Annotated in this window: 34 protein-coding genes, 1 tRNA gene, 10 pseudogenes and 2 other annotated features (2 of these 47 running past the window's edge); of the genes and pseudogenes, 22 read left to right on the top strand and 23 right to left on the bottom strand. The window is 40.7% G+C overall.

The window, feature by feature from the left end; genetic code table 11:
• The 6 genes from nusB to BJN41_RS04365 form a co-directional block, all read left to right on the top strand.
• A protein-coding gene (nusB, locus tag BJN41_RS04340; protein ID WP_070153631.1) for a transcription antitermination factor NusB crosses the window boundary here: on the top strand, positions 1 to 123 show its end. The gene continues 327 nt to the left of window position 1, outside the view; only the last 123 of its 450 coding nucleotides appear in the window; the start codon falls outside the window, past its left edge; it ends in the stop codon at positions 121 to 123.
• A gap of 25 nt (positions 124 to 148) precedes the next feature.
• Positions 149 to 1078 (top strand): thiamine-phosphate kinase, encoded by a 930-nt coding sequence (gene thiL, locus BJN41_RS04345; protein ID WP_070153633.1) that lies wholly within the window; start codon positions 149 to 151, stop codon positions 1076 to 1078.
• Positions 1044 to 1565 (top strand): phosphatidylglycerophosphatase A, encoded by a 522-nt coding sequence (locus BJN41_RS04350; RefSeq protein WP_070153636.1) that lies wholly within the window; start codon positions 1044 to 1046, stop codon positions 1563 to 1565. The genes thiL and BJN41_RS04350 overlap by 35 nt, the downstream gene beginning before the upstream one ends.
• 18 nt (positions 1566 to 1583) lie before the next feature.
• Entirely contained in the window at positions 1584 to 2948 is a 1365-nt protein-coding gene (gene glmU, locus BJN41_RS04355; protein WP_070153639.1) for a bifunctional UDP-N-acetylglucosamine diphosphorylase/glucosamine-1-phosphate N-acetyltransferase GlmU, read from the top strand.
• Between the two features lie 12 nt (positions 2949 to 2960).
• Positions 2961 to 4802: a glutamine--fructose-6-phosphate transaminase (isomerizing) gene (glmS, locus tag BJN41_RS04360; protein ID WP_070153641.1), complete on the top strand. Its 1842-nt coding sequence runs from the start codon at positions 2961 to 2963 to the stop codon at positions 4800 to 4802.
• A gap of 312 nt (positions 4803 to 5114) precedes the next feature.
• A tRNA-Gly gene (locus BJN41_RS04365) sits at positions 5115 to 5190 on the top strand.
• Between the two features lie 327 nt (positions 5191 to 5517).
• Here the strand turns inward: BJN41_RS04365 and BJN41_RS04370 are convergent.
• Entirely contained in the window at positions 5518 to 5745 is a 228-nt protein-coding gene (locus BJN41_RS04370; protein ID WP_070153643.1) for a helix-turn-helix domain-containing protein, read from the bottom strand.
• A gap of 113 nt (positions 5746 to 5858) precedes the next feature.
• Here BJN41_RS04370 and BJN41_RS04375 point away from each other — a divergent pair, with 113 nt between their 5' ends.
• The 6 genes and pseudogenes from BJN41_RS04375 to BJN41_RS04400 form a co-directional block, all read left to right on the top strand.
• Positions 5859 to 6068: a hypothetical protein gene (locus tag BJN41_RS04375; RefSeq protein ID WP_000122748.1), complete on the top strand. Its 210-nt coding sequence runs from the start codon at positions 5859 to 5861 to the stop codon at positions 6066 to 6068.
• Positions 6069 to 6087: 19 nt separating this feature from the next.
• Entirely contained in the window at positions 6088 to 7272 is a 1185-nt protein-coding gene (locus tag BJN41_RS04380) for a site-specific integrase (protein WP_070153646.1), read from the top strand.
• The gene (locus BJN41_RS04385) at positions 7262 to 7513 is read left to right on the top strand and encodes a hypothetical protein (RefSeq protein ID WP_005265407.1); all 252 of its coding nucleotides are present in this window, start codon (positions 7262 to 7264) and stop codon (positions 7511 to 7513) included. The genes BJN41_RS04380 and BJN41_RS04385 overlap by 11 nt, the downstream gene beginning before the upstream one ends.
• A 65-nt stretch (positions 7514 to 7578) precedes the next feature.
• The gene (locus BJN41_RS04390) at positions 7579 to 8127 is read left to right on the top strand and encodes a DUF1376 domain-containing protein (protein ID WP_070153649.1); all 549 of its coding nucleotides are present in this window, start codon (positions 7579 to 7581) and stop codon (positions 8125 to 8127) included.
• Between the two features lie 10 nt (positions 8128 to 8137).
• Entirely contained in the window at positions 8138 to 8884 is a 747-nt protein-coding gene (locus tag BJN41_RS04395) for an ATP-binding protein (protein ID WP_070153652.1), read from the top strand.
• Positions 8885 to 8935: 51 nt separating this feature from the next.
• Positions 8936 to 9354, top strand: a pseudogene (locus tag BJN41_RS04400) (ATP-binding protein); the annotation flags it as partial.
• A gap of 130 nt (positions 9355 to 9484) precedes the next feature.
• Here BJN41_RS04400 and BJN41_RS04405 read toward each other — a convergent pair.
• From BJN41_RS04405 to BJN41_RS04435, 8 genes and pseudogenes are all read right to left on the bottom strand, one after another.
• Entirely contained in the window at positions 9485 to 12361 is a 2877-nt protein-coding gene (locus BJN41_RS04405) for a type I restriction endonuclease subunit R (protein ID WP_070153655.1), read from the bottom strand.
• 50 nt (positions 12362 to 12411) lie between these two features.
• Complete coding sequence (locus BJN41_RS04410) at positions 12412 to 13476, bottom strand: tetratricopeptide repeat protein (RefSeq protein ID WP_070153658.1); 1065 nt, start codon at positions 13474 to 13476, stop codon at positions 12412 to 12414.
• Positions 13477 to 13603: 127 nt separating this feature from the next.
• Complete coding sequence (locus BJN41_RS04415) at positions 13604 to 14575, bottom strand: hypothetical protein (protein ID WP_070153660.1); 972 nt, start codon at positions 14573 to 14575, stop codon at positions 13604 to 13606.
• An 80-nt stretch (positions 14576 to 14655) separates the two neighbouring features.
• Positions 14656 to 15384, bottom strand: a pseudogene (locus BJN41_RS16060) (restriction endonuclease subunit S); the annotation flags it as partial.
• Positions 15373 to 15864, bottom strand: a pseudogene (locus BJN41_RS16065) (restriction endonuclease subunit S); the annotation flags it as partial. The pseudogenes BJN41_RS16060 and BJN41_RS16065, both read right to left, overlap by 12 nt.
• The gene (locus BJN41_RS04425; protein WP_070153667.1) at positions 15864 to 17432 is read right to left on the bottom strand and encodes a type I restriction-modification system subunit M; all 1569 of its coding nucleotides are present in this window, start codon (positions 17430 to 17432) and stop codon (positions 15864 to 15866) included. The gene BJN41_RS04425 and the pseudogene BJN41_RS16065, both read right to left, overlap by 1 nt.
• A gap of 317 nt (positions 17433 to 17749) precedes the next feature.
• Complete coding sequence (locus BJN41_RS04430; RefSeq protein ID WP_070153670.1) at positions 17750 to 18811, bottom strand: HNH endonuclease; 1062 nt, start codon at positions 18809 to 18811, stop codon at positions 17750 to 17752.
• Positions 18812 to 18813: 2 nt separating this feature from the next.
• The gene (locus BJN41_RS04435; RefSeq protein WP_070153673.1) at positions 18814 to 19404 is read right to left on the bottom strand and encodes a class I SAM-dependent methyltransferase; all 591 of its coding nucleotides are present in this window, start codon (positions 19402 to 19404) and stop codon (positions 18814 to 18816) included.
• A 151-nt stretch (positions 19405 to 19555) separates the two neighbouring features.
• On the opposite strand from BJN41_RS04435, the gene BJN41_RS04440 reads away from it, so the two are divergent.
• Positions 19556 to 19885: a DUF4236 domain-containing protein gene (locus tag BJN41_RS04440; RefSeq protein ID WP_019837114.1), complete on the top strand. Its 330-nt coding sequence runs from the start codon at positions 19556 to 19558 to the stop codon at positions 19883 to 19885.
• A gap of 99 nt (positions 19886 to 19984) precedes the next feature.
• Positions 19985 to 20299 carry a hypothetical protein gene (locus tag BJN41_RS04445; protein ID WP_070153676.1) on the top strand — a complete coding sequence of 105 codons (315 nt, stop codon included), beginning with the start codon at positions 19985 to 19987 and terminating at the stop codon, positions 20297 to 20299.
• 69 nt (positions 20300 to 20368) lie between these two features.
• On the opposite strand, the pseudogene BJN41_RS15825 reads toward BJN41_RS04445, so the two are convergent.
• The 5 genes and pseudogenes from BJN41_RS15825 to BJN41_RS04475 form a co-directional block, all read right to left on the bottom strand.
• Positions 20369 to 20632 (bottom strand): annotated as a pseudogene (locus BJN41_RS15825) (hypothetical protein).
• Between the two features lie 499 nt (positions 20633 to 21131).
• Positions 21132 to 21383: pseudogene (locus BJN41_RS15310) on the bottom strand (integrase core domain-containing protein); the annotation flags it as partial.
• Between the two features lie 60 nt (positions 21384 to 21443).
• Positions 21444 to 22485: pseudogene (locus tag BJN41_RS14630) on the bottom strand (IS3 family transposase); the annotation flags it as partial.
• Positions 22274 to 22390 (bottom strand) — a sequence feature (AL1L pseudoknot). Its footprint overlaps the pseudogene before it by 117 nt.
• An 88-nt stretch (positions 22486 to 22573) precedes the next feature.
• Positions 22574 to 22690: a sequence feature (AL1L pseudoknot), on the bottom strand.
• Positions 22648 to 22896 carry a transposase gene (locus BJN41_RS16070; protein ID WP_070153683.1) on the bottom strand — a complete coding sequence of 83 codons (249 nt, stop codon included), beginning with the start codon at positions 22894 to 22896 and terminating at the stop codon, positions 22648 to 22650. Its footprint overlaps the feature before it by 43 nt.
• Before the next feature lie 219 nt (positions 22897 to 23115).
• A pseudogene (locus BJN41_RS04475) lies at positions 23116 to 23520 on the bottom strand (helix-turn-helix domain-containing protein); the annotation flags it as partial.
• Between the two features lie 135 nt (positions 23521 to 23655).
• On the opposite strand from BJN41_RS04475, the gene BJN41_RS04480 reads away from it, so the two are divergent.
• A complete protein-coding gene (locus BJN41_RS04480; protein WP_081406279.1) occupies positions 23656 to 24273 on the top strand; it encodes a CAP domain-containing protein in 618 nt (205 codons plus the stop codon).
• A 126-nt stretch (positions 24274 to 24399) separates the two neighbouring features.
• On the opposite strand, the gene BJN41_RS04485 is transcribed toward BJN41_RS04480, so the two are convergent.
• The 5 genes from BJN41_RS04485 to BJN41_RS04505 all read right to left on the bottom strand — a co-directional run bounded on the left by BJN41_RS04485 (position 24400) and on the right by BJN41_RS04505 (position 42547).
• Positions 24400 to 25839, bottom strand: coding sequence for an HlyD family type I secretion periplasmic adaptor subunit (locus BJN41_RS04485; RefSeq protein WP_070153686.1), 1440 nt, complete (start codon positions 25837 to 25839; stop codon positions 24400 to 24402).
• Positions 25836 to 27971: a type I secretion system permease/ATPase gene (locus tag BJN41_RS04490; protein WP_004678121.1), complete on the bottom strand. Its 2136-nt coding sequence runs from the start codon at positions 27969 to 27971 to the stop codon at positions 25836 to 25838. The genes BJN41_RS04485 and BJN41_RS04490 overlap by 4 nt, the downstream gene beginning before the upstream one ends.
• A gap of 166 nt (positions 27972 to 28137) precedes the next feature.
• Complete coding sequence (locus tag BJN41_RS04495; protein WP_070153689.1) at positions 28138 to 29526, bottom strand: TolC family outer membrane protein; 1389 nt, start codon at positions 29524 to 29526, stop codon at positions 28138 to 28140.
• Between the two features lie 105 nt (positions 29527 to 29631).
• On the bottom strand, positions 29632 to 41913 hold the full coding sequence (locus BJN41_RS04500; protein ID WP_070153692.1) for a DUF5801 repeats-in-toxin domain-containing protein: 12282 nt from the start codon (positions 41911 to 41913) through the stop codon (positions 29632 to 29634).
• Positions 41906 to 42547, bottom strand: a complete 642-nt coding sequence (locus BJN41_RS04505) for a hypothetical protein (protein WP_070153695.1) — start codon at positions 42545 to 42547, stop codon at positions 41906 to 41908. Before BJN41_RS04505 ends, BJN41_RS04500 begins: the two co-directional genes overlap by 8 nt.
• 258 nt (positions 42548 to 42805) lie before the next feature.
• Between BJN41_RS04505 and BJN41_RS04510 the strand changes: the two genes are divergently transcribed.
• The gene (locus BJN41_RS04510) at positions 42806 to 43843 is read left to right on the top strand and encodes a L,D-transpeptidase family protein (RefSeq protein WP_070153698.1); all 1038 of its coding nucleotides are present in this window, start codon (positions 42806 to 42808) and stop codon (positions 43841 to 43843) included.
• 56 nt (positions 43844 to 43899) lie between these two features.
• On the opposite strand, the pseudogene BJN41_RS04515 reads toward BJN41_RS04510, so the two are convergent.
• A pseudogene (locus BJN41_RS04515) lies at positions 43900 to 44840 on the bottom strand (IS5 family transposase).
• A 146-nt stretch (positions 44841 to 44986) separates the two neighbouring features.
• Between BJN41_RS04515 and BJN41_RS04520 the strand changes: the two are divergent.
• The 6 genes and pseudogenes from BJN41_RS04520 to BJN41_RS04540 all read left to right on the top strand — a co-directional run bounded on the left by BJN41_RS04520 (position 44987) and on the right by BJN41_RS04540 (position 53312).
• Positions 44987 to 45619, top strand: a complete 633-nt coding sequence (locus tag BJN41_RS04520) for a hypothetical protein (protein WP_227515211.1) — start codon at positions 44987 to 44989, stop codon at positions 45617 to 45619.
• On the top strand, positions 45616 to 47796 hold the full coding sequence (locus BJN41_RS04525; protein ID WP_070153700.1) for a hypothetical protein: 2181 nt from the start codon (positions 45616 to 45618) through the stop codon (positions 47794 to 47796). The genes BJN41_RS04520 and BJN41_RS04525 overlap by 4 nt, the downstream gene beginning before the upstream one ends.
• Positions 47793 to 50750, top strand: coding sequence for a tyrosine-type recombinase/integrase (locus BJN41_RS04530; protein ID WP_070153703.1), 2958 nt, complete (start codon positions 47793 to 47795; stop codon positions 50748 to 50750). Before BJN41_RS04525 ends, BJN41_RS04530 begins: the two co-directional genes overlap by 4 nt.
• A gap of 282 nt (positions 50751 to 51032) precedes the next feature.
• Positions 51033 to 51170, top strand: a pseudogene (locus tag BJN41_RS14645) (type II toxin-antitoxin system HipA family toxin); the annotation flags it as partial.
• A gap of 575 nt (positions 51171 to 51745) precedes the next feature.
• Positions 51746 to 52048, top strand: coding sequence for a helix-turn-helix transcriptional regulator (locus BJN41_RS04535; RefSeq protein ID WP_070153706.1), 303 nt, complete (start codon positions 51746 to 51748; stop codon positions 52046 to 52048).
• Between the two features lie 4 nt (positions 52049 to 52052).
• The gene (locus BJN41_RS04540; RefSeq protein ID WP_070153709.1) at positions 52053 to 53312 is read left to right on the top strand and encodes a type II toxin-antitoxin system HipA family toxin; all 1260 of its coding nucleotides are present in this window, start codon (positions 52053 to 52055) and stop codon (positions 53310 to 53312) included.
• A 65-nt stretch (positions 53313 to 53377) separates the two neighbouring features.
• Here BJN41_RS04540 and cas3f read toward each other — a convergent pair whose 3' ends face one another.
• The 3 genes and pseudogenes from cas3f to BJN41_RS04555 form a co-directional block, all read right to left on the bottom strand.
• Positions 53378 to 56566: a type I-F CRISPR-associated helicase Cas3f gene (gene cas3f / locus BJN41_RS04545; protein WP_070153712.1), complete on the bottom strand. Its 3189-nt coding sequence runs from the start codon at positions 56564 to 56566 to the stop codon at positions 53378 to 53380.
• 280 nt (positions 56567 to 56846) lie between these two features.
• Positions 56847 to 57092 (bottom strand): annotated as a pseudogene (locus tag BJN41_RS04550) (integrase core domain-containing protein); the annotation flags it as partial.
• The gene (locus BJN41_RS04555) for an IS3-like element ISAba20 family transposase (protein WP_141730364.1) occupies positions 57083 to 57671 on the bottom strand; it runs 478 nt beyond the window's last position. Within the gene, positions 57083 to 57671 belong to an annotated coding region that runs on past the window's edge; the region does not span the whole gene. The pseudogene BJN41_RS04550 and the gene BJN41_RS04555, both read right to left, overlap by 10 nt.

Raw genomic sequence — 57671 nt, forward strand, 5'->3', positions numbered from 1 at the left:
TTGGATGAAGCGATTGAACTAGCCAAACACTTTGGCGGTGCAGACAGCCACAAATACATCAATGGTGTATTAGACCGTCTTGCCAACAGCTTACGTGAAGCAGAAAAGCAACAAAGTAAATAATTCAAAATATTGAGTCGATTGTTGTATGGCTGAGTTTTCCATTATTGAGACCTATTTCAACAGACCGCGTCCAGATGCAGTCGATTTAGGTGTCGGTGATGACTCAGCTCTGCTCACTCCTCCACTACAACAGCAATTGGTCATTTGTACCGACACTTTAGTCGCGGGACGACATTTCCCCCTCAACACCCACCCACATGCGATAGGCTGGAAGTCGGTTGCGGTCAATTTATCTGACATTGCCGCCATGGGTGCCACCCCACACAGTATATTATTGGCATTGAGCCTACCCCAAATTGATCACGACTGGCTCAAAGGGTTTAGTCAGGGTTTACATGATTGTTGCGATCAATTTGGGGTAAGTTTAATTGGTGGAGATACCACACAAAGTCCCCATCTCACCATTTCCGTTACCGCCTTAGGCTGGATTGAACAAGGACATGCCATTCCACGTTCAGGCGCACAAGTCGGCGATTATATTTGCGTCAGCGGACAAGTCGGCGATGCCGCTTTTGGTTTAGATCACCTCGATCATCCCTTAAAACAACGCTTAGACTACCCGACTCCTCGCTGCCAACTCGGGCAACAGCTCAAAAGTCTGGCTTCAAGCATGATTGATGTTTCAGATGGTTTGGCACAAGATTTAGGGCATATTCTCAAAGCCTCTCAGGTCGGCGCTTGTATTGAACTCAGCCAACTACCCATAGATGCTGCATTAACCGAATTACCACAACAAAAGCAGTGGCAATATGCTTTGGCAGGTGGCGATGACTATGAGTTATGCTTTACAATAAGCCCACAAAATTATCAGCAGCTTTTGCAAAAACCGCTGAATACCCCTATTCATATTATTGGCAAAATTAACAACCAAAACCGCTTAAGCTTTGAACAGAATGGCGTAGATCGTTCACTTCATTTTCATGGATACCAACACTTTGCACAAACCCGCGATTAATTTCAAAGCCATGTCTTGGACTGACCGACTGATAGTCTGCTGTGGTGTTGGCTTCGGTTCAGGTCTACTACCCAAAGCTCCCGGTACCTTTGGTTCGGCCTTTGCTCTGCTATTCATTCCCATTTGGTTCGCACTTGGTTTTATTCCAAGCCTTTTTGCCATTACTATGATGTCGCTCGTTGGCATATATATCTGTGGACGTACTGCACAGGTTATGGGCGTACATGATGATGGTCGTATTGTTTGGGATGAATTTGCAGGACAATCCATTACCTTTTTACCCTTGATTTTTATCAATGAAATCAGTTGGGTGTGGGTCATTGTAGGTTTTGTCCTATTCCGACTGTTTGATGTATGGAAACCTTGGCCAATCCGTGTCATTGATCGTCAGGTCGAAGGTGGTTTTGGCATCATGCTGGACGATATTATTGCGGGTCTTTGGGCCGCATTATGTATTTATATTTATTTATCTTTTACTTTGGTTTAGCCATCACTAGGATTCAACATGTCTACCACCGTGATTATTCTTGCAGCAGGTAAAGGCACGCGTATGCGTTCAAATTTACCAAAAGTATTACAACCTCTTGCAGGACGCCCACTCTTGGGTCACGTGATTGATACCGCAAAAAAATTACAAGCAGATCATATAATTACCATTTACGGTCATGGCGGTGCTTTGGTTCAAAATGCGTTTGCGCATGAACAGGTACAGTGGGTCGAACAGGCTGAACAGCTGGGTACAGGTCACGCAGTCAAAGTGACTTTGCCTGTTTTACCACGTGAAGGTGTATCGCTAATTTTATCGGGAGATGTACCTTGCATTACAGAGCAAACTTTACAAAAGCTGCTCGATGTTTCACGTGAAACCCAAATTGGATTGGTGACACTCACCCTTGCCGATGCTACGGGTTATGGTCGTATTGTGCGTGAAAACGGTAAAATTCAAGCGATTGTTGAACATATAGATGCATCTGAAGCACAGCGTCAAATTCAAGAAATCAACACGGGTATTTACTGCGTCAGCAATGCCAAATTACATGAATGGCTGCCAAAACTGAGCAATAACAATGCGCAGGGTGAATATTACCTGACCGATATTGTGGCAATGGCAATTGCCGATGGTTTAGAAGTTGCATCTGTAGAACCCGCACTGGCTTTTGAAGTAGAAGGCGTGAATGACCGTGTGCAATTGGCTGCCTTAGAACGTGAATTCCAGAACTTCCAAGCCAAGCAACTCATGCAACAAGGTGTGCATTTAATTGACCCAACCCGTTTTGATTTACGTGGTAATCTCACTGCAGGTAAAGACGTTCGCATTGACATTAACGTGATTATCGAAGGCGATTGTGAACTAGGTGATGGCGTAGAAATTGGTGCAGGTTGTATTCTTAAAAACACCAAAATTGCTGCGGGCACTAAAGTTCAGCCGTATAGCGTATTTGACCAAGCGGTTGTGGGCGAAGATGCACAAATTGGTCCATTTTCTCGTTTACGTCCGGGTGCGATATTGGCCAATGAAGTGCATATTGGCAACTTTGTTGAAGTAAAAAACAGTCAAATTGGTTTAGGCTCCAAAGCCAACCACTTTACCTACTTAGGGGATGCCGAAGTGGGTGCAGGCAGCAATATTGGTGCAGGTACAATTACTTGCAATTATGATGGTGCCAATAAGTTTAAAACCATTATTGGTGACCACGTCTTTATTGGTTCAAATAGTTCATTGGTTGCACCTGTCACCATTGCCAATGGTGCAACGGTAGGGGCAGGCTCGACCATTACCCGTGATGTTGCAGAACAGTGTTTAGCTGTGGAACGTTCTAAACAGTTCACTAAAGAAAATTATCAACGTCCACAGAAATTGAAAAAATAAGAGGAAGTTCCTATGTGCGGTATTGTCGGTGGCGTTGCAGAACGTAGTATTACCAATATCCTCATTGAAGGTTTAAAGCGTTTAGAATATCGCGGTTACGATTCCGCAGGTTTGGCACTGATTAGTCAAGGTCAGGTCTTGCGTGAGCGCCGTGTCGGTAAAGTAGCAAATCTTGAGCAAGCAGTACTAGATTCTCAAATAACAGGTTCACTTGGTATTGCCCATACGCGTTGGGCAACACATGGTAAACCGACCGAAAACAATGCACATCCGCATATTTCTGGCAATGTTGCTGTCGTACACAACGGTATTATCGAAAATTATCAAGAACTAAAAGATGAGCTAGAAATTTTAGGCTATGTGTTCAGTTCTCAAACGGATACTGAAGTGGTTGCCCATTTGGTCGACCATGCCCTTAAAACTGCACCGAATTTATTGGATGCGGTACAGCAAGTGGTGCCTCAACTGAAAGGTGCTTATGCACTTGGAATTATCCATACCAATTATCCAGATGAATTGATTACGGTACGTGAAGGTTCGCCTTTGGTGATTGGTGTCGGTATAGGCGAAAACTTTATCAGTTCAGACCAATTGGCGTTGTTGCCAATTACCAACCGTTTTATGTATTTGGAAGAAGGTGATATTGCCCGCTTAACCCGCGACAGCATTGAAGTTTTTGTAAATGGTCAAACTGTTGAGCGCCCTGTAAAAGAGCTAGATGCAACTGTAAGCAATGCATCGAAGGGTGAATATAAACATTACATGCTCAAAGAAATTTATGAGCAACCTGAAGCGATTCAACAAACCATTTCACAAGCATTAAATGGCAACGCTTTACGTGAAGATTTCCTGAAAGATGCTGAACTTGACTTTACCAAGATTCAACAAGTACAGATTATTGCCTGTGGTACCAGCTACCATGCAGGGATGATTGCAAAATACTGGTTTGAACAGCTGATTAACTTGCCTTGCCATGTGGAAATTGCCAGCGAATATCGTTATCGCACGCCAGTGATTGTGAATCACACATTGTATGTGTGCATTTCACAATCCGGTGAAACTGCAGATACTTTAGCTGCTTTACGCGACACTCAAAAACGTGCTGCTGCAAAAGGTTTAAATATTAGCACCATGACCATTTGTAACGTGGCAACTTCGTCTATGGTACGTGAAACCCATCATAGTTTGTTGACGCTTGCAGGTCCTGAAATTGGTGTGGCATCGACCAAAGCCTTTACCACACAGTTGGCAGCATTAATGCTGTTGGTGCTCAAAATTGGTCAGGTGAAAAATGCAATAGCAGCGACAGATACGGCTGAAATTATTGCAGGCTTGTGGCACACACCAAAAGTGATTTTAGATACTTTGCAAAATGATACGGCAATTTTACGTTTGTCTGAATTGTTTGTAGAGAAAAATCACTGCTTGTTCTTGGGTCGTGGTACACAATTTCCAATTGCCTTAGAAGGTGCGTTAAAACTGAAAGAAATTTCATATATTCACGCAGAAGGTTATGCTGCGGGTGAATTGAAGCACGGCCCATTGGCATTGGTAGACAATGACATGCCTGTGGTGATTTTAGCACCGCAAGATGACATGCTGGATAAACTAAAATCCAATATGGAAGAAGTACAGGCACGTGGTGGTGAGCTATTTGTATTTGCAGATGAGAACAGCGGCATTCCTGCAGATAAAGAGCGTCAGCATGTAGTTTATGTACCGCAAGTCAGCGCATTGCTTGCGCCAATTGTGTATAGTATTCCTGTGCAATTGTTGTCTTACCATGTGGCGGTTTTKCGCGGTACAGATGTCGATCAGCCTAGGAACTTAGCAAAAAGTGTGACAGTTGAGTAGTTTTTAATATTATTCAATAGTTTAAATTTAATAAAATTATTTTAAATCACCTAAAAATCCGCAGTCGGCTTCTTTTTTAGAAATTTAGTGCTGCGGATTTTTTATGTCTTATACTTTTTATTTTTCGCATGACTACCGTGCATAGCAAGCGATATAGAAAATTTTGCAGATAATGAAAACTTTTATAAAACAAACAGCCAGAGTCATCTAACTGCACTATTTTCTAAAAAATGTTGTTTATTTATTCAGTCAGTACAATGACATGCAAAAAATGATTGACCCTATTTTTTCATCATGTATTATACACCGCATGCGGGAATAGCTCAGTTGGTAGAGCACAACCTTGCCAAGGTTGGGGTCGCGAGTTCGAGTCTCGTTTCCCGCTCCAGAATTTTAAAAGCCTCAGTCGAATGACTGGGGCTTTTTTGTTGTTGATTTTATTATATTTTTTAATATCATCTTTTTTCATATCTCCGGTTCAACACTGAAATTCTTACCATAGCTTTTTTCTTTTGTGACCAAGATGTGACCATGGCGTGCCCACGACAATAGAAATGGTCTTAATTGACCTTAAATGTCCTCAATCGATCACCACTTTCAGAGCTTTTATAAAGGTAAAAAAATCCCCCTGCTCTCTTCCAAACAAAGTATTTTTTTCCAAATGATCAAATATCTGTGACCATTTCACTTTTTATGTGACCATTTGTGACCAAAACTAATTATTATCATTTTGATTATTATCAATTTTCTTGAAAACCAATAAATCACCCACTTCAACATCTAATGCAATACAAATCTTATCAATTGTCTCAAAATCAATACGTACAGATTCATCATTATAAAGTTTATGCAAAGTAGATTTATTAATTCCAGTACTTCTTACCAGATCAGCAACCTTCAGCTTCCTTTCTGCCAATAAAACAGCCAAGTTTGAAATAATCATAAAATTTCCTAGTTATATAATAAAAAGTACTTGCAAAGACATAAATATGTGATAATTTACATCTTAGGAATAATTTTTCCTAGTTACCTAGTAAAAAAATATGAGGCTCTATTATGTCATATACCTATCTCACAGCCCAGCAACTGGCTGAAAAAATCCAGTACGACGCTCGTACCATTCGCAACCAACTGAAGGACAGTGTCTTTATTGAAGGTGTTCATTACATCCGTCCTTTTGGTGGTCGCAAAATTCTTTTTGTTTGGGAACGTATTGAAACTGAAATGCTTAAATTCACTGGTTTAAGTATGGATGCTCTTCAATAAGGTTCAGGAGGTTTAACCGATGGCTACCATCCGGGAAAGAAGTGGCAAACTCATTGCCGATTTTCGCTACATGGGCATCCGTTGCAGAGAGACAACCAATCTTGAAGACAATGCCTATAATCGCCGAATTTTAAAAAAACGTCTCGAGCAGCTTCAAGCTGAAATTACTTTGGGAACTTTTGAATACGAAAAGTATTTTCCAAAAAGTAAACGTGTTGAGGAGTTTAAGGAAAAAAGAAGTCAGCAAATCGCTGTACAAACCAAGGTTCCTCTTTTTAAAGAGTTCACTGAATTGTGGTTTAAACAGAAACAAATTGAATGGAGAGATTCATATCAACAAAAGGTTTCAATTGTAATCAAAAACTATTTGATCCCCGCTTTTGGTAATCAGGTTCTCTCAAAAATTAAGAAGTCAGACTTGCTGAACTTCCGTGCTTCCCTCGCCAAAGTGACACACGGAAAAGATCAAACAAGTCTGAAAGCATCGAGGATCAATCAAATCATGACGCCTTTACGTATGATACTGAATGATGCGGCAGAACGATACGATTTTGAGTCGCCGTATAAAAATATAAACAATCTGAAGGAAAGTAAGATCGAAGTCACACCTTTTTCTCTGGAAGAGGTGCATAAAATTCTCACTGCGGTGCGTGAGGACTTTAGGCCTTATTACACCATTCGCTTTTTCACAGGTATGCGTACCAGTGAAATCGATGGTCTGCAATGGAAAAATATCGACTTGCAACGTCGTGAGATCCATATCCGTGAAGCGTTAGTGAATGGTGTTCTTGGTGGAACCAAAACGTATGGTTCTGACCGCACGATCCAGATGAATGACCGGGTGTACCAAGCCTTTCTACAACAGAAAAGCCTCAACAACGGAAAATCGGACTTCGTCTTCTGTAACCGTGATGGCGGTCCTCTAGACTACCGTTTAGTTAATAAGCGTGTCTGGCATCCCCTGCTACGCTATTTAGGGCTAAAACCTCGTCGTGCTTATCAAACACGTCATACAGCAGCAACGCTCTGGCTGGCGGCAGGTGAAAATCCAGAATGGGTCGCTCGCCAATTGGGGCATTCAACGACTGAAATGCTATTCCGGGTCTATAGCCGTTACATCCCTAATGTTACGCGCCGCGATGGTAGTGCTTTTGAAGCCATGCTGGAGAGACTGAATACAGAGGAGCTTGCCCATGAACAGTAAAGCTTTCTTTGGCGGCGTAGTCGTTAGCCCAGAAGCAGATATGGTCGCTCGTGAATTAATCCATGAGCTACACATTCCGAAACTGCACAATCTGGCCTTTTTGCTGGAAATCAATAAATGTTTCGATGATCACCAAGCATTAAGACTTTGGCTACAGCGAATGCTGGATGAAGGGCAAGCTCATTACGATGACTTAGCTCAACAGGCCCGTGTCCGCTTAATGAGTCTCGCTCACTCATAAAACAAACATAAAAGGTCATCTAATTGATGACCTCAGCCCCTTTATACCTATAAAAAGGTGAACATATGCATAAAGATATTTCAATTTGGATGCCACTCTATATTGGCGACCTACAAGCGAAATTTGCACGAATGACAGCAGAACAAATTGGTGCGGCACTGCTGTTAATGATGGATTTCTGGAAAAATGGTGCCATTCCTCACGACCTAGCTACTGTATGTAGCATCACGAAATTACCGCAGCACACCAAGGCTAAAACTTTGTTGAATACGCTAATGGCCCTGGAATTGTTTGAAATCGAATCTGAGCAGATTCATTCAAATTTCTTAAGCAGTTTAAAAAGCCAGGCATTGCAAAATCAGCAAATGAAATCTGATAAAGCTAAAAATGCAGCTCAAGCACGTTGGGGCAAATCCGCAAGTAATGCTCAAGCATCAGCCAGGCAACGAAAAGTAAATGCTCAAGCAGCTCCTGAGAAGAGCCCGAGTATTACTCAAGTCATGCTTGAATCATGCCCTTCATCTTCATCTTCATCTTCATCTTCATCTTCATCTTCATCTTCAAATTTTGAAGAAAAAAATGAGAGTTTTTTAGAAAATTCAAAGTGGATTTAGGAGATCAGTCATGAATACCATGCTTAAAACACTCCAGTTTCGCGAAGAAACAACGGAAACACTTTGCCCTACCCATCATATACCCCTGATGGAAATTGCTGGTCACAGGCTCTGTAAATTGTGTGCCAAAGAAACCGTCCAACACTCACATGCAGCCTATGAGAATGAACTGCAACAGCGATTGCTAAAACAGAAAATTAAAAATTCAGGGCTCAATAAACGCTACCTGGATCGGGGCTTCAAGAATTATGTAGTTGCATGCCCTGCACAAGACAATACCATCAAACTATGTCAGGCCTTTGCACAGCAAATTATTTCTGACCACAACCCGAACATGTTGATGATTGGTACACCGGGTACAGGTAAAACCCATCTGAGTGCATCAATTATTCGCAACATTCTGCATAACAGTACAAAATCTGCACGCTACTATACCAGTGCAGAAATTGCTCAAAAAATGATGGATACCTGGTCAGATGCTTCGCGCTCTGAGAAAGAAGTCATCGACCATTTCTCCAGTTTTGATTTATTGGTGATTGATGAATATGGCCTGCATGACCGGCATGAAAAACGCCTGGAGATGGTGCATAAGGTTTTGTATAGTCGTTATGACAATATGAAATCTACCCTGCTGATTTCCAATTTCACAGTCCAAAATATGCAGCGGGATTTAGGTGTAAGATTATGGTCTCGGTTACATGAGAACCATTTGATTGTAGTGCCGTGTTATTGGGATGACCGACGAATAAGCGGATAATCGTGACTCTCACTTAAGCCAATTATCTTGCTGAGATGATTGGCTTTCTTTCTAAAGATTCCCTATAAGGCCATCATGAGCAATGTCAAAACCAAGTTTATTACCGCCGCCGATTTCATGCTGTAACTCAGTACAGCCTATCAGCAAGGTAAATTGAAAACCTATATGCAACGCGTGATACTCGCCCCGAAATTATTGATTATCGATGAAATTGGTTATTTGCCCTTTGGACGTGAAGAAGCGAATCTGTTCTTTAACGTGATTGCCAAGCGTTATGAAAAAGGCAGTACGATATTGACGAGTAACTTACAATTTAGCCAATGGTCTAAGTCGTTTGAGGATGATGTCACGTTGACCGCTGCGATGTTAGATCGTTATTGCATCACTGTCATGTGGTACAAATATCGGGTGAGAGTTATCGTTTGAAGGATAAAAAAAGAATAGGGATTCAGCCACAGGTTGAAACTTAATACGAGGTCAAAGGGGTCAATTTTAGAATGCCGTTGACACCGTTCTCTGCCACTGTCTTAGAAAGGGTGGAACAAATGCATACACCTAAAGAAGTAAAGCACCACTAAGGTGCTTTACTTCTTTGACAATTTAAAACCCCACATAAAATTTTTCAATCAGTTTCCGGGTCTTGACCAGCAAATTGCTAAACACGTTCTCCCGCTCAAACAGCTTAACCTTATAGTTTGGTAAGTCCTTCAACTCTTCTTTACGTGGTAGGCGTTTGGTGAACTCATAATGCTCCAGAACCTGCTTCATCGCTTCTGGTTTCAGGTTTTCTTCTTTACAAAGATGCTGATAGGCCTGTTGTTTTTCAGCATCCCAGAATTCAGAAAAAGCCGTTTGAACGCTCTGTCCATTGATCATCTTCGGCATGTTTTCTTCAATGAATTTTTGAATGAGGTCTTGCTTATCGTGCAAGCTAATATCGCTACTGATTAAATCGTAAATTTGCGCTTGGTACTTCTTACGCTTGTCCTCTGAGTCTGTATCAACAACAAGCTGTAGCAGGTTGATGATATAACCAACATTAATGCGATCACTATGCAGTAAATCCAGTTGAAAATCGACATCATCCAGTACCGATACTTTTTCTTTCTTCGTCGTCTTTCTAACGGCACGGCATAAGTCAGCATACTTAGAGGCGAAGTTCGCGAAGTGCTGCTTATCCAGTTGTGTTTGGTCTTGATCGTACTCAATAAAAGTTTGTAATTGCGTGTTATAGCGCATCACTTCACGGAAAGCTTTAATAAATTCCAGTTGCTGTTCTTCAGTGACAAGATCATCGACTGATTGGTAATTGGGCGTTAAGGCAAACAATTTGCTCACCGCTGCTTGGTAATCCTGTTCGATTTCCGCATAGCTTGGAACAAGTACAATCTTGGTGGTTTCTTTATTGGAAAATAGTGCCAGTGCTTCATCGGTGGCGCGTTTCAGGTTACGGAAGCAGATGATATTGCCAAATGGTTTTTTATCGTTATAGACACGGTTGGTACGAGAGAATGCTTGAATCAAGCCATGATATTTTAGATTTTTATCGACATACAACGTATTCAGAGGTTTCGAGTCAAAGCCAGTCAGGAACATATTGACCACGATTAAAATATCAATCTGCCTGTTTTTTACGCGCTGTGCGATATCGCGGTAGTACGCATAAAATTGATCACCTGAATTGTAGTTGGTTTTAAACTGTCGATTGTAATTCGCTATGTAGCGATCTAGCTTATCCCGACTGGATGAATTGACCTGACTTGGAATATCTGCGGCTTCTTCATGAATTAAGCCATTTAAGTCATCAGTCGGTACAGCCTCATTTGCCGCATAGGAAAAGATGGTGGCAATGGTCAACGGTTTAAATATCCGACCTTGTGCTTCATCTTCAATTTGCTTTTCAACCTGCACCTTTTCAAAGAGGTCGTAATATTGGGTCAGTGTTTCGACCGAACTGACACAGAACATAGCCGTGAATTCACGATTACGAGTTTTGGTATCGTGAATATTGACAATGTAGCGGGCAATCATTTCAAGGCGTTGCGGGTTGTCATACAGTTCTTTGGTATCGATGCCTTCTACATCTTCCTCATAACTTTCATTCGTCGCCATGCCTTTGGCGGTGTATTTGCCACGATAATCAATCTGGAACTGCAAGACGTTACGGTCGCGGATGGCATCCACAATCACGTATTTATGCAAACACGCATTAAACAGGTAATCGGTCGTCAGTTTTAAACCTGCTTTGCTTTGGCTGTTCTTTTCAAAAATAGGCGTACCGGTAAAACCAAACATCTGTGCATTGCTGAAGAATTTTTTGATGTTCTGATGGGTCTCACCAAATTGACTGCGATGACATTCATCAAAAATAAAGACCACTTTTTTATTTTTAAGATAATCAATCGATTCTAAATAACGGTCGGTGCTGATGGCCCGATTGAGCTTTTGGATGGTGGTCACAATCAGTTTGTCATGACGTTGATCCAGCTGTTTCACCAAGGTCGATGTGTTATCGGTGCTGTCCACGCTGTCGGCTTTAAAAGCAYTAAATTCGCGTGAGGTTTGCGTATCGAGGTCGTTACGATCGACCACAAACAAGACCTTTTCTACATCGGGCATTTGCATGATGATCTGACTGGCTTTAAAAGAAGTCAGGGTTTTGCCTGAACCTGTAGTGTGCCAGATATAGCCGTTCTGATCGGAGTTTTGCACATGCTCCACAATTTTCTGTACTGCATAAATCTGATAGGGACGCAGCACCATCAGGCTTTTGGTGGTTTCTAGCAGCACCATGTACTGAGTCAGCATTTGGGTCAGATGCTGCTGATTGAAAAAAGCTTCGGCAAAGTCGACAATTTCATTGATATGTTTGTTATGGACATCTGCCCAGGGAAAGGCAAACTCGATGCCTGTGGTGCCGTTGGAGTAATAACGGGTATTGGCACCGTTACTAATCACAAAGAGCTGAATAAAACCAAACAGCCCTTGCCCTGCCCAATAGGCTTCACGAATATAGCGTTGCGTTTGATTAAAGGCTTCGGCGATTTCCATGCCGCGTTTTTTCAGCTCAATCTGTACCAAAGGCAAACCATTGACCAGTAAGGTCACATCAAAACGGCTGGTACGGCCATTATAGTCGCGGTGATCGATGGTGATTTGATTGGTCACCTGATAGATGTTCTTGCTTGGGTCATCCGAGAGAAAAAAGATGTGTTTGCTGGTCCCATCATCAAATTTGACTGGGAACAGATCACGCAGATTCTTGGCGCGTTCAAACACTGTGCCTGTGTTTAAAAAACTGATGACCTGTTTCCATTCTGTTTCTGATAATGGTGCAAGTCCGTTGGCACGTTCAATTTGTGTTTTGAGATTAGACAGTAGTTGGCTTTCGTCCTTGAGCGTCACTGAGGCATAACCCAATTGCTTGAGCTGGCTAATCAGTTCATTTTCAAGTTGATATTCGCTTTGTACTGTCATGTTTCCCTCAAATAATAAAATACGTTTACATCTTTTATTTAAAATCAGCTTTACGCTTCACCTACTCCACAAATCAAGGTATAGGATGGGTTTGATGTATTTATTCCGATTAACTGGATATAAGTAGAAAAGTGGGTATCACCACTTTCATCAACAATAGGCAAACTATAGATATATGCCTGTTGTGCCTTTTCATTCTTGAGTGAATTCAATAATGGGAATTTTTTATCGAGATTTTTAAAAGCCTGATCACTCACTTGATCATTGTCTATAGCCATTATTTTTTTGTGTTCCGTCTGATATTGGCGAATTTGAGCTTGCGTGTAGCTATAGAACTTAAAATGGTCGCGCTGTTCTAAATAATCTTTGATTTTTTGTATATTCGCATCCTGCTTTAACTCTGCTTTATAATTAATGCCATAACCATAATAATTTGCGGTTTCAAGTTTTTTAAATATCGAAGTCTGTTTATTCTTAGGTAAAAATATTCGCATATCAGGCGTATCACCTTCTGAATCTTTATATTGAGGATAATATTTAAACTGATCTTGCTCCGCATAACTTTTTTTCAAAGACTGTTCTAATGCTTTTTCTGTTGTAGTTTTTACTTCAGATATTGCTAAGTTTTCTAAAAAAAATGAAGAGTTTCTCGCACGTGTATTCCATCCTTTACAGAGTAGGGCTTCATCTAAGCTGCTGAACTGATTTTGCTGGTTTTGCTGCTTTGTTGTGTTAATACTTTGCAGCATTTTAATCGCTTCTTGATCACCTTTTTGAGCAGCTTGCTGCAATAATCGAAGCCCTAACTGTGGGTTAGCAACAACACCATCCCCCGTTAAATTCATCTTGGCTAAAACAACTTTTGCAGGTGCATAGTTTTTTTCACTTGCGCGATGTAACCATTCCACCGCTTTTGACGTATTTCTTGGAATGAGTTTTCCCTCGTAATAGGCCATACCTAATTCATACTGGTTTTTGGCAAAGCCTATGACGATAGCCTTCGTTTGAAGTCCCGCAATGGCAGGAATGATCGGCTCATTAATATTTTCTGCGAAAACCGCTTGTGTACCCAATAGATTTGTACTTAGTAGCAGGCCCATAATGATTTTTTTCATGAATTTATCCTAATTTTTAATGTCGTGATCAGCGTTTGTACGTAATTTCAGTTATTCACTACTGAGGCTACGTTCTGAGTTAGCTTAAATAGGCGAGATGATTGATTGCAAAACTGAATCCATCTCACTATTTGGACTTGCCCTTATTACTTAAACTTTGCTTATACATTTCTACGATGTAATCGTTTTTATCTTTTAGATTTAAATTCGTGGTGCTGTAAGTGATTTCAATCGGATAGAGTGGCAAATCCTTATTGGTATCTACGACCTTATATTTACCTGCATAGCCATATTCGACTTCATCATTTTTGGCTTTGATATAGCGTGACCCAAACATGCCTGCATCGCCAACCCGTTTAATCTCTACTTCATGGTCTTGCAATGAAAGCATGTAGAATGATGATTCTGTTGCACCACCTGAAGTAAAGCCTGAGACAAAGATTGCACCCATTACATTTTTTCCAAGACGACGAAAGTCTTTTTGGATGTCTTCGATCTGCATATGACTTGAACCATAAGAGCTTGGAATATCAATTAATTGAGCTTGGGGATTGGTTAGTTCAAATTTGCCATTCGCGGCCTTTTTAAAATTTAATAAATAGCCTTTGGTATAAGAGCCATGACCTTGATTTACATCTTGCCCATTAAAAGTAGGCATACTTTCTACAAACACAAAGTAACGGGTTTGATTTTGTGCATTTTGATAAGTCAATGTTGGATGCTGCTGTAGAAAGCGAATCTCATTTTGATCATCAATTTTTTGCTGTACTGCAATAAACGGATTTTTAAGTTCGCTTGATCTGTAGCGTCCACTCAACTGAATTCGACCAAATAAAGTAGGGAGCAATTCGTTTGCGTTTAAACTGTTGAGCTGAATGCTGCTATTGCTGCTTTGATTTGATGCCGCGGATTGGCGTCCAGGAACCATTTGTTGAAGCATCAGATTTTTCTGTGCAATCAGGGTTTCCTTCCAGGTCATTTTGTTGCCATTTTTATCGAAAGCACCAAACTGCCCTTTTTCATTAAACCCAATATCGTATGCAAAAACACTACTTGTACAGATACTTAGAACTGTTGCTAATAATACTTTAGCTTTCATTTCACCCTCTATCTAAAATTGAATAATCAACGAATTATTCAAAAAAACCAAACTCACGAATGAATTTGGCAAAATTAAAATTATACAAACATCTGCTGCAACAAACCTTTTTTCCACTGTTTCGCTTGTTCAATTTGCTGTGCCACGACTTCAATTTTTTGGTCGATGGCAGATAAGAAATTGGCGATTTTGGTTTGTTCTTCTAAGCATGGAAAATCAAAAGTGAATTCGTTTAAAGTACCTGTCGTAATTTGATTAATACGAGCACCTAAATTCATTTGTACTTGCTCAAAGAACCAAGGAGTTTGCATCAAATACGCAATAAATCTATTGTACTTACTTCGATAAACAGACATAAATGCGCCAAATGTCATTACTTCATCATCATTGATGATGACACTTTTCCCAATAAGTCTTTGACTGCCATTTCGAGTACAAATCAAAATATCATTAGGCTGAACAATAATTTTATCTTGAATCTTTTTATTCACACGTACTTTATCTGACTTATCTAAACGTCCCTCTTTAATATTTGATGAACGTAAAACAAGTATGCCTGTGCCATCATTAGTCACATCTGTCGGAGAATAGGTCAAACCAATAATATTTTCACCCACCTCGCCAAGTTTTTTTTCCTCCCACTCCCCAAACTCACTCCCATCATCTGCTTTAAAACGAAGTTGCTGACTAAACAATTTTTGCATCATGCCTTGTTTATACTGGCTAAGTAGTTCGTGTTTTTGGGTGAGTTGGCTAATCTTTTCTTCGACTGCGGAAAGAAAAGAAGCGATTTTGGTTTGTTCTTCTTTTTCAGGAAATGAAATTAAAATTTCTTTAATAATTCCAGCACTTAGATTTTTTTGTCCACCTTCATTACTTAAGTCACGAATTTCCTCATAACGATTCATTAAGTTTTGAAAAATGAATTTTGTCTCAAACCCATTCTTAAGCTTAATAGCTGCACAGGCTTGGTTAGTAGTAGCATCTATTCCTAAAATAGCTACTTTTCCTCGAGTAATTCCTTGACCATACATAGCCATCAAAATTGTATCTTTATGGAAAAGTTTTGCAGATGAATTATCTAAACCAACTTGGGTAATAAATTCTTCAGCTTCGTTAATAACATTAAAATCTACAAGGCTTGTTGTAACCCAAGGAATATCGCCATTCCAATAATCACTAACGTTTCTACTAGGGGTTCCACCTGATGTCACAATAGAAATTTCCTCTATTTTATTTGTAGACCAATCCCCTTCAAACTCTTTAAATCTTAACTTTGGCGTAGCCATTACTTCACCTCCGCAAACGGTGAAACAATGCCTAGCTCTTTGCAAAAATCTGCAATCACCGCATCAGTTTTTTGGCTGTCGTGTTCCAAAGCTTGAAGCTGTTTTGCAATCGCATCTAAATCAATCTCGGCTTCTGCTTCAAAGGTATCTACATAACGTGGAATGTTCAGGTTGTAATCGTTATCTTTGACTTCTTGCAAAGTCGCCACATGCGCATACTTTTCAATATTTTCACGCTTTTCAAATGCCGCAACAATCTTATCCAAATGCTCAGGCAATAACTTGTTTTGGTTCTTCTGCTTTTCAAAATCATTGCTGGCATCAATAAACAGAATATTGCCGCTCTGCTCACGGTTTTTCTTCAACACCAAAATACAGGTCGGAATAGACGTGCCATAGAAAATATTGGCGGGTAGTCCGATGATGGCATCCACCACGTTCATCTGTTCAATCAAATACTGACGAATCACGCCCTCACTCGAACCACGGAACAATACGCCATGCGGTAACACCACCGCCATGGTGCCATTGTCATCCAGTTGATACAGCATGTGCTGTACAAACGCCATATCCGCTTTAGAACTTGGCGCCAGTTTGCCATACGCAGCAAAACGTTCATCTTGTAAAAATAACGGATCGGCAGACCATTTTGCAGAAAATGGCGGATTCGCCACCACCGCATCAAACTTTTTATCTAAATGCTGCGGACGGGTTAAAGTATTTTCCTGCTTGATGTCGAACTTAGCAAAATGCACATCATGTAGAATCATGTTCATGCGTGCCAAGTTGTAGGTGGTACGGTTCATTTCCTGACCGTAAATCATATCGACATCTTTTACTTCACGTTTTACCCGTAGCAACAACGAACCAGAACCGCAAGTCGGGTCATAGACTGAACGTAAACGCGCTTTGCCTTGGGTGACAATCTTCGCCAGTAAGGTCGATACCGTTTGTGGCGTATAGAATTCCCCCGCTTTTTTTCCCGCGCCTGAGGCAAACTCACCAATCAGGTATTCGTAAGCATCCCCCAATACATCGGCTTCGGTATTGGAAATATCAAAATCAATATCATCTAAATGACTGAGGACTTTCGCCACCAGTGCATTACGGTCGCTGGCATTATTGCCAAGCTTGGTCGAGTTTAAATCCAAATCTTCAAACAGGTTGGCAAAGTCATCGGCAGAGTCGGTGCCTAAAGTGCTTTGTTCAATCGATTTTAAGGTCGCAGTTAAATCATCCAAAATGAATTCGCCCTGACGACCACGCTCGGCTAAGGTATGGAATAGCTGTTTTGGTGTAAGCGCATAACCGACTTCGGCAATGGCATTCTTTTTAATTTCTTCGATGTACGGCACATGCTCAGGATTATTTTCATCTAATTCTAAAAAGCTGAGGTCTTCACCATCGAGCAATTCATTGGCAAAGTTCACCGATTTTTCTGATAAATATTTAAAGAAAATAAAACCCAGAATGTAATCACGGAATTCATCGGCGCCCATGGTGCCGCGCAAAGTATTGGCAATATTCCAAAGTTGTTTTTGTAATTGTTGCAGTTGTACTTTGGTCATTGTTATGGAAGTCCAATTAAGTGAATCATTAATCAAATGATTTTACTTAAAATTCTAAATCATGCAGCAGTAAAAAGATGGAAAAGGATATAAATTGTCGTGCTCAAGCCAAGTAATCTGTCAATTCAAGCTCCAAACAGGTGAATATTCTAAATTTTGTAGCAGCATATTGTGAGAATGAAGGCCTCCAGTTAAAAGTCTGTAAGGGCTGAAAGCTCTAATTCAGCTGTCTATAGAATACTATCTTGCTGAATATTCAATTTGTTCTTAAAAATATTGGTCTTTGGACAACAGAATCTCTGCAAAGAATAACGGTCTCAAAAGACACCAGATATAGGATGAGCCAATATCTGTTTATCTTTGCCCCCCAACCAAACCAAATACTCATTCTCTATTGCCTGCTTATAAGCCCAGTCGGCAACCCGATGCGAACGTTGCAGATCGGTTAGAAAACCTAATTGAGAAATTTCTCGAATAATCGATTGATCATGCAGATGATTACGCTCCTGCCACTGATGTAAGAATTGCTGTGATGCTAAATAATTACTTTTTTGCGAGTTGCATTTTTCATCTGCCAGAACAAAATTATGTTCGGTATCAGCAGGATATAAAGACCATGGAATAAAATGATCCACGGCATATTTTGAATTTTTGAGACTTTTTCCACAGTAAAAACACTGGCATTGCTGTAAGTCAATTAAGAAGTCCGCGACCTGCCCCAATTGGTTACGACTTGGAGCAAACATGAATTCATCTAGGTCAGGTAACCCATCTAATACAGCCAAGTTCTGCTTATTCAGCCGGACAAAATCAATCCAGCGCTTCTGGCAAAGCTCTTCAATAATTTCACTAAACTGTCTCAAACAATACATCACTTTGGGTAAAAGCTTGAGGGACTGCTTGGAATCTTCAAGATTATAGAGAAATTCTACGGTTTGACCATTTAAATTCTGCAAATATACTACCGGCATTTGCTTTACAGTTGTCGCAACTGTTCGCTTTAGCCTATTCCAGTAAAGTACATTCTTTCTCAACGCGGCCAAGGTCTTGAATTGTTGCTGTGCATTCTGAATTTCACTGATGATCTTTGCCTGCTTACCAGTGCTTTGATGAATAGTAAAAGGCTCATACTGGTTAAACTGAAACGGGAGAGACTGTTTCCAGTACAGGTCAATAAACTTTTCCACAATATCCTGATAGTCCAAATGCAAGGCAGCACCGGTATCTTGACCCTGTTCAATCGCCAGACGCGTGATACTTATCAGCAAAGCAAACTTATATGTCGAAGTAAAAGTCCCTGACTGCAAAATCTGCTGAATATGCTTTAAGAATTTCAACTGTTCTTGAGGGGTTGGTATTTCGGCTATACTGAATAACATATCTAAGCCTGCACTTTTCTAATCAAAATATTCATCCACTCTTCTGTACGCTCTGGACGTTTATCTACAGTAATCCATTGTTGTAACAGTAAAGCCTGATCAATCTGCTTGATTAATTCATGTGCTTGCTGCTCATTCAAGTCAGTAAAGCTACGTCCCTCTTTCTCACGGTCTGTATTGCCATACTTAAAAGACATGTAACACACACCATTTAGCTTTAATGCTTTGAATATAAGCCCCAGCACTTCAGTTAGGCGATCTCTTTCACAATGTAAAAGAGATGCACAAGCCCAAATACCATCGTATTTATTATTCTCAGCTAGGTCATAAAAACTTTGCTGACGTACTTCAATATTGGTCAGCTCCCTGGCCTTTTTAACCAGCTCGGCAGAATAATCAATTGCCTCAACTTGATAGCCTTTTTTCTTAAATGCCAAAGTGTCCCGCCCCGAGCCACAGCCCAAATCTAGGATCAATGCCTGTTCCGGCAAATATCTTAGAAATGGTGCGTAAAGACTTTCCATTTCAACCTGATAGGTATTTTCAAAAAATGCTTGAGCATGTTGATTGTAATAATTTGATGTTTGATTCATTGTCTAAAAGCCAATATCTTATGTTAAAGAACATACTGATTTTTCACTAGATAAGTCAAATGATCAGTCCTATGAATGAATCAAACTCTTATTTCACTGTATCCGGACAACTGAGATAGAAACCAAACTGGTTCTTGTAAATGGAAAAAATATGGGCTTCAGATTTCGCAAGAGTATTAAACTGCTACCTGGATTAAAAATTAATCTGACACACAAAGGTATAAGCAGTGCAAGCATTGGCAAACCTGGTGCTTCTTTAAATATTGGCAAAAAAGGCACCCGAACCAGCGTTGGTATTCCTGGCACAGGCCTATCCTATTCCAAGCACCAACCCTATAAAAACAGAGTTGGCAACCAAGAAAATCCTGCTCAGGAACAACAACCGCTCTATACATCAGATACCGAGCAACCTAGGTCGAATGTCTGGATTTGGGTAATTTTTGGATTATTTTGTTTTATTGTCGGGGCAATTATTTTTTAAATTTAGCCATTCTTTGTACCCTATAATATCCACTGCTAGGCAAAATTTAATTCATTCATTACTATGGACGGATGTTAAATACAATAAAGGCTGCCGCTAATGTCTGATAATGACAATACTCTGGATTATGATGAAAATGATTTAATCGATTCTCCCTTATCTCAAATTTTACAAGAGGATAATGAGCAAATTGAAGTTCTAATTTATCGATTACCCGATAGTGATTGGACACTGGAAGTGGTAAACCAAAATGGTACTTCTACGGTATGGGATGAAACATTCCCGTCAGATCAGGAAGCTCTATCCGTTGCTTTAGATGGAATTAAAGCCGCAGGCGGTATTCAAGCATTTTCCGAACTCAGTGACCTCGAAGCAAAGAAAAATATTTTTCCTGAATCCCTTACTCGCCATTAAAAATGAAGCTGCTAGCGTGGATATGAATCAGTATTTTCTGAATTCTTAGAACCTATCGCGATGATAGGTTCACTTCAACCCAAACCCATCCAGGGTTGAAGGGTCAAAATTTTCATCAAACATAAACTCATCTGCTCGCTCTTTTATTAATGTCGCCAAGGCATAAAAGAAACATTTCTCACATAACTGCAATTCATATCTTTCCCCGTCATGCTTGGAACCATAGCCTCAATGCGCCGATAAAGTTCCAAACTCCAGTTTCGTTGATTGGTTGCATACATCACATACAACATCTGTAACGACTTCTACCTGTTTCAGTTGTTTAATTTCCATATACGGCTCCCGATATCAATCATGTTAAATTTGTCTACATACTTATCAAAAATTGACTCCTGTTGGGTTTTAATTACCATTAAAAAAGATCAAATTTGAGCATTGTTATTGTAATAATCAACTGTACCCATCCCTACTGTATTCATTGTAATCTGCTATGTGAACATCATAATGGAAACATGATATTTTTTGCCAACTCACAAATATAGCTAACTAATAGTGAGTATCTAATCGAGGAGGAAAATTTGAAACTTTCAATAATAAATAAACTTTAAAAACAAGAAAAAAATGATTCCTCCTGCCATTTTCAAAAGCTCCAAATATACGTAAGTATTACTGTATTATTTTTATTCAATAACACACATGGATTTGACATCTGAACTACTTTTAAAGTTTCCAGTAACACAGATAATTACTCTAAAAAATTTCAAAAAAAGCAGAATCACCATTCATCCACAGGCTGAACCGTACCGGGTTTGTCGGAGACTTTTTATTTAAGTTAGGCCACCTGACCTAACGGATTAATTTTATCATAGTACATTGCTTCAAAATCAAAAGGTGGCACATAACCTAGTGCACTATGTACACGCTCTTTATTGAACCAATCTACCCAATTTAATGTCGCAAGTTGTACATCCGCTAAACCTTGCCAATCTGCTTTTAAATATTCAATCACCTCTGTTTTGTATAAGCCATTCACTGTTTCAGCCAAAGCATTATCGTATGAATCACCGGTCGTACCGACTGATGCTCGTAAATTTGCTGCTTCTAAACGATTGGTATAGCGAATGGAAAGATATTGAACCCCTNGACCTAACGGATTAATTTTATCATAGTACATTGCTTCAAAATCAAAAGGTGGCACATAACCTAGTGCACTATGTACACGCTCTTTATTGAACCAATCTACCCAATTTAATGTCGCAAGTTGTACATCCGCTAAACCTTGCCAATCTGCTTTTAAATATTCAATCACCTCTGTTTTGTATAAGCCATTCACTGTTTCAGCCAAAGCATTATCGTATGAATCACCGGTCGTACCGACTGATGCTCGTAAATTTGCTGCTTCTAAACGATTGGTATAGCGAATGGAAAGATATTGAACCCCTCTGTCACTATGGTGAATCACATTCTTTGGCATGTCTCGAGCATGTAACGCTTGCTCAAGTGCATCGAGCACCATATCTGTATTCATCCGTGTCGATACTTTCCATCCAACAATTGCTCGTGAGAAGACATCAATAATAAATGCAGTATAAACCCAGCCTGAATTTGTTTGAATATAYGTGAAGTCAGCGACCTGAGAAGYATTGCTTCGCAAGGGTCAGGATGATCAGCACTAAAATTGCGTTTCACCAAGTCATCTGCTCGTTTTTGATCCTCTCGGCTACGGGTAGTTTGTTTATTCTTACCACGCCAAACACCTTGTATACCTAGTTTTTGCATCAATCGAGCAACTGTACAGCGAGCAATAACATAGCCTTCACGTTTCAATTTTTGCCAAACTTTACGCACACCATATCGACCTGAACTTTCCTTCCAAATTCGTTTAATTTGTTCAGCATGATGCAAGTCATGTAGATCTCGCTTTGCTCGATGTTCTGGGTTTTCAACGAAATCTAGTGTTCGATAATAGGTAGAAGCCGCGATCGGTAAAATCCTGCAAATCGCCTCAACACCATATAACGCCTTATTGTTATGGATGAAATCTACCATTATTTGTGTGGGCGGTCGAGCTCCGCCTGGGCGAAAAAAGCGGCTGCTTTACGTAGAATTTCGTTAGCACGTTGCAGTTCTTTATTTTCACGTTCGAGTTGTTTAATACGTTCTTGATCTGAAAGTTGCTGTACTTTNTTGTTCAGCATGATGCAAGTCATGTAGATCTCGCTTTGCTCGATGTTCTGGGTTTTCAACGAAATCTAGTGTTCGATAATAGGTAGAAGCCGCGATCGGTAAAATCCTGCAAATCGCCTCAACACCATATAACGCCTTATTGTTATGGATGAAATCTACCATTATTTGTGTGGGCGGTCGAGCTCCGCCTGGGCGAAAAAAGCGGCTGCTTTACGTAGAATTTCGTTAGCACGTTGCAGTTCTTTATTTTCACGTTCGAGTTGTTTAATACGTTCTTGATCTGAAAGTTGCTGTACTTTAATTGGGTTTTGTTTATCTAAATATTTTTGATACCAAACACGTAGAGTTTCAGGAGTACAACCCTTGCGCAGTATACTGCTCAGGGAACAATAGCGGTGATCGCAGCCCAATTCGATGGATAATCTTTCTCGGATTCAATCAATAATTGAACCGCTCTTTCTCTGATTTCAGGGGTATATTTTACTTTTTTCATCGGGACATTCTCTCAGAAAGCTTGGTCTCCGACAAACCCGGTACGGTTCAGGCGTATGGTTTCAACTTATGCTACTTAAATATGTTTAAAAATCTCACTGCAGATTTAGATATTTCTAATCGCATAAAAGAACTTCGATACCATCCTGTGCCACTTTAGCTGCGAGTGCTTTCAAACGCTTCTTAAAGTTCTCTAAATCATAGCGTAACCAAATAGAGCGAACACCGCTACCTGAAACAAATACACCCTTCTTGCGTAATTCGTTACTAGTACGATGCTGCCCATAAGCTGGATACTGAGTTGCGAAATCAATGACTGCTAGTTCTGTAGCATCATCTACACGATTTTTTAGATTAGGTACTCGACGGGATTTATTGATCAATGCATCCATGTCACCAGACTGTACTAGCTCCTGATAGCGATGAAAAGTATCTCTAGAGACACCCATCACTTTGCATGCTCTAGAAACATTTTGAAGCTCTTCAGCTAAATTGAGTAAGCCTACTTTGTGTTTGATGATTTGATTGTTAGTATGCAACATAAGAAAGTTACCTTTGTTTGATTAAGATTTCGACACCTTTATCAAAATGGGTAACTTTCTCTTTTTCAAGAGTTATGTCCGATCAAGTCTGAACTAATACATCTGATGAATAAAAAAATTTGCTAGAGGTGCACTATGAAAAATATTGCTTATCATTCTTTTATATGCAGTCTATACTTTTTACTACATGGATGTTCAAATTCACAACCACAACAGCCTTTGCAGCATCAATCAAATAAAACCATTGCAAAATCAACAACGATACCCACTCAAAAAAATCCTCAACAGACTTTAGCCTCTTTTGACAAAATCTCTTGTGATGACATTAAAAATCCACAATATCAGCAAGCCGTTTTAAATGCCATTAACGTGATTCGGCATCAACCGCAACAATGTGGAAAAATAGCTTACTCGGCTACCCACTCGCTAAAATGGAATAATCAATTACAAACAAGTTCAACTGCACATGCGCTGGATATTTCGCAACGTCAGATTTTAAGTCATGTCGGTCGAAGTGGTGAAAATCTGAGAGCTCGTATTAAAAAAACAGGATACAAAGGTGGTGGTGGGGAAAATTTAGCAACAGGTCAAAGCAACCTAAAACAAGTTTTAGAAAATTGGCTGGCGCTCAGTCCCGGACATTGCGGTAACTTAATGAAACCCCAATTTAAAGATTATGCGATTGCCTGCGTTCGAAATGATGTAACTCATCGAACGTATTGGGTGCAACATTTTGGCACTGGAAAAAACTAAAAATGAATTTAGATTTTTTATCTGCTTCAATAAAATGTAAATTTCGCGCGTTTAAAATTTACTTTATAAATCAAAAATCCCTCTTTTCAAAAGAGGGATTTTAAGAGATTTCGGTTTTTATTCGACTTAACGTTCTGTGAAGGCATTATTTTTCGCTTTAAGAATTGGTTTAAGCAGATAAGAAAGAATAGTTTTCTTCCCTGTCATAATATCCAATTGAACGGTCATGCCGGGAATCACGGATAATCCTTTACCAAACGTTGGTTTATCAGTCACTGCACGGACAATATAAAACATATTGCCTTTCTCATCGGTAAATGTGTCTGGGCTAATATGTTTTACTTTCGCATTCATTCCGCCATAGATTGAAAAATCATAGGCGGTAAATTTAATTACCGCAGGCAAGTCTGGTCGTACAAAGGCAATATCTTTCGGCGATACTTTTGCCTCAACGATCAATTGACCATCTAAAGGCACAATTTCCGCCACTTGGTCGCTTGGTTTCACAACCCCACCAATGGTATTAAAGAAAATTTTCTGCACGATACCATTGGTCGGTGAACGAATATCGGTGGTTTTCACTCGGTCTGCTACGCCTGAAATACTTTCTTTTAAACTCACTAGCTGAGCTTGCGCTTCTGCCAGTTCATTGCGCCATTGATTTTTTAAACTCACCGCAGCCTCAGAAGTGCGTGATTGCGCTTCCCCAATAGATGCCTGCGTAGCTCTTAAATTCGCTGCCGCCTGCTTACGTTCACCATCGGCATTCGATACGTCACGTTCAAGGCGCAAAATATCCATTTCCGACACCGCACCAGTCTTTAACAAAGGTCGTGTGGTATTGAGTTCACGCACTGCAAGTTGATAGGCTCTTTCAGCTTGTCCGAGTGCAGCTTGAGCACGTTGCGATTCCTGTTGACGAGTCGAAACCGTACCTTGATTGGTCATCGTTCTTTGGCTCAGTTCGCGCAAACTTTCCGCATAATACTGGCTTTCTTGCGCCATAATGTTTGCAGCTGCATCAGGTGAAACCCCCGCAGGGACACTGCCTGAGGTATAGCCCGAGCCATTTAATTGTGCACTTAAACGTCTAACTTTGGTTTGCAAGGCAAAAATCTTGGCATTAACTTCATTCAAATTTGAGGTGAACCGTGTCGGATCAATACGAATCAATAGATCGCCTTTTTTGACGTGCTCACCTTCCTGCACATACACCTTTTCAACCACGCCACCATCAACCGATTGAATCACTTGCATCTGTTGAGATGGAATCACTTTTCCTTCACCACGAGTAATTTCATCGACTTTAGCAAAACCTGCCCAAATAATTACACAAATAAACAACACTACAATCACATAAAGGATGACTCTTGCCTGAATTGGCTTTTGTGATTGAGTTACTTCTTGTACCTGACTTTTCCAATCATTTGTATCAGCAGGTTGATATTTTTTAAATAAATTTAAACGCCCTAGCACTGGACTCAGAACTTTTTCTGATTGTTCAATACTTTTACCTACGCCCCCAAACATCTTCTCTCTTTGGGTTTTATTGTGTTCTGTGCTCATGATACAGCTCCTGCAACTTTAGCTTGTTGGGGAAACATGGCTTTCATTACACTTTCCTTATCACCATCAGCAATAATCTTTCCATCTTCTAAAATAATAATTCGATCAACCAATGTGAGTAATGTAGGTTTATGTGTGACCAAAATTAAAGTATGTTGAGCTGTCATATAATGTTTTAGATGATGAATCACATGATTCTCAAGAGGAGTATCCATCGCACTGGTCGGTTCATCAAAAACCAAAATTTTAGCATTCTGGGCAATTGCACGTGCCACGGCAACCGCCTGCCGTTGTCCCCCAGATAATTTATGACCACCCTCACCCACTTGTAATGACAAACCATCTTCATGTGCTTTTAGAATCTGGCTTAAACCAGAAACAACCAAACTTTGTTCCAAAGCAACACGGCTAGCATGTGGATTACCTAAGACAATATTTGATAATACTGTACCGTTCAGCAATTGTATGTCCTGGGGAATATAACCAATCTGGCTACGTAATTCTGCTGGATCAATCTGACTAATGTTGGTTTGATCAATAAATACTGACCCTTCAGTCGGCTTATAGAGCGACAATAGTATCTTTTCAATTGAGCTTTTACCTGAGCCTACTTTTCCTAGAATCGCCACTTTCTCTCCTGCTCGAATAGAGAAAGAGATATTATTTAAAGCAGAATGTGATTCATTTGGATAACATAAGCTGACATTTTTAAATTCGATATGTCCTATAAGATGTGGATGACTCACCCAACCTTTTAGATTCTCTCGTTCCTGTTCAGCGTCAACAGTTTGATTCAGCATATTTAAGGCACTGGATGCCTGATAATATTGGGTTAATAAACCTGCAATTTGTGCAATTGGAGCCAAGGCACGGGTTGATAATAAATAACAGGCAATCAGTGCACCTTGTGTCAACTTTCCATCTACAATAAGATAAACTCCAACCAGGATAATCACAACGCCTGCTGTTTGTTGTACCCATCCAGCAAAATTACCAACAGTGCCACCAATAAAACGTAATTTAGAAGAATACTGTACGGTAAAACGAGTGGCTTTTTCCCATAAAGTTTGCATTCGTCCAGCAGCATTAAAACTTTTAATCGTTTCCTGATTATTTAAGGTTTCTATCAATAATCCCTGACGCTGTTGAGAAGCTTCTGACATCGCATCAGATAATTTTTTTAAACTAATATGAACTGATAATGCATAGAGTAAAATAATGATTGCAGCGATGACTAAAGGAATAACGAAAACCCAGGAAATAATACAGATAACAGCTAAGAACAGAACAAAAAATGGCAAGTCAATCAGTGATACCACAGTCATAGAACTGGTAAAAGAACGAATTGCCTCATAGGACTGAATATTGGAGGCCATCATACCAACAGACATATTATTCTGTTCCATACGCCGACCTAATACTTTTTCCATAATATAGGCAGATAGCTTGTTATCAGCACGGGTTGCAGCCAAATCAACAAAATAACTACGCACCAGTTTTAAAATAAAGTCAGCCGTAATAATAATCATGATTCCAAAGGCGAGTACCCATAGGGTATCTGTAGCATGGTTGGGAACAACACGATCATAAACATTCATTACGAAAAAAGGTGCACACAAAGCAAAGATATTGACGAACAGGGCTGCTAATAAAATATCTTTGTACATGGAACGGTGCTGTCGAATTACGCTCCAGAACCAATGCTGATTTGTCTTTTCCAGCTTAACCTTGTTATCCGCCACAAATTGACGTTGTTGCAAATAAATCACTGAACCCAGATATTTTTCTTGTAACTGTGCAATTGGAACTTCTGTCACGGTATCCGACATTTCAGGAAAATATACTGTTGCAGTCTGTCTTTCTGTATCAAAACGATATAAAACACAAGCTGTATTATTATTCAATATTAAAATGGCAGGAAAAACAAAATGGTTCAGTTGATCCAGATTCTGCTGCACCATATTACTTGTCAAACTTACCCGATCAGCTGCACGTGAAAAAAACTGAGGTATTAGCTTTCCATTGGGTAAAGGCAAACCTGATAATAAACCTTCTTGTGTAATACTAATTTCATAATCTTTAGCCACTCGAATCAGGCATAAAGCTAAAGGATCAAATATTTGTGTTGTCACTTATTCACCATGAATCAAACAAGCATAAAAGGTTCATTATTCCCAAACTCAGAGTTATATCATTGAGTTAATAGAATAATTGTAAATTTACCTTACCCAAAAGAGTTGGAACATCTATAAAAACAGGGTGCAACAGCACCCTATTTTATTTTAACTGATTAACACATTATTCAACTTGTGCATTTGCCGCTGTACATACATTTGCAGCATTAATTTCACGCTGATTCACTTCTGATACAGCAGGTAAATTATCACGTTGAATACCGAGCGCAGGCAATAATTGACCCATGCTATACAGTGTTTGGAATTGTGCAACTTTCAAATCATATTGCGTAGTTACATAAGCACGATTGGCCTGAAAGGCTTCATTTTCTGAATCAAGTACATCAAGCAAAGTACGACGACCAATATCAAACTGATCGTTATATGCTTTTACAACTGAAGCAGATTCATCACGATGACGTTGTAACCATTCTAACTGGCTGCTGTAGTTATTCACATTGTTATAAGCCACCGTTGATGTTTGGCGAATATCGACACATGCTTTGTTTTTCAAATCATTAGATAATGAAACACGTGCATTAGCAGCATTCATGGCTGCTCTGTCTGCAAAACCATTAAATAGATTGTAGTTGAGTCTTAATTCAACTGCGCTATCTTGCCCGTATTTATCGTTATCGGGATTGCTACGCTCATCAAAACTATTACGGTTTTGATATAAACCTGTACGCGCCACAAACGAAAGTTTCGGGTACATATTGGCTTTAAATTCTTGAGCACTCGCACGCGCATATTGCATTTCACTTAACGCAGCTTTTAAGCTGTTGTTATTGTTATACGCAGAGGTAATCAATTCTTGTGTGTTGTTTGGCAGTGCCACATTCACACTTACTGGCGCAAGATTACTACTTGGCTCCACCCCAACAATTCGTGCAAAACGTGCAGATACATCATTTAAGTTGGCCTGTTCAGTCATCAAGTTGGTTTGAGCAAGTGATAAACGACCTGTGATTTGTGACAAATCTGCTCTGTTACCTACACCCTGATTGGTACGTTGTAATACTTGATTATAAACACGTTGATGATTGGCAAAATTTCCTTCTGCCAAACCAACCAGTTCGCGATAACGCTGTACATCTAAATATGCTTGAGTTGCTTCAAGTGCTTTTTGTTCAATACCTGCATTCAAATCGTAATAACGTTTTAGCGCAGCATAATCGCCTTGTTCAACTTTGCTTTTAATACGAAAACCATCGAACAACACTTGCGTTAACGCAATTTCTGCTTGTCCCTGATCGAACCAACCACGATCACCATCGAATTCACGGTTACCTTTGCCGTACGCTGCATTCAAGTCTAACGACGGTAAGTATCCAGCACGTGCTTGTTTTTGATTTGCAGTTGCTTCAAGAAAGTTTGACCATAGAACCTGAACCTCTGGATTATTTTCAATCGCAGTTTTAGTCACTGATGTTAAATCTGCTGCAGATACTGTCATTGCAACTGCTGTAAATGCAACCATGCTCGCCATTTTGGTTAATGCTAATACTTTCACAGGTTTCCCCTTGTTTTAAATTTTTTAGGTTTTTTAAGATGCTACCATCTTATACATAAAGATTACTGAATACATTAGGGAGTGAGGTCACTCCCTAATTGAGATTTAGGTCTGGAAATTAGTTTTGGTAATCATATCGCTGATGTCGCTAAAGCTATGATTTTCGACAACGATATTGACACTTTGAGTCTGAGCAACATCATGAATGTTAATAGTATTACCAGTTACACTCACAAAGTCACTTAATGAGCCAGAAGTCCAACCTAGAGCATTTAGTAATGCTTTGGCATCGATCTTGTCACCTTCAGCAAGGTTAAAGTCTTTGATAATGTCTGTAGAGCCATCAGCATCATTGTCACCCCAGATAAACAGGTCTGCGCCACCGTTGCCAAACAGAATGTCATTACCCGTGCCACCTTGTAGGAAGTCATTGTCAGCACCGCCATAGAGATAGTCCGTGCCATCACCACCATTTAGGATGTCATTCCCTGTTTCGCCAAGCAGTGCATCATTGCCGGAACCACCACTAATCGTGTCATCGCCTCCGTGACCGTTAATGTAATCATTATCTGCTGTACCACTCATGATGTCACCAGCTGACGTACCATCAACACGATTACCACCTGTTACATTGATCTCAAAGCTTGCTGTTGCAATCGTTGGATTGGTATCTGCCACTGCACCTGTTGCAGTTTCCACCTCATAGGTTTGTGCATCAACTTGAATACTTACACGACCTKCTGTGCCCTCATGCAGTATCTGGAAGTTATCCAACTGTGCCTGTGTGAGACCTGTAATGGTATGTTCACCCGTAACCGCATTATACGTAATCAGGCTTGGGTTAATCAGTGCATTATTTGCCAAGAATACAGTATCTGCACCATCAGGAATGTTACGGAATTTCAGAGTAGTCAACTCGTGGTATTGATCAGGTGCTGCAGCAGGGTCATCATCGGTCACCGACACGGGGTCTTGCATCCCCATGTTGAGGTTCAAGACCAACGGCTCACCTACATTAGCAAAGCTATAGGTCGGTGCAAATTGGAAGATCCCATCMGCAACTGGTGTCACGATAAGGTTAAATGGGAAATCTGTGACATTGGCTGGTAAACCCGCTTCACCACTCACAAGCGAGAACTTGACACTACTCAATGTTCCACTCCAGTACGCAGGTGGCTTAATGCTGATGTACGGCGGTAAATCATTGTCAGAAACAGGAATTACCCACGTACCATCACCTGCATTAGTTGCCAAGGTTGCCGAATTCTGATCTTCCCCGTAGTACACCAAGAAACCATTTGGCAAATTCTGAATCAATGCAGAATATAGATTTTCATTCACACCCGCAGGCATTAAGGTTTCGGTGATTGCCAACTGAATACTACCAACTGCCATCGCACCCGAACCATCATGTTCATCATTGGCTGCCACAATGCTAATGACTGGTGGCGTATTCACCTTGTTCACCGTCAGCGTCGTCGTACCATCAGAGAGTAACTGTAAGGTGCTGCCATTCTCTTGATTAATCGCCCACGCATTGAGGTTAAAGCTACCGCTTTCATATTCAGCAGCACTATCAACCGCATATTGCAGATTGACCAATGTATCTGGCATAGCACCTGTAATGACATAATATGTGCCAGATGGTAGACCAGCAGGGTTAGTCACTGTAGATAAAGGCGTACCATTGGTATATTGCAACTCACCAGCAATCACTACACCACTCAATTGGAAGTAGACAGTGCCACCCACAATCGTCCAGTCACCTGATTCATCGGCTTCATTCGATACAGTGATACTGATTGGGATAATTTCACCCTCATTGGTTGCTTCTGTTTGAGTAATGGTCAAGGTTGCTTGATCTGTCACAGGCGTGATGGTCACAATACCTGCTGCATCATCACCCGCTACATCAACAGGATTATCATTATCATAATCAGTCGCACCGCCAACACGATCACCACGCGCGACACCACTGCTATTGAACACCGCAGAAACATCGATAGGTACAGTGCTATCCAGATTATTAGTGTTGCCGTTCGCGTGTTCTGCGGTATGCACTCTAATGTCGTCCAAGATACCTTGCAATGTCGACTGTGCATTGGCATCAGTGACAGACTTCGTCACAATCCACAATGTCACGACCTGTTCTTGTGGCGTACCTGCATTTTCAATCACTGTAATTGGACCACTAATGCCTGCACCTGTGAATGTGGTGTCATCCCCTTCATAAGTGCGGATTGTCACGGTCAGGTCGTAGCTGGCTGGGATACTACCCCCTGTAGGAATAGTTACAGACTCAAGCTGCACTGCTTTAGACAGCGCAAAACCAGCACCATCAGCATCAGGGTCATTGTAATCATCTTCCAATACTGTTGGATTAAGCGGACTTAAATCAAGGGTTGGCAATATCACTGTGGTACCGCCAGTAAAGGTGGTCTTGATATTCACAATCACGGTGTCCGTGGTAATGGCGGCATCTTTATCCTGTGTATACACAGTCATGTAAATGTCCCGACCATCCACATCATTAATCGCTCTATTCACATTAAACGTCACGGCTTTATCGATCTGACCTGTAAAGCCATCAGCCGCAGTAATCTGCCACTGACCACCGCCTAGGAAGGTTGCGCCGTCTACCGTAACGCCATCAGGCACACCATCAATCACAATACGCGTGATATGTTCGCCAGCTCCACTTGCATAGTCATAATCGCGATCATTTACGCCAGTAACTGCATTTTCAGCTTCAGCTGAACTGGCATCAATGGCTTTGGTAATATCCAGATTAACAGTGACTGTACCTGTGCCAGCTAAGGTATATTGTGGGTGACTCGCATGAATATCAGTGCCAACAGTACCACCCGTATTTGCGAAGCTCTCGAACGCCATATCAACCACATCAGTGACTGGACGGAAATGTAGCGTGTGGGAAATGGTATTGAAATGACCAGCACTCCAGCTAGCCGTCGTAACACCTGCAATAGTAGGGCCAGTGTAAATCGGGCCTAGAGTGGTATCGCTTGAGGTATCACGGACGATATAATCCATATTGAGATTAATGTCTCCGCTATAGTTAGCAGGACTACGCACATACAGACTACCCAAGTTAGCTTGCAGAATGTAGTAGTAACCATCACCGTTTGCAACCAGTGCCGAAGATCCACCCGCATCGCTATACAGAATCAGATCTCGGGCAGCAACCTCTGACGCTAAGATGCGTACTTCATAGATTTCATCATTGACGTTGTCGCCATTTTGGATGACTGTCGACAGGTCAATCCGACCTATATTTCCACCGATTTCATCTTCCCAAACATTAGAAGATAAATTCAACGTAGCTTCTGGTGATGGCGTGACATGGAAATCAACGACTTGCGGTGGGCCAAACTTGGTGGCTCTACCATCGTTTTCTGTGACCACAGGTTCTACGGTAAAGTTTTCCGTACCACTAAAGTTCACAGGTGTTTTGATTTGTGTGGTCGCAATCTGTGCTGGAGTCAGCACCCAAACACGCGCATCGCCTGAACCACCAGCCAAGGTGGTGATTGGATTGCCTGTTGCTGCATCTACTAAACTAAAGCCTTCAGGTAAATTGGTAATACGCAGCGTCAATGTTTCTGAATTGACTGACGGATTCAATGGGTTTGTTTCGCCGACCGTCGCAGCTGTAATAAAGTTGCTCAGATCAATCACATTTGGATCACCATCGGCAGCAGCACTATTACTGCCCCCATTATGCTCATCCAAATCATTTTCCACCCACGTTTGACCATTCACAATGGTTAGCAACGGTGCATCAGGCACACCAATAACGGAGATTGCGATGGTTTGTGTCGATGTCACTGGATTGGTGTGGGTATATGTCGGCCCACCTGAAATCGTGATCGTATCTACGGATACGGCTTCAACGGTTAATTTGATATCCAAACCATTGGTATTACTGTCTTTCGGTGGGGTGAAGATCGGTTTAATGGTGCCTTGTGGCAAGCCATGCAATTTTAAGGTGTATACACCACCTTGAACAACCAATTGATCGCCACCATGGTTCCAAGTGCTACCCTCTAACGTATCATAGACATGACCATTAAATTCGATTTTACTGCCTACTGGAATGCCTTTAATTTGGATATTAAAGGTTTCGCTACCATCGAGATCAGTGGTTTGTGTACGAATGGTCAATGCTCTTGAGGTATCTTCGTTCATCACCTCACGAATATTGACCTGCAAGGTCACATCATCTGCAACAGGCCTAAGCAATATATTTTTCAGCCAAGCTACGCCAGAGTCTTGTATCACTTCCGCATTGGTATTTTCATCGTAGTCTTTGGTACGTGCTTGTACTTTGATAAACACTTCACCTGAAAAACCCTCTGGCCCTTTGAATGCAACTGAATCTAAGAACTCTATGGCAACTTCACTAGCAAATGCTGTGCTGCCGCTATGTTTAAACTCTCCAGCAATTGGATTAAGTCCTGTAATGATCCCACCTGCATCACGCACCACTTCATAGGCAGTGAGCACTGCAAAAGTATTTTCTTTATTGCCATTTGCACCGCCTGAACCCACACCATCTTCATTACGCCAAGGTGTTTTAAAGTCGAAACCATCGGTATTTAGTGCAAACCATGTATCTTCAAAACCATTTGTTCCATAGATAAAGTTGCCATTCATGCTTAAGTCAGGTGTAAGACCACCATCAACATTGGCATTGGCAGCATTGATATCGGTATTCATCGCAGTCCAATTGTCTGGGTTGTCTGCTGCTGTGGCATAGTAATCAGTCTTTGAACCTGTAATCGTGACATTGCCTGTCAGCGCTAAAGCTTCAGCGGTTGGGGTCACTGTGATGCCGATACCAATCGTTTTGATTGCAGTATCTGAACCTGTGGTATTGGTATCTGTCGAGGTAATCGCAACTTGCAAATCAGCGGCTGGCAAATCTCTGCTGCTATGTGCAGGCGGTAGAATTCGGAACGCATCCAGAACCGCTTCACGTTGTGCCTCTGTCAAGCTAGCATCAAAGTTAATGGTGTAAGTATCACTACCTATACCATCACCAAGACCATCACCAATAACGCTCCAGCCAGTATCAAGTGGAGGTGTCAATCCTGTTGGTGCAATGACTTTCCAGTCTGTAGGTACGGTAAATGACACGGTATTGATACGTTCATCACCTGTGCCTGTATCGGTCACTCTCACATGCTGCAAGAAAGCAACTGCGGTATCTTCTGCTGTTGATACATTCCCAGCGGCAACGTCGCCTGCTCGTGGTGGAATATGTAAGTTCAGAATAACACTGTTGTCTGTTAAATCTGCTTCTGCAATTGGACCACCGCAGTTTGAGCCATCACTATCCGTATCCAGTGCATTAATGGTGATTGTAATATTCGTAATATCACCACTAAAGTTTGATGGCGTAGCGATACGAATATCAGGGAAACTGGCTTCATCACCCGTTTGCCCACTTGCACCTGTGCGTGCATTAATGGTGACTGTAGTACCTACTGCAACATCGACAAAACCTGAACCACTGTCAATGCGAATTGTACCTCCAGAGCCCGCAGGATTTTCAATGGTAATAGAACGGACTTCACTGCCATCACGATCTGCGAAGCTGACATTGATAATGTCTTTGAGATTGAAGTATCTTTCTTCATAAATCGTGACATCAGCCGTTCTATTTGCACCTGAATAGGCGACTTGATAAGACGACGCCGCAGCAGGCGGAGCTGTTATACCACTTGCCTCTGGTGCTACAAGTGTCGCTGTACCACTTGTAATTGCCGTTTCATAAGTAACGGCTGCATTGTCGGTCACAGCACGCGCACGTATCGTAATGCTTTCTGAATTTCTTGCACCAGCACCCAAAGCATCATCAGCCTGATTACCCAGGTTTGTATTCGAGCCATAAACAGCAGTCAAAATTTGACCCGTAGTTCCATCAACTTCATAACTGGTTGCTCGCACATTTAGGTTAAAGTTTTCATGACGATGATCGCCCAACTTCACACTAATATCTGCATATTCCGCTGCCGTTAAATAGTTAACTGCCCCACTACCAGATGGAACACCTGCATGATGATAGCTTGCCGATGGTGTAGTACTACCTGATGTATCAACAATAACAACCCTATACACCCCTGAGCCATTATTCACCAACGGTACACCAGATGCGGTCACCAAGACTGCACCTGCATTGGTATTGAAAGCATTGGCTGTTGCACCAAGACCTGTCAGAGCTAGTCTAAGTTCACCAATTCTCTCTGGGTTATCACCAGTAGGGACACCATTATCATCTGTAGCATCTTTAATCGCTGGTACAACGAGATTTAGATCATATGGTGTGACTGCAGTACTATCTTCCTGAATACAATGTGAAGTGACACTGCTCATAATCGGAGCATCATTGGATACAGGGACAACGGTCATATCGACTGTGTAGGTCTTCGCACCATCATCTGTTGTCGTAGTGAAGGTAAATGTATCCGTACCACTAAAGTCTAGGTCTGGGGTATAGGTGATTGTCCCATCTGCGTTAACCACTGCCCTACCATGTGCCGTCTTCCATGTATTCGGTCCAATATTCGGTTCATTCACCACCGTATTACTACCTGTTGCATCGGCATTGGTATTAAAGGTATTGGTGGGAGAAGTTGTATTTGGAATATACAGGTCTTCATAAACACTGACGTTAATTGGAACAAGTGGGTTTGGTGAATCATCAATCACACGCACTACAAAGTTGCCATTTACAGTATCACCATCAGCATCGACAATACTTACAGCATTAAATGGAATGTCTAGGTATTTCAACGTAGCGTGATTGATTGCTTTATTTAAGGTGAAGGTGTACGTCACCACGTCATTTGCAGCAACATTAATCGTCGCAGTAAATACGGTATCGCCGCCACGTGTTGCGGTGAGTGTATGACCCCCATTTGAAAGCACAAATGATATCGCTTCATTATCTGGGCCATTGCTATCCCATGTGTTTTCCAGATAGTCCGTGGTTGCCGTTGTAAACACCACATCTCTTGGTGAGCTAGAACCTGTATCCGCACCAAAGTTGATCGTTAATGTGCCAGATTGGGTCAATGCGGATGGTGTAGGAGAACTACCCAGTGGTAAATCCGCTTCATCTACTGTTGCCGTTGTTGAGCTAACAAAGACTGGGCCATCATCTAGGAAGGTAAAACGACTACCGACGTCTACTTGCGTTTGAACGTTATCGCCATCTTTATCAGTTGCAACCGCTCTGACAAACAATGCACCATTTACTAACCCCACAGGTTCGTTATGGGAGGCACCAGTCGTTGGATGCACCACCGCACGAGATTGAGTTAAGGTCATGGCATCACCAGTCAAGCTCATACGGAACGCTTCCGCACCACTTGAATTGCCCACACGTCCAACAACATCATTGCCTTCTTTGTAAAGTAGAATCGCCTGACCAGTTGCAGTATCGACTAAACCACTGTTTACACCAACACTCGCAATCTGCAAGCTGTACACCAGAGGATTGGTGGTTGCCGCACCATCTGCACGATAATTTGGAGTGAACACGTTTGTTACAAAGTCAACGTCTGTGGMTGAAACCATAGCGTTACTTTGCAGTACAGTTTCATCCACTCGCACAGTGCCCAATACACCAGGATTCGAGCTGATTGTTGGGGCGTCGTCTAGGAAGCCAATTCTATTACCTATATTAAGACTGGCGGAATTTTGGTCGCCGTCTTTATCAGTAGCGGTAGCCGTTAATATCACTGTATCGTTGGTTAAATTAATCAATTCATTCGGATTACTCGCATTTGGATGCTGTAATGCACGAACCTGATCTAGGGTCACTGCACCTGTACTTGAGTCGACAGTGATATTAAATGCAATTGCACCTGATGAATTAGCCACACCACCACTGCCTACGCGCCCTACCACACCACCAAATTCCGAATACAGCCAAATCGCTTGACCTGTCGCAATATCAACCACACCGCTATTCGCACCCTCACTTAATACGCTTAGGCTATAAGCGGTAGTGCCTGCATTATCTGCACCGTAGTTCACAGTAAACGCCGTCGAGAAGTTTTCGGTATCATTGCCAGATAAGGTGGTTTCATCAACCTCCACATTAATGACAGCACCTGTGGTCACAATCGTTGGCGCATCATCTCGGAAACCCACTTTATCACCCAAGCTAATACTTGCAGTGGCACTATCACCGTCTTTGTCGGTCACAGTAGCCGTCAATGTCACTGCATTCGTCGTTAAGTTAATGAGTTCATTCGGTTGTGCTGAATTTGGATGCTCTAATGCGCGGACTTGGTCTAGTGTCACTGCACCTGATGTGGCATTAACATGGATATTAAACGCAACTGCACCACCTGTATCTGCCACACCACCACTACCAACACGTCCTACGACACTGCCTGATTCTAGGAACAGATAAACACTTTCACCTGTGGCAATATCAACTACGCCACTCGGCACACCATCACCTAATACGCCTAAGCTATAAACGGTAGTGCCTGCACCATCTGCACGATAATTGATATTAAATGCAGTGGAGAAGTTTTGGGTGTGGTCAGTTGCCAAGGTTGTTTCATCAACCTCCACATTAATGACAGCACCTGTGGTCACAATCGTTGGCGCATCATCTCGGAAACCCACTTTATCACCCAAGCTAATACTTGCAGAAGCAGTATCACCATCTCTGTCGGTAACAGTTGCAGTCAAACTCACTGCACCGGTAGTTAAGTTAATGAGTTCATTCGGTTGTGCTGAATTTGGATGCTCTAATGCGCGGACTTGGTCTAGTGTCACTGCACCTGTTGCTGCATTAACGCTGATATTAAATGCAGTTGCACCACCTGCGTCTGCCACACCACCACTACCAACACGTCCTACGACACTGCCTGATTCTAGGAACAGATAGACACCTTGACCAGTGGCAACATCAACTACACCACTCGGTACACCAGCACCTGATATGCCCAAGCTATAAACAGTAGTTCCCGCACCATCTGCACGATAATTCACATTAAATGAAGTGGAGAAGTCTTGTGTAGCGTTGGATGCCAAGCTGGTTTCATCAACCAGCAGATTCGTGGTCGTTGCTACAACTGCAACGGTCGGCGCATCGTCACGGAAGTTAACTCGATCACCTAAATTCATAGTGTCAGAGGCACTGTCACCGTCTTTATCAGTGACTGTGGCGGTTAAGGTCACTGCAGCAGCGGTTAAGCTAACGATGTCATTATCATCACTACCTTCAGGATGACTTAATGCAAGCAATTGATCTAAAGTCACTGCGCCTGTACTTGAAACGATAGTGATATTGAATGCGATTGCACCATTTACGTCTGCCACACCACCACTGCCAACACGTCCTACCACATTACCAGCTTCAAAGTACAGATAGACACCTTGACCAGTGGCAACATCAACTACACCACTCGGTACACCAGCACCTGATATGCCCAAGCTATAAACAGTAGTTCCCGCACCATCTGCACGATAATTCACATTAAATGAAGTGGAGAAGTCTTGTGTAGCGTTGGATGCCAAGCTGGTTTCATCAACCAGCAGATTCGTGGTCGTTGCTACAACTGCAACGGTTGGCGCATCATCACGGAAGCCAACTTTATCACCCAAACTAATGCTTGCAGTGGCACTATCACCGTCTTTGTCGGTCACAGTAGCCGTCAATGTCACTGCATTCGTCGTTAAGTTAATGAGTTCATTCGGTGAGCCAGTACCGCCTGTTGGGTGGGTTAACGCAAGGACTTGATCTAGTGTCACTTCTCCTGTGCCTGCATTTACGCTGATACGGAATGCTTCCGCACCACCTGCGTCTGGCGCACCTGCTGATCCTACCCGTCCAACGATGTCCGCACCCTCTTGATACAGATAAACCGCTTGACCTGTGGCAACATCAATCACACCACTCACTGCACCAACACTGGATGCAGTCAGACTATAAACCGTAGTGCCTGCACCATCTGCACGATAATTGATATTAAATGCAGTGGAGAAGTTTTCAGTTTGGTTCGTTAATAAGGTTGTTTCATCAACCTCCACATTAATGACAGCACCTGTGGTCACAATCGTTGGTACATCATCACGGAAACCCACTTTATCACCCAAGCTAATGCTTGCGAAAGCACTATCACCGTCTTTATCCGTTGCTGTGGCAATCAATGTCACGGCATTGGTCGTTAAATTAATTAACTCATTCGGTTGTGCTGGATTTGGATGTTGTAATGCCCGGACTTGATCGAGGTCAACCTGACCTGTTGCTGCATTAACGCTGATACGGAAGGCTTCTGCACCCGATGGATCCGCAAAGCCTCCTGTGCCCACTAAGCCGACCACTTCACCTGTTACCAAGGCGTACAGATAAACTGCCTGACCTGTAGCAACGTCAATCACACCACTCACTGCACCAACACTTGATATGCCGAGGCTATAAACTAGCGCGTTGCTTAATGCTTGTCCATCTGCACCGTAGGTGTTGACGGTGAAGGCACTAGCAAAGTTTTCGCTGTCATTCGTGGTCAACACTGTTTCGTCAACTTCTAATACTGTGAGTACCGCGTTGGTGGTGACGCTTGGGCCGTCATCCAAGAAGCTTAAGGTGCCTTCAATATCAAGATCCGCACTGGCCGTGTCGCCATCTTTATCCGTCGCAGTCGCTGTCAACGTGATCGCGCTGCTGATCAATGCCGAGGCATCGTTGTGATCCGCAGTGTCCGCATGCACGATGGCGCGGCTTTGGTTCAAGGTCACGTCGGCATTGGTCGCATCCACACTGACGCGGAACGCTTCTGCACCCGCTGGGTCAGCAACACCTGCTGCGCCAACCAGTCCAATGATGTCGCCATTCACGTCTTGGAACAGGTAGATGTTTTCACCAGTTACGGTGTCAACCAGACCACTGTCGCTGCCGACGGTGGTGCTTAAGCTGTAGACCAAGCTATTGGTCACTGCGGCAGTGTCTGCACCAAACGCATGCGTGAACGCATCGCTGTAACTGGCTGTCGCATCAACGCCGTAAGCGGTTTCATCCACCGTCAATGTCGCAGCGGTCCTGCCAACGCTGACGCTTGGGCCGTCATCTTCAACAATAACATTCAGCGTCGACGCTGCTGTCGCACCATGGTTGTCGGTAACGCTGGTCGGAATGGTGAAGTCAAGGATGTCTTCTACGCTGTTATCCGCATGATCCACCGCACCATCTAAGGTGACGGTGTAGTCGCCTGTTGCGCTGTCTAAGATCACACTGACCACTGGAATACCGTTGGCTGTTCCCACAACTTCGGTCGCGCTGACCAATGTCCACACCACGGCCACGCCATTGGAGGTCAATACGTCGCTTGGAACACCTGTAAACGCATAGGTTAGGCTGTCGGTGGTGTCAACATCAGCACCTTGCAGCGTGCCATTAAAGGTTCGACTGTCGGTGAGGTCATCGCCATTGCTATCGGCAAGTCCGCCAACTAAGCCTTCTTCCGAGACCCGCGCACTACCTGCCAATAGCGTTGGGGCGTCGTTGGTACCCGTGATGGTAATGGTTAAGGTGGCTTGGCTTTCGTCGCCATCCGCATCAATCATGGTGTAGCTGATGGTTTCAGTTAAGGTTTCACCTAGTGCCAATGCTTGCACGGCTGGATCAAGGTTGTTCAAGCTGTAGCTGTATGCACCATTCGCACCTAAGGTGAGGTCACCATGGTTGAGGCTGACGGGTTGTCCAACGTCCGCTGGATTTCCCGCAACTTCGGTGACTGCTGTGGCGATATCTGCATAGCCATCCCCACCTGTGGTGTCATTGGTCAGGACGTTGCCTGTAGTGCTGACGTCGTCCTCAGCAATCGCTGCTGTGTCATCAACCGCAACAGGGCTGTCGTCTTCAACAATGACATTCAAGGTCGAAGTGGCGGTCGCACCATGGTTGTCGGTAACGCTGGTCGGAATGGTGAAGTCAAGGATGTCTTCTACGCTGTTATCCGCATGATCCACCGCACCATCTAAGGTGACGGTGTAGTCGCCTGTTGCGCTGTCTAAGATCACACTGACCACTGGAATACCGTTGGCTGTTCCCACAACTTCGGTCGCGCTGACCAATGTCCACACCACGGCCACGCCATTGGAGGTCAATACGTCGCTTGGAACACCTGTAAACGCATAGGTTAGGCTGTCGGTGGTGTCAACATCAGCACCTTGCAGCGTGCCATTAAAATTGGTTACAGGAATGCTCTGTGCTGTACCTGGTGTCAGGGTGACGCCGTTAATGCTGGTAATGCTTAAGGCGTCATTTTCTGGATCGGTATCATCTTGTAGTGGATTGAGAACCACTGGAGTGTTGTGCGGCGTGGTGTAGTTGTCATTCACTGCAACAGGGGGGGGTATTTCCTGTTAGTGTAGATACAGACAATGGCATCCAACTTCCACCGCCCAAACCATGTTCAAAAGGCTTAATAACTGATAAGGATGCTGGATATTCAATCCCTAAAGGTGGAATATTATCGACCACCCTATTCAGCATCAAAGGGTTAATGCCATCAGCTATAGAAGTTTCACCCACTCTAGCAATCTGGACAAAACGGTGGCCGCCTTGTGTTGCCTCAGGATCACCCTCAAAAGACTCCCCTGCAATTTCAACGTAGTCCTTACCCTCTTTTTTGAATACGCGACCGTCGTCTAAGCGAACAACATCATTTTGTTGTTCAGATTCATTCATTTGCTGAAATGATTTTGCAAAATTTACAATTTTGTCGATATCTGAATTTGACTCGACCAGTAAGGAATTAAGACTGAAATTACCATCGTTATTGATTAAATCTTTGCCGTGTATTTCGACTACACGACCATTTGAAAGCTGCAATACGACATTGCTTTCTTCAGAAAGATGCAATACATCCTTTGCCTGAAGTTTCGCCCCTTTTTTTAGAATTAATTTTTTATTTGTATTGGAAAAGCGCCAAACATCACCGTCAACCGAGATTACTTTTACTGTTGTATTCATTTATAACTTTACCTCAATTTAAATGTTTAGCCATATCAATTATTTATGCCTATATGGCTAAATTTATTTAGCGCGGACAAGAAATTATCCTAGTTTAGTTAATTAATATACAATATTAGTGTTACAGTCCATATACATTTACCTTCTTAAGTTGGCATTTTTTTAACTAAAATTATTACAAAGGCGCATTTATTTAACTTTATTTAAACTATTGGTTTTGTCATTTTGATAAATCGTTTTACCTTGGGATTAGCTACTATGTTGAGTCGTTTCTTAATTATTTGCTTGAGTAATATCTGTATTTTTTCAACTTATGCAAACGCACTAGAACCGCACAGTCTACTTAGTATTTCAACTAATGATCAGAACAATTTGGCATTGTTAAATCAACCCAGCACATGGTCTTTAGATAATCTAAATAAAGCTGAATGGTCAGACAATCTTGAAAAAGGCTATCTTCCTGTTTACGCAAAATTACAAGTGCTGTTAAGTCGTCATTATTCATCTCCAGGGGCAATTGATGGCACATTGGGATTAAATACCGTTAAAGCCATTTCGGCTTTTCAGATCATGAAGGGTTTAAGTGGTGACGGAGTGTTAGATGCAAATACTTGGCGGCTTTTAAATGAAGATACGACTCATCCGACGTTTATTGAGTACACCATTACCGCACAAGACTTGAAGGGGCCTTATGCTCAATCTATTCCTGTAGATTATGCTGAACAATCAAAGATGCGAGGTTTGTATTACACTCGCGTGACTGAAATGCTCGGTGAAAAATTTCACATGGATGAATTGTTTTTACAAAAAATAAATTCAGGCGCAAGTTTTAATAAAGTCGGTGAAAAGATTATTGTGGCAAATGTGAAAAACACGTTGCCAAAAAATATAAAAATGATTATCGCGCACAAAGGCTCAAAACAATTATATTTGCTTGATCAACAAAATAAGATGATTGCTTCTTTTCCTGCAACCATTGGTAGTGAAGATAATCCCTCACCATCTGGCACTCATGTGATTGGGAGCATTGTGCCAAATCCACACTACAGCTATAACCCTAAGAATTTTATTCAAGGCAAAAATCTTAAACCTCTTAGTTTACCGCCCGGACCGAATAATCCAGTTGGAAATATTTGGATTGGTTTATCTCGACCTTCTTTTGGAATTCATGGTACGCCAAACCCTGCTTTAATTTCTAAAACAGCTTCGCATGGGTGTATTCGATTGACCAATTGGGACGCAAATAATTTGTCTAAAATTGTTCGCAAAGGCATGACTGTCAGATTTTTGGAGTAGAAGCGGCTTTGTTGCACAAAGATTTTAAATGCAAAGCGCCCCTAATTGAGCCAAATTTAAGGCGTAACTTGGGTAAGTGGTCGACCTAATTCCGTAAATCTGTTAAGGACGACTACACGTGCATGGATCTCATTCACTTGGCTATCAAAACTCCTTGCACTGAGCTTATCTCCTAATAATTTGATGCAATGCATCTTAGTTTCAACCAAACTTCGCCGATGATAGCCTGACCATTTTTTCCAGAGTGTCCTGCCTAAACGTGTAACTGTTCGAAGTCATTCGTTTCGCTCTAGCGAGCTACTCTTTGTATCTTTCCATAGTTTCGCATTTTTTCTAGATGGAATCACCGCATGCGCTTGCCGATCTGCAATGACCTGACGGCATTGCTTGGTGTCATAAGCTCCATCGGTATAAACAGAATCAATCCGCTCATCTTGTGGAATCTGATTAAGTAAATCACCAAGCACCTGTGAATCACTGACATTATTGGTTGTGAGCTGAATAGCGCGTATTTGTAGGGTTTTAGCATCTATACCAATATGTAGTTTACGCCATTGGCGACGATATTCAGGTCCATGTTTCTTTCGTTTCCATTCGCCCTCACCTAGAAAGTTCATGCCTGTAGAGTCCATGAGTAGATGCAGCCCATCGCTACTTTTTTGGTAGCTGATTACAATATCAATATGCTTTTGTCTTCTACAAAGCGTGGTGTAAGAATATCACTGATATTCGGGGCTGCTCATCCGCAAAGTTTAATCAGACTTTGCACAAAGCCAGTGACCATACGTAAAGACAGACGGAATAAGGATTTAATCATTAAGCAGCATTGGATGGCTGCGTCGGAGTAGGTTTGATTTCGCCCTTGTTTGCCTTTTGATGGCGCATACCATTGCGTAGCAGGATCAAACCAAATGGCAATATTTCCGCGACTCATGAGTGCTCGGTTGTATGCGGGCCAATTGGTTGTGCGGTAGATTTTGTGTGTAGGCTTCTTCATTTGAAAATTATATCGCTGAAAAAGCCTTTACAGATAGGTTTGTGCAACAAAGCCCTAAAAAGATTAAAAACACTATATATAGTGAAATTTACAATTTAATAACACAATATAGGGCGCACAACCCTTGACTCTCCTATAAAAAATACGTGAATATTATAGCTTATTTTTCAGCCACTTGGCATAAATATGGGGAGACATCAGCATATGTCTATAAAAAAAAAGCTATTGAAAGTCATCGTGTATCTTCAAAAAACTTACAATTAATGTGTTATCCAAAATGTATGCATGCCTACCAAATCTGGATTGCTCTATTTTTTCAGCTTAATGAGAAACAGCAAAACTATCATTTGGATTTTACTTTTCAACAAAAAGTCGACATTCCTGTTCTGACAACAGACAAACCTGATCACTATTTTTTTAGTAGTCATTTCAGCTGGATCTATGCCTATTCTTACAACAAGAATAAAAATGAATTTAAGTTCAGAGCTTATGAAAAAAATAATTCCTACGAATTCACCATCCAGGCTTTAAGCGAAGTAAAGGCCTTACTGTGTTCCGGATTACACCACTCCATTCATGGCTTAGACATCATTGCAAATTGGCTAAATGAAGAATACTTAGCTGCACATCTTCAGGAAGTTTTCGGTCAGAAAGTTTTAACTATCAATTATCTACGAGAATTATCAGGACTGTCTAAATCCAAAAGTCCAGTAAGTTCTATTTCAAATTATGCTGGTCCACTTTCATTAGAAAAAATTCTGGCTGGAATATCATCATGAACGGATATAGTTACTTAGAAGATACTCAAGAATTAAAGCTTGAGCCGTTTCGATACTTCTATCAAGCACTGGCGAAAGCAAAGCTGGAAAATTATCAGGATTCTATCAAACTCAATGACTTCATTAAACCTACTGAAATCGTTGAAATCAACAATATTATAAATCAAAAACTTGCAGACAAATCAATCAGTGACTACCCTCTGGTTCATTATCTTGTTGCAGTTATTAACACCCCATCAGCATATCAATCAACTGCACTGAAATGGGCTATTTTCAATACTCAATGTATCGAGTTACTGAATAGTAAAGAACATACAGCAACTGTAGCTAATCTATGTAGGCGTTTTCGTTTAGCAAGTACAAAGAAAGAATACTATTGGCTTTACAATTTTTTACCGTCTCTTCCAATTGAATTAGAAGAGCTAGTTAAATTTCTAAAAAATACTGAGACTGAAAATGGGGAATTATTTGACGAATCTAAAGAGAGTTTAGAGAAAAGGGAAATGGGCCAACTGGCAGAAATCCGCGTTATTTATACGTATACCCATACTCAATCAGAACGTCAAAAAAGAAATCGTCAAAGTAATCCAAACATCCCAAAACCGTCTCAAACTGACGTTAAAAAGACATTAAGAATTTCACTTGATGGAGAAAAAACATATCAAACTCATTTTGAGCGAGGTGTGGCAAAACAGCCCCTTGAGGATAAAACTGTAGAAAAAGTTGAAGATCATAACTTTGAATTTACTGGATTAGAGCAACATTCTGTCACTGCCCAAATCGTAAATCTGAAAAGTAAAATTCTGCATCAAAACAAGAATGAGCTAATGAGCAAGCCGAATCCTCGGGTCTTCGATTTGCCTACCGCACAGTACATTATGCAAATTTTATTAGAACAGGCAGAAAACTCTCCAATTCATACCCTGCTTTTATTTTCAGTCCTCAGTCTTACTCATTATAAAGATCTGCCGGTATTTCAAAAAAATTTACGAGTCAGTACAAAAAACAAAGAAGTATCACTGCAACCCCAAAAATGTTTCTTTAAGCAAAGCTTTGAAGTCTCTAAATTCAAGGATTTTGTTTTAAGAAAACATCGGTTGAATACCGTGAATTCTTTTACGATTCCTCTGCCTCAATATTATCTGGAAAATCTAAGTCAGTTGAAAAAAATGGATGGTGTTGAGATTGATTCCAAGATACAGGAGTATTTACAAAAAATTAATAAAGGGCTGACCTTCCAGTTAACAACACAAAATCTTCCGCGCTTACTCAGTGATATTGCATTGAATGAACTTGAGTATGAACTGGAAAGCAAATTGCTTAATGGAGAAAGTGTTCAGCACTATATTCCATGCCATTACTCTTCAACACAAATCGTGGATATTATTAATATTTATACTCAAATTCTAACTTTGACTGTTCCTCAGCTGGAAACTGAATATCTTGAAGAATTCAGTAACCCGCATTCTTTTGGTAGTCAGCAGACACCTAATCTACCATTTGTTAAATCATTTTTTCACCAGCTTGACCAACGAGTGCGGGAACATCCGAATCCATTTCAGACGTTAAATCATTATTCAATCTGGCTGTGGCATATTTGCATGCTGATAACGTCAGCACGACCAAGTGAGTCTTTCCCACCCAATCTAGATTATCTTGACCTCGACAATCAATTGATGGCTGTTGCAGATAAAGAGCAGCGTTATTCGGGCACCATTGGACGATATCTACCATTTAACGATTATCTTCGTGATGAAATACAGCATTACCTAAAATATTTAAAATACTTTCTCCACCTCACAAAGGCCTATCTGTCCAATGAACAAGTACAAGCAATCCATGAGGTCTTCGAGGGTGAACGCCCCTTTCTATTATTTTACGATCCACAAGGAGATATCCGAAATTTAGAACTTTCTGATATTCAAAAATTCTGTACAGAAATAGCCCTTCAGCGCAATTGGACCCGCCACTTTGCTCGTTATTTTTTTGCCCAATACTGCAATGAAGATATAGTTAAGGGCATCTTTGGTCATGACGAAGCAATGCAAGGACTGTTTGACCGCTATTCAGCTTTTCAGGCGACTGATTACGATCAAATCAGAACAGCACAAGATAAGCTAATTGAAATATTAGAGCTTAAAAGTATGTCGACATTCAACGGGTTCATGATTAAATGAGCAGACATCCACACTCGCTAAAACGATTAAAAAAGCATAGAGAGAGAAAAGTGTTTCTTTTGCAATTATTTAGCGAAAAATTCACAAAACTGACACCCGAAAACTATCCAGAAATTTTTCGACAAGTTGACGATCGACTTTTAGAGCACTATAAGTCAAATATCCGAAGCTACCAGATAGCACGTATAGAATTTGCTAAATATATTAAGCGCTTTAATCGTTCATCGAATCAAAACTATCCGGTGCCCGCCGCTCCCATTAAGCACGAAAGAACTCCTCCCGAGCAAAATATTGAAACCTTAAAACATGGTAAAAAAGTTACTCAATTTGCCCAAAATATGATTGCTTACTGGACAAAACATAATGACTTCAGTCTAACTCAATCACTTGGCTTCTGTTTGATCAGTTCAATATTATTTAATGGCATTTATAATGAGAACGAACTACAAAAGTTTTTAAAAATCATTTTAAAAACAAAGAAATTTCAAAGTTTTTTAAACCTGAATCATATTGTTTCACTTGATATCCCGAACCGGAATTTCGGTAATCAGCGTATATATGACCCTGATTTTTCAGTCAGCTATACCAAAACGTTTGTGCTACACGACATTGTGAAATGCTGGATCTACAGACTAAAACATCAAAAATTTGATTTATTTTCGGATATTGAAGATGCAGAACATCTGATTAACGCTTGTATTATTGAATGCTTCCCTGAGGAAAAGGTGCGTTGTAAAGACCTGTTAAAATACGGTTTTTACTATACACAGTTCCTGAAAAACAGCGGGCTGGATCAAATGTCCATTTGTATCTTAAAAAATGAAATTTATAGTTCCAGTCCTCTCGAAAAACAATTAGCAGCTTATTTTAGTCAGCCTGAACCCACGCCTACCCATACGATTCAGGAAGTTTATGAAAACCCTCAAGACCAGTCTAAAGTCACTATTGCATTAGATGTTGCCGATATTTTAGTAGAAATACGTCAAGCTATTCGTGCAAAAAACTATAGCGATCAACTCATAGAATTATATGCTAAAGAACAATCTCCAGCCTTGGAACGTTTGCTGCTGTGGAGCATACTACGCTCAAAATTAACGGAACCTCAACTGGACCTTCTAAATCATATTATTCAGCAGCAGCAACGATTTAAGCGCAAGCTTATACGTGCAGATTTTCAGCCGCTCAAGCAAAGTTCTCTGAAGACCATGTTTTCACAGTTTGCAGTCCATTGGCTGCAGGCAACGCAAGACAAAGATATTTCATCATTTTCAGATGCTGATTTTGAAGATCTGTATGGAGAAATGCTTCTATTAAAGAAAGAAACAACTAGAGCAACTCTACAAAAACGTCTACAGGAGTTTCATCACAAACAGACCTTATTTTTTAACGCACCCACTGTTGATCTGGATAATTTAATCCAGGTAAAAATCTGCAGAACCGCATTGATCTCGCCCCATATTTTTCACCACATGCTAGAGCAGCTCGAAAATACTCAAAATATTTCGATTCAGGATAAAAATATATTTAAACTGATTTTTATTTTGGGGTTCAGAGTCGGACTACGGATCAATGAAACATTGAATATCTTCGTACGTGATCTATTTATTAGTGAAGATGCTGTGATAATCACTATTCGCAACAATCGCAATAAAAATCAAAAAAGCTACTCAGCTTACCGCAAGATTCCCCTGCATCATCTACTTAAAGCCGACGAATTACATGCATTTAAAACATATAGTCTGAATAGAAAACGTCTGCTAAAAGAACAAGGAAAATCAGTTGCACAACCGCTGTTTTTAAAACAGTCCTTAGAAGAAACTCATGAAAATGAAGTGAATTCCCTATTGAAACAATTGATCCAGCCAGTTTTTGGAGAACACAATTTTACTTACCATAGTCTGCGCCATTCTGCATTTAATCATCTTTACCTGATTTTAAAAAACTCAACACTTTCAGATGCATTTACTGACTATAGCCCACATGAGCAATTACGTATCCGTTATGCATTGTTGCGAAACAGAAATACTCAGCAAACCTGGTATGCACTTTCTCATTTTGCCGGGCACCTAACCCCTGACACGACCTGTTCAAGCTATCTGCATTTAATGCATCTGGCAATTAGCTACCAGCTGAATCAAATGCACAGCCCACTTCCTAAAGAAGCCTATTTTAATATTCTGAAACATGATGATGCTATTAAATATCCTGTTCAGCAACGGGCGATCAAACAGTTTTTATTTGATCAACTCACTAAAGACCGTTACAGGCAACATGATCATCAATATAAACCAGAACAACAGAAATCGCCTGATTCACTGATGCTAGGAGCTCATGACTCAGAGATGACTTTTGAATTATTGCATCACATTCTTGCAGTAGAAAAAGAGCAAGATCTTCTGTTACCTGAAGCCATTCCTTTGCAAATCGCGCAAAAATTACGTGCCAGAGCCCTACATTTGAAAACCTCCTGTGTAAACCAAAAAAAATCATCGAGGTTATTTACCACAGATTTTTTAAGGAAAACTCCGAATGCATTGGTCACCATGTTGCCAACCAATCAGGAGGAAAAAAAAGTCATTCAACATGTTCAGGAGCGTTATGCAAATGTACAAAGTAAATACAAAAAACAGCTTCATACGATCTACTCAATTTATCTTGAAAAAGTTCAGCCCAATTCAGCCCAGTTAATTTTTGAACTGAATGAAAAACGGCAACTGAAGAAACTTCTTTCTTTTATTCATAGTTTATTTCCGAAAAAATATCTTCATTTAGAACTCTCTCAACAGAGCAAGACAGAGCTCAAAAAGACATTACAGGATTTAACATTACGGGCAGAAAACTTCAGCTTGAATGAAAATGAAAGGCGAATTAAATTCTGCTTCAAAAGTAAAGATGCAAAAGTACTTGGGGTATTCAAGTTACTGATGTATCTCATGATAGTTTCTCATCTTTAAGCTGCTTGTAATAAAAATTTGAACTCTGAGCAACGATAATCAAATAGTATAAACTCTAGGGGCTTTGTTGCACAAAGATTTCCTAACTATATGATTTTATAGGATTTGATTGTTTTTCAGTCAGGATTTTAATTTAATAAAATCAATGGCTTATATATTTATGCAAGGCTTTGTTGCATAAATATTTTGCAAGATGCTGATTTTTAAGGGTTTTCCTAAAATTTTAATAAAAATAAATATAATAAAACCATAGTGTTAGCTATTTGTGCAACAAAGCCCTATGAAATTATTAGTTCGATTTGTAAGGTTGTAATCCGATTCAGGAATATCGCTCATGATCTATTACCTAGACAAATTCAAGCAGAGACTCTCCAAATGATCCAAAATAGGATTGAGCATAATATTCATTTATTGAATTGAATATAAAACATTTTCATGAGGATTAATAATCATTATATTAAATCATATACTGTTGTTGTTTTTCATGAAAATCAGTATTAAAACATAGGTGACTTTTATAGACAAAAATTTCCAATATAAAGTGACCAAAATACCCTTAAATGATCTAAATTGCTAAAAATTTTGCCCCACTAAAAACTAATCACATTCAATTAAATCATATACTTAAAATTAACATCATTTAATGGTATAAATCTCGGTGACCTTGCCAAGGTTGGGGTCGCGAGTTCGAGTCTCGTTTCCCGCTCCAAATTCAAAAAACCCTCATCGAAAGATGGGGGCTTTTTTATTGATTTTATATTATGTTATCCCCAATCATACTTTCTTTATTATCTTTTATTTCACAGTTTCGGGCCCCAAATACGACATATTCGTAGGTAGTTGCAAAAAATAAATGCATTAAAATCATTAGATTTCTTTAATCCAATAGAATCTCATCAGCCAATCAAGCATCTCATTATCGACCAACTGGCATAATTTCATAAATCCATTTTTTTGTGTTTTAATGGTGATATCACAATGTAAAACACAATATTATGGATTTAATATTCAAAAAACCTGAAGAAGTTGTTGCTTTATTATGTGAGAGGCTTCGTAAAGAACGTCTTTATCTGGAAATGACTCAGGCAGATGTTGCTGCGCGTGCGGGTATTGGTGTGAATACTGTATCTAATCTAGAAGCTGGTCGAAATGTTTCATTTGAAAATTTAGTACGTGTTGCCATGGTGCTCGGCCGATTAAAAGAATTAGAGGAACTTTTCAAACCACATTTAAATAGTGTAGATGACATGCTCCGCTATGAGAGTAATACGGCTCGCCAACGTATCAAAAGGAAATGAATCCATGCTCAAAAAACTTGATGTTTACTACAATGGATGGGGCGAATATTGGCTTTGGGGCACACTAGTTTCCTCAACTGCAATCACAGGTCGACCATTGATTGCTTTTGAATACAGCGCAGAAGCAATTAGTAAAGGTTTAGAGCTTTCATCTTACCTACTTCCGCTAAAAGGTGACCCATTAAGAAAGAACTTTCCTGCACATCAAATGGGATTACCAGGCCCTATATACGATGCCTTACCCGATGGCTGGGGCATGCTCCTGATGGATCGCTTATTTAAAAAAAATGGACTTAATCCAGCACGAGTTGGGCCTTTAGAACGCCTCACGTATATTAGTACACATACAATGGGGGCATTATCCTTTGAACCTTCAGCATCCGAGTTAACATTAGCTGAAAATATTCCATTGCTAAGACTCGCTCAAGAAGTTCAGGAAGTTCTCAAAGGAGAAGGTGCCGAATTTTTACAGCATTTATTAATTATGGGCGGGTCTCCACAAGGTGCAAGGCCAAAAGCACTTGTTTATCGTGATCCTGTCACTAATGAATTCTCAACAGTTCACTCACATCAACATGAAGCTTGGCTGATCAAATTTCCCGCTCAGCAAGAGCATCCTGAAGTTTGTGCAATTGAAACTGTTTATGCAGAATGTTTGCGTCATTGTCATATTGACACCCCAGACACCCAATACTTCACTCTTCCGAATGGCCTAACTGCATTTGCCTCAAAAAGATTTGACCGCTGCGATGGCATGCGCATCCCTATGCAAAGTTTAGCTGCCTTTACAGGGGCTGATTTTAAATCACCTGGGAGTTTAGACTACAGCAACTTTCTTCGTGCTACACACTTTTGTACCAATGATATTCGCGAAAAAGCGATTGCATTCAAGCGCGCTGTTTTCAATGTGGTGTTCAATAATCGAGATGATCATTGCAAAAACTTTTCGTTTTTAATGTCTCAAAATGGACAATGGAAACTCGCCCCAGCCTACGACGTTACTTTCTGTGAAGGCCCAGGTGGATATCATCAAATGGATATTATGGGTGAAGCACTGGATATTACTCGGTCTGCCATTGTCAAACTGGGCATTCAGGAAGCAGAGCTTTCTATTCAAGAGGTTGATGAAATGATTAACTCAATTTGCGAAGTTGCCAGCCGATTTACGAAGATTGCTCATGATCTATTACCTGAACAAATTAGATCTGAAACTCTCCAAATGATCCAAAATAGGATTGAGCATAATATTCATTTATTGAATTGAATATAAACCATCCGATTTAATCAAAAGCAATCTGGAAATACATATAAAATTTAATCAATAACAGATCAGTGATAAACCCCGAACCCAAGATGGTATATCCACTGCGGGCTTTGGTCATTATAAACAGACAAAGACAACTTACATCCCTCTTGCACTGCAAGCCCATACTCTAATGTTAGCTCCTTGAGTTGCGCAGGTGATAAACTCAACCAAGCATTATCAGGAGCTGGTTCAATATTAAAGGTGACACTTTTAACAGCTTGCTCATATTTTCCAGTCTGAATATTCAGTTCTACGGAATCTGGAAAATGCTGATAAATAGATAATTCATCATCCTCAACATCAAAGCTATATACTTCCTGATTTTGCATATCTCTTAGACATGTATCTTTATATAACTGTTCCGTTAGCAAAGCTGCATTCACCTGAATATTAGAAAAGAGTTGTTCACCTTCTGAAGCAAAAAAGTCCTGATTAAACTTTTGAATTTGTTCATCATCATATTTTGTAAAGTCGCAGGTATTGGCATTGAATCTAAGTCTGGCATCAACCACCAGTTCATTATTAGACCAAGGCAAAAGTTGCGATAAATCTTGCGATTTATATTGTTTTTTGGTGTCCACATAACCTTCATAACCAGGCCGATTAAATACCGCCTGCTTTTTTGGCTGAGTTCTATCTTTATTTGCACAGTATTTATAGTTAAATTGTGGAATTACAATGTTGGGATGTTGCACAATATTTAAGCGATGTCGATTAACACGCCCTGCTGTCTGAACTATCGACTGCACACTTGAAGCATCAATAATCGCCCAGTCAAAATCATGATCGCGCCCAACTTCTTCTACAGGCGTCGCAATCACAATCAATGGAATATCTATAGCGTTAGAGGTCTGAACGATATTTAATATCTCTTCATCCGTATAAATATGTTCATTTCCCGTTGGGCGTTTTGTGCCATTTTTATGCCGCGTGAGCAAAAAGTCGAGTCGTTTTTCTTTGTGGAATCGTGAAATTAGCCAATCATGAGCATGGTAACAAGCAATCTGTGCATGTGGTAGTCGGCCTGATAAATGCTTTGCTAAATCAATAGCATGTTTGATATTTGCCACACGGATTAAACCAAATGAAAGTTTTTTGTCCTGTTTTTTAAGTGACCATCGATGTTGTTGATGTAGAGCTTCTGTCTGCTCCAAAATCGTCCTTTTCCATTGATCAACAGAAGGATTTTCAATACTGGCTAAACGTGCCAAACGATATGGCTGTTCTGCTTTAACCGTAAGAACGTGCTGCAACTCATCTAAATGCTGTTGATAAACCTGATTAAATACTGATGGTTCATGGCTTTTTTGTACCAGTATTTTAGGCTTCAATTCATTGTCTGCAATCGCTGCAATAAATTTTTGTGGTTCCTTATATAAGGCTGCGCGAAGCTCGACTCCTGATTCAAAAGCGCGGTAAATGCTATCTGCGACTGTTGCTGAAAGCGTTGCAGATGAACAAATGACATGACGACCATACATTGCAGCCAATTGGACTAAACGCAATACAGCGATTAATGATTTAGGTTCATAACCATCAATTTCATCTAAAATCAGGTCACTGCTCATAATTCTGAGCAATGCTTTAACATGATGCCCTTGTCGGTGTGGTTCGCCTGCCGCGATTAAATAATCAATCGTGGATACCAATAAAGGCGAGGCTAAAACATTTTGAGCAACTTTATCTACTCCCCTTTTTCCTTTGACTATTTTAGTAAATAGAGGATGCAACCACTGTGGTAAGTCTTGATCCTGTGCATAAGCATCAAATACAGGTTCTGGTAAATTTTCATCTTCATCAGCCACAGACGCATTTGCACGACTTTCATTAAATAACTTTTGGCTGACATGATCACCAATAATCACGGCAATTTCATCATCCGACAGATTCATGGAGCTTTTAAGTGCATCACCAGTCTGTAACGTTAATGAGCGAAGATTCAGTGCAATGGCAAGGCGTGGATCATTCGGTCTTAATATACATGCTGCACGCAGGTTCATTCTGGTTTTACCACTCCCCGTTCCTGCAATATTCAGCAATAAGCAAGGGGTATCTGGCATTTTATTGATTTGCTTTTGTAAGGCATGAGCAACCAAATTTTGCCACTGAAATCTGGGTAAAGTAGAAGGCTGACAGATAAACTCAACCGTTTGTTCACTTAAACCAGCAAGATTCAAATCTGTCATCATTTTTGTGGCGATATACGCAGCACGATCTCCAACCTGCTGCAAATGCCAATCCAGAGGTTGATCTTGCATTCGCTCCTTTTTGCCTTGTGGACTATTTTTTATCTTTGTATTGGCAAATAGGCTGACATTTTCAGGTTTTGTTTCAGAAAACTGTTCCGCAGAAACGGTATGGTCTGCATGAATGAGTGCTGCGCGGCTATGTAGTGCTAAAGCTTTCCAATATAACTGTTGATCTTCCGTTGCTTGGGTCATTTTCGCTAAGCGGGCCATACGGTTTTGGTGACTTTTAAATATGCTGTCATTTAAATCACCCGCACAGGTGAATTGTTCTACACGAGGATGTTTTTCCCTGACATGCAAATCCGCATTTGGATACCAGTTGTTATCTCCCAATAAACCATGATGTGTGACCACCAAATAATCCACAGCTTCTAATTCATTCAGCAAAAATTGTTTTCTTATCTTAGTGCGTTCGCCTAGGGTTAAATCTGTTAAGTTACGATCAATATTTTTCCATGCTTCTGGCCAATTCCAGTTATTTTTACGCATTTGCTGCAATAGTTTCATCGACAACCATTCATGTCGTACATCATCTTTGAGCATCTGTCCCGCCATCGCAGGAATTAATTTGCTTTGAAAATGCTCAGAAGCCTTACCAATGTCATGTACATCACCTGCAGCACCTGCAAGTAAACTTGCTGCTCGAACCCAATCAGGCACTTGCAGCTGCTTTTGTTGTTTAGATGTCGAAGCAACTGGATAAGCGCCCTCTAAAGTAAAACGATGCTTAGAGCCTACGACCCAAACCAATTTCATTCTGCGCATACCATAATTCACATAAGCTGCTACGGCAGTTTGACGTGTTGCCGTTTTTTTCAGTGCGCTACGAATTTCTTTAAGTCCTTCCATGGTCATAGGTGCCTGCCATGAACTTTGCCCAGTGCGAATTGCATAGCTATCTAAAACAGCTCTGGTCTTTTTTAAAGCGCGTTTTTCACAAGCGGATATTAGAATGCAGTGCATAATCTAAACCATATTAAAAATTGAAAGTCGTTGGACAATGCTGTATTAAAAACCACCAAGAATACTGAAATACAAAACACAAGTATTTGATTTTAAAAAATTTTAAAACTGTATTCATATATTTACTTTGGCTTTTTTAATTTCTCCCATTCTCTTAAATTTTAAGAATAACAAGTAGTAGATTTAATTTGGCTATTGAATTCTACTAACTTGCTCTTACTTATATACGGTAATACCCCCATTTTTAATTGAATTAATGGGTAGAAAATCTAAAGCCTTGTTATTGTTTAAAAATAGGTGGACAACCATTTACTGACATATGAGGTCGTTCATGATTATAAAAGTACTGCCAGTCAGTTGTATAGTCCTGCACCTCGCTCAGATCTCGAAATAAATATTGATTTAGACACTCATAACGTACTGTACGATTAAATCGCTCAACATATGCATTTTGCTGTGGATTGCCTGGTTGAGTAAATACATGCTCAATACCATGCTGATCACACCACTTTTCCATCAGCTCACTTGACAACCATTTACTGACATATGAGGTCGTTCATGATTATAAAAGTACTGCCAGTCAGTTGTATAGTCCTGCACCTCGCTCAGATCTCGAAATAAATATTGATTTAGACACTCATAACGTACTGTACGATTAAATCGCTCAACATATGCATTTTGCTGTGGATTGCCTGGTTGAGTAAATACATGCTCAATACCATGCTGATCACACCACTTTTCCATCAGCTCACTTATATACTCTGGGCCATTGTCGGTTCTAATGCGTTTAGGTTTACCTCGCCATTCAATGAGCTGATCAAGTCCTCTCAGCACACGTTCTGCTGGCAACGAAAAGTCAATCAATATATCCAATGACTCGCGATTATAGTCATCAATCACGTTGTGAACTCGATAACTACGTCCATCACTGAGTTGATCATACATAAAGTCCATTGACCATGATTCATTCTTAGCTGTCGGTACTGCAAGGGTTTCAGGCTGTTCTCGTTTAATCCGCTTATTAGGCTTGATTCTTAAATTAAGCTCAAGCTCCTTATAAATGCGATAGACACGTTTGTGGTTCCATTTGTATTTTTTAACATTA

It is taken from the genome of Acinetobacter towneri (assembly GCF_001758345.1).
Lineage (GTDB): Bacteria > Pseudomonadota > Gammaproteobacteria > Pseudomonadales > Moraxellaceae > Acinetobacter > Acinetobacter towneri_A.

Coding starts and splice junctions, on each gene's coding strand:
- thiL (WP_070153633.1), top strand. CDS start 149: ATGGCTGAGTTTTCCATTATTGAGACCTATTTCAACAGACCGCGTCCA.
- BJN41_RS04350 (WP_070153636.1), top strand. CDS start 1,044: ATGGATACCAACACTTTGCACAAACCCGCGATTAATTTCAAAGCCATG.
- glmU (WP_070153639.1), top strand. CDS start 1,584: ATGTCTACCACCGTGATTATTCTTGCAGCAGGTAAAGGCACGCGTATG.
- BJN41_RS04370 (WP_070153643.1), bottom strand. CDS start 5,745: ATGATTATTTCAAACTTGGCTGTTTTATTGGCAGAAAGGAAGCTGAAG.
- BJN41_RS04375 (WP_000122748.1), top strand. CDS start 5,859: ATGTCATATACCTATCTCACAGCCCAGCAACTGGCTGAAAAAATCCAG.
- BJN41_RS04380 (WP_070153646.1), top strand. CDS start 6,088: ATGGCTACCATCCGGGAAAGAAGTGGCAAACTCATTGCCGATTTTCGC.
- BJN41_RS04385 (WP_005265407.1), top strand. CDS start 7,262: ATGAACAGTAAAGCTTTCTTTGGCGGCGTAGTCGTTAGCCCAGAAGCA.
- BJN41_RS04390 (WP_070153649.1), top strand. CDS start 7,579: ATGCATAAAGATATTTCAATTTGGATGCCACTCTATATTGGCGACCTA.
- BJN41_RS04395 (WP_070153652.1), top strand. CDS start 8,138: ATGAATACCATGCTTAAAACACTCCAGTTTCGCGAAGAAACAACGGAA.
- BJN41_RS04410 (WP_070153658.1), bottom strand. CDS start 13,476: ATGAAAAAAATCATTATGGGCCTGCTACTAAGTACAAATCTATTGGGT.
- BJN41_RS04415 (WP_070153660.1), bottom strand. CDS start 14,575: ATGAAAGCTAAAGTATTATTAGCAACAGTTCTAAGTATCTGTACAAGT.
- BJN41_RS04425 (WP_070153667.1), bottom strand. CDS start 17,432: ATGACCAAAGTACAACTGCAACAATTACAAAAACAACTTTGGAATATT.
- BJN41_RS04430 (WP_070153670.1), bottom strand. CDS start 18,811: ATGTTATTCAGTATAGCCGAAATACCAACCCCTCAAGAACAGTTGAAA.
- BJN41_RS04435 (WP_070153673.1), bottom strand. CDS start 19,404: ATGAATCAAACATCAAATTATTACAATCAACATGCTCAAGCATTTTTT.
- BJN41_RS04440 (WP_019837114.1), top strand. CDS start 19,556: ATGGGCTTCAGATTTCGCAAGAGTATTAAACTGCTACCTGGATTAAAA.
- BJN41_RS04445 (WP_070153676.1), top strand. CDS start 19,985: ATGTCTGATAATGACAATACTCTGGATTATGATGAAAATGATTTAATC.
- BJN41_RS04480 (WP_081406279.1), top strand. CDS start 23,656: ATGAAAAATATTGCTTATCATTCTTTTATATGCAGTCTATACTTTTTA.
- BJN41_RS04485 (WP_070153686.1), bottom strand. CDS start 25,839: ATGAGCACAGAACACAATAAAACCCAAAGAGAGAAGATGTTTGGGGGC.
- BJN41_RS04505 (WP_070153695.1), bottom strand. CDS start 42,547: ATGAATACAACAGTAAAAGTAATCTCGGTTGACGGTGATGTTTGGCGC.
- BJN41_RS04510 (WP_070153698.1), top strand. CDS start 42,806: ATGTTGAGTCGTTTCTTAATTATTTGCTTGAGTAATATCTGTATTTTT.
- BJN41_RS04525 (WP_070153700.1), top strand. CDS start 45,616: ATGAACGGATATAGTTACTTAGAAGATACTCAAGAATTAAAGCTTGAG.
- BJN41_RS04530 (WP_070153703.1), top strand. CDS start 47,793: ATGAGCAGACATCCACACTCGCTAAAACGATTAAAAAAGCATAGAGAG.
- BJN41_RS04535 (WP_070153706.1), top strand. CDS start 51,746: ATGGATTTAATATTCAAAAAACCTGAAGAAGTTGTTGCTTTATTATGT.
- BJN41_RS04540 (WP_070153709.1), top strand. CDS start 52,053: ATGCTCAAAAAACTTGATGTTTACTACAATGGATGGGGCGAATATTGG.
- cas3f (WP_070153712.1), bottom strand. CDS start 56,566: ATGCACTGCATTCTAATATCCGCTTGTGAAAAACGCGCTTTAAAAAAG.